The organism is Stenotrophomonas pavanii (genome assembly GCF_900101175.1).
Taxonomy (GTDB): domain Bacteria; phylum Pseudomonadota; class Gammaproteobacteria; order Xanthomonadales; family Xanthomonadaceae; genus Stenotrophomonas; species Stenotrophomonas pavanii.
Map to the genome: position 1 here is coordinate 54191 of NZ_FNFQ01000001.1, position 57361 is coordinate 111551.

51 protein-coding genes (2 of these 51 cut by a window edge) are annotated in these 57361 nt (G+C 67.3%); 29 read left to right on the forward strand and 22 right to left on the reverse strand.

Annotated features, from left to right (window positions below; genetic code table 11):
• The 5 genes from mtnA to ligA all read right to left on the reverse strand — a co-directional run.
• On the reverse strand, positions 1-482 hold the 5' end (the start) of the coding sequence (gene mtnA, locus BLS66_RS00320; protein ID WP_053460803.1) for an S-methyl-5-thioribose-1-phosphate isomerase. It extends 583 nt beyond the left edge of the window; only the first 482 of its 1065 coding nucleotides appear in the window; it begins with the start codon at positions 480-482; the stop codon falls past the left edge of the window.
• Positions 483-529: 47 nt separating this feature from the next.
• Positions 530-1261: a DUF3011 domain-containing protein gene (locus BLS66_RS00325; RefSeq protein WP_049465856.1), complete on the reverse strand. Its 732-nt coding sequence runs from the start codon at positions 1259-1261 to the stop codon at positions 530-532.
• 138 nt (positions 1262-1399) lie between these two features.
• Positions 1400-2356, reverse strand: coding sequence for an EF-P lysine aminoacylase EpmA (epmA, locus tag BLS66_RS00330; protein WP_057493204.1), 957 nt, complete (start codon positions 2354-2356; stop codon positions 1400-1402).
• Complete coding sequence (locus tag BLS66_RS00335; RefSeq protein WP_074724848.1) at positions 2353-2838, reverse strand: GNAT family N-acetyltransferase; 486 nt, start codon at positions 2836-2838, stop codon at positions 2353-2355. Before BLS66_RS00335 ends, epmA begins: the two co-directional genes overlap by 4 nt.
• Positions 2839-2888: 50 nt before the next feature.
• Entirely contained in the window at positions 2889-5360 is a 2472-nt protein-coding gene (gene ligA / locus BLS66_RS00340) for an NAD-dependent DNA ligase LigA (protein WP_208596505.1), read from the reverse strand.
• A gap of 132 nt (positions 5361-5492) precedes the next feature.
• Here ligA and BLS66_RS00345 point away from each other — a divergent pair, with 132 nt between their 5' ends.
• Positions 5493-6617, forward strand: coding sequence for a pyridoxal phosphate-dependent aminotransferase (locus tag BLS66_RS00345; protein WP_049465848.1), 1125 nt, complete (start codon positions 5493-5495; stop codon positions 6615-6617).
• 102 nt (positions 6618-6719) lie between these two features.
• On the opposite strand, the gene zipA is transcribed toward BLS66_RS00345, so the two are convergent.
• The 6 genes from zipA to BLS66_RS00375 all read right to left on the reverse strand — a co-directional run bounded on the left by zipA (position 6720) and on the right by BLS66_RS00375 (position 13063).
• Positions 6720-7460, reverse strand: a complete 741-nt coding sequence (gene zipA / locus BLS66_RS00350) for a cell division protein ZipA (protein ID WP_057493205.1) — start codon at positions 7458-7460, stop codon at positions 6720-6722.
• A 46-nt stretch (positions 7461-7506) separates the two neighbouring features.
• Positions 7507-11010 (reverse strand): chromosome segregation protein SMC, encoded by a 3504-nt coding sequence (gene smc / locus BLS66_RS00355; protein WP_074724850.1) that lies wholly within the window; start codon positions 11008-11010, stop codon positions 7507-7509.
• Between the two features lie 259 nt (positions 11011-11269).
• A complete protein-coding gene (rplI, locus tag BLS66_RS00360) occupies positions 11270-11719 on the reverse strand; it encodes a 50S ribosomal protein L9 (RefSeq protein WP_043398478.1) in 450 nt (149 codons plus the stop codon).
• A gap of 105 nt (positions 11720-11824) precedes the next feature.
• Positions 11825-12055: a 30S ribosomal protein S18 gene (rpsR, locus tag BLS66_RS00365; RefSeq protein WP_002804494.1), complete on the reverse strand. Its 231-nt coding sequence runs from the start codon at positions 12053-12055 to the stop codon at positions 11825-11827.
• 11 nt (positions 12056-12066) lie between these two features.
• Entirely contained in the window at positions 12067-12504 is a 438-nt protein-coding gene (gene rpsF, locus BLS66_RS00370; protein ID WP_006452997.1) for a 30S ribosomal protein S6, read from the reverse strand.
• Positions 12505-12724: 220 nt separating this feature from the next.
• Positions 12725-13063: a HesB/IscA family protein gene (locus BLS66_RS00375; RefSeq protein ID WP_049428383.1), complete on the reverse strand. Its 339-nt coding sequence runs from the start codon at positions 13061-13063 to the stop codon at positions 12725-12727.
• A 129-nt stretch (positions 13064-13192) separates the two neighbouring features.
• Here BLS66_RS00375 and asnS point away from each other — a divergent pair, with 129 nt between their 5' ends.
• The 12 genes from asnS (at position 13193) to BLS66_RS00435 (ending at position 23707) form a co-directional block, all read left to right on the forward strand.
• Positions 13193-14587 carry an asparagine--tRNA ligase gene (gene asnS / locus BLS66_RS00380; protein ID WP_057493207.1) on the forward strand — a complete coding sequence of 465 codons (1395 nt, stop codon included), beginning with the start codon at positions 13193-13195 and terminating at the stop codon, positions 14585-14587.
• A gap of 30 nt (positions 14588-14617) precedes the next feature.
• Complete coding sequence (locus BLS66_RS00385) at positions 14618-14917, forward strand: hypothetical protein (RefSeq protein ID WP_005417403.1); 300 nt, start codon at positions 14618-14620, stop codon at positions 14915-14917.
• Positions 14918-14924: 7 nt separating this feature from the next.
• Positions 14925-15239, forward strand: coding sequence for a hypothetical protein (locus BLS66_RS00390; protein WP_049465843.1), 315 nt, complete (start codon positions 14925-14927; stop codon positions 15237-15239).
• 7 nt (positions 15240-15246) lie between these two features.
• Positions 15247-15885, forward strand: a complete 639-nt coding sequence (locus BLS66_RS00395) for an FMN-binding negative transcriptional regulator (RefSeq protein ID WP_049465841.1) — start codon at positions 15247-15249, stop codon at positions 15883-15885.
• Between the two features lie 74 nt (positions 15886-15959).
• Complete coding sequence (can, locus tag BLS66_RS00400; protein ID WP_049465839.1) at positions 15960-16622, forward strand: carbonate dehydratase; 663 nt, start codon at positions 15960-15962, stop codon at positions 16620-16622.
• Positions 16623-16641: 19 nt separating this feature from the next.
• Positions 16642-17163, forward strand: a complete 522-nt coding sequence (locus BLS66_RS00405) for a 3-hydroxyanthranilate 3,4-dioxygenase (protein WP_074724851.1) — start codon at positions 16642-16644, stop codon at positions 17161-17163.
• 162 nt (positions 17164-17325) lie between these two features.
• Positions 17326-18600, forward strand: coding sequence for a kynureninase (kynU, locus tag BLS66_RS00410; protein WP_074724852.1), 1275 nt, complete (start codon positions 17326-17328; stop codon positions 18598-18600).
• Positions 18601-18631: 31 nt separating this feature from the next.
• Positions 18632-19999 carry an FAD-dependent oxidoreductase gene (locus tag BLS66_RS00415; protein WP_049465833.1) on the forward strand — a complete coding sequence of 456 codons (1368 nt, stop codon included), beginning with the start codon at positions 18632-18634 and terminating at the stop codon, positions 19997-19999.
• A complete protein-coding gene (gene sbcB, locus BLS66_RS00420) occupies positions 19999-21438 on the forward strand; it encodes an exodeoxyribonuclease I (protein ID WP_057493210.1) in 1440 nt (479 codons plus the stop codon). The genes BLS66_RS00415 and sbcB overlap by 1 nt, the downstream gene beginning before the upstream one ends.
• On the forward strand, positions 21435-22121 hold the full coding sequence (locus BLS66_RS00425; protein WP_049408575.1) for a DUF2461 domain-containing protein: 687 nt from the start codon (positions 21435-21437) through the stop codon (positions 22119-22121). Before sbcB ends, BLS66_RS00425 begins: the two co-directional genes overlap by 4 nt.
• A complete protein-coding gene (locus BLS66_RS00430) occupies positions 22121-23113 on the forward strand; it encodes an aldo/keto reductase (protein WP_074724853.1) in 993 nt (330 codons plus the stop codon). The genes BLS66_RS00425 and BLS66_RS00430 overlap by 1 nt, the downstream gene beginning before the upstream one ends.
• A 42-nt stretch (positions 23114-23155) precedes the next feature.
• Positions 23156-23707, forward strand: coding sequence for a DUF2939 domain-containing protein (locus BLS66_RS00435; protein ID WP_074724854.1), 552 nt, complete (start codon positions 23156-23158; stop codon positions 23705-23707).
• Positions 23708-23758: 51 nt separating this feature from the next.
• Here the strand turns inward: BLS66_RS00435 and BLS66_RS00440 are convergent, their stop codons facing one another.
• The 3 genes from BLS66_RS00440 to BLS66_RS00450 form a co-directional block, all read right to left on the reverse strand.
• On the reverse strand, positions 23759-24703 hold the full coding sequence (locus BLS66_RS00440) for a 5'-nucleotidase (protein WP_019660382.1): 945 nt from the start codon (positions 24701-24703) through the stop codon (positions 23759-23761).
• Between the two features lie 47 nt (positions 24704-24750).
• Entirely contained in the window at positions 24751-25524 is a 774-nt protein-coding gene (locus BLS66_RS00445) for an NAD kinase (protein WP_049465824.1), read from the reverse strand.
• A 191-nt stretch (positions 25525-25715) separates the two neighbouring features.
• Entirely contained in the window at positions 25716-30692 is a 4977-nt protein-coding gene (locus tag BLS66_RS00450; RefSeq protein WP_074724855.1) for an NAD-glutamate dehydrogenase, read from the reverse strand.
• Positions 30693-30942: 250 nt separating this feature from the next.
• Here BLS66_RS00450 and BLS66_RS00455 point away from each other — a divergent pair, with 250 nt between their 5' ends.
• The 3 genes from BLS66_RS00455 to BLS66_RS00465 are packed head-to-tail and all read left to right on the forward strand — an operon-like array spanning position 30943 to position 36062.
• Positions 30943-31599, forward strand: a complete 657-nt coding sequence (locus BLS66_RS00455) for a TetR/AcrR family transcriptional regulator (RefSeq protein WP_049465820.1) — start codon at positions 30943-30945, stop codon at positions 31597-31599.
• Positions 31599-32873 (forward strand): efflux RND transporter periplasmic adaptor subunit, encoded by a 1275-nt coding sequence (locus tag BLS66_RS00460; RefSeq protein WP_049465818.1) that lies wholly within the window; start codon positions 31599-31601, stop codon positions 32871-32873. The genes BLS66_RS00455 and BLS66_RS00460 overlap by 1 nt, the downstream gene beginning before the upstream one ends.
• 15 nt (positions 32874-32888) lie before the next feature.
• On the forward strand, positions 32889-36062 hold the full coding sequence (locus BLS66_RS00465) for a multidrug efflux RND transporter permease subunit (RefSeq protein ID WP_053504758.1): 3174 nt from the start codon (positions 32889-32891) through the stop codon (positions 36060-36062).
• A 108-nt stretch (positions 36063-36170) separates the two neighbouring features.
• On the opposite strand, the gene BLS66_RS00470 is transcribed toward BLS66_RS00465, so the two are convergent.
• Both BLS66_RS00470 and BLS66_RS00475 read right to left on the reverse strand, forming a co-directional pair.
• The gene (locus BLS66_RS00470; protein WP_074724856.1) at positions 36171-36458 is read right to left on the reverse strand and encodes a hypothetical protein; all 288 of its coding nucleotides are present in this window, start codon (positions 36456-36458) and stop codon (positions 36171-36173) included.
• Positions 36459-36588: 130 nt separating this feature from the next.
• Complete coding sequence (locus BLS66_RS00475; protein WP_049465813.1) at positions 36589-37737, reverse strand: acyl-CoA dehydrogenase family protein; 1149 nt, start codon at positions 37735-37737, stop codon at positions 36589-36591.
• Positions 37738-37890: 153 nt separating this feature from the next.
• Here BLS66_RS00475 and BLS66_RS00480 point away from each other — a divergent pair, with 153 nt between their 5' ends.
• From BLS66_RS00480 to BLS66_RS00495, 4 genes are all read left to right on the forward strand, one after another.
• Positions 37891-38820, forward strand: a complete 930-nt coding sequence (locus BLS66_RS00480) for an ArsR/SmtB family transcription factor (protein WP_074724857.1) — start codon at positions 37891-37893, stop codon at positions 38818-38820.
• A gap of 13 nt (positions 38821-38833) precedes the next feature.
• Positions 38834-39928, forward strand: coding sequence for a homocysteine S-methyltransferase family protein (locus BLS66_RS00485; protein ID WP_074724858.1), 1095 nt, complete (start codon positions 38834-38836; stop codon positions 39926-39928).
• Positions 39925-42609: a methionine synthase gene (metH, locus tag BLS66_RS00490; RefSeq protein ID WP_074724859.1), complete on the forward strand. Its 2685-nt coding sequence runs from the start codon at positions 39925-39927 to the stop codon at positions 42607-42609. The genes BLS66_RS00485 and metH overlap by 4 nt, the downstream gene beginning before the upstream one ends.
• Positions 42610-42694: 85 nt before the next feature.
• Entirely contained in the window at positions 42695-43873 is a 1179-nt protein-coding gene (locus tag BLS66_RS00495; protein ID WP_049464360.1) for an MFS transporter, read from the forward strand.
• A gap of 50 nt (positions 43874-43923) precedes the next feature.
• On the opposite strand, the gene BLS66_RS00500 is transcribed toward BLS66_RS00495, so the two are convergent.
• The 5 genes from BLS66_RS00500 to BLS66_RS00520 all read right to left on the reverse strand — a co-directional run bounded on the left by BLS66_RS00500 (position 43924) and on the right by BLS66_RS00520 (position 47878).
• Positions 43924-44598 (reverse strand): DUF2058 domain-containing protein, encoded by a 675-nt coding sequence (locus BLS66_RS00500; protein ID WP_049464358.1) that lies wholly within the window; start codon positions 44596-44598, stop codon positions 43924-43926.
• 10 nt (positions 44599-44608) lie between these two features.
• On the reverse strand, positions 44609-44851 hold the full coding sequence (locus tag BLS66_RS00505) for a SlyX family protein (protein ID WP_005410256.1): 243 nt from the start codon (positions 44849-44851) through the stop codon (positions 44609-44611).
• Positions 44844-46193, reverse strand: coding sequence for a UDP-glucose dehydrogenase family protein (locus BLS66_RS00510; protein WP_049464354.1), 1350 nt, complete (start codon positions 46191-46193; stop codon positions 44844-44846). The genes BLS66_RS00505 and BLS66_RS00510 overlap by 8 nt, the downstream gene beginning before the upstream one ends.
• 23 nt (positions 46194-46216) lie before the next feature.
• A complete protein-coding gene (locus tag BLS66_RS00515; RefSeq protein ID WP_032962085.1) occupies positions 46217-47194 on the reverse strand; it encodes an FKBP-type peptidyl-prolyl cis-trans isomerase N-terminal domain-containing protein in 978 nt (325 codons plus the stop codon).
• Between the two features lie 96 nt (positions 47195-47290).
• On the reverse strand, positions 47291-47878 hold the full coding sequence (locus BLS66_RS00520; RefSeq protein ID WP_049464346.1) for a glutathione peroxidase: 588 nt from the start codon (positions 47876-47878) through the stop codon (positions 47291-47293).
• 365 nt (positions 47879-48243) lie between these two features.
• Here BLS66_RS00520 and BLS66_RS00525 point away from each other — a divergent pair, with 365 nt between their 5' ends.
• From BLS66_RS00525 to BLS66_RS00555, 7 genes are all read left to right on the forward strand, one after another.
• Positions 48244-48480 carry a hypothetical protein gene (locus tag BLS66_RS00525; RefSeq protein WP_074724860.1) on the forward strand — a complete coding sequence of 79 codons (237 nt, stop codon included), beginning with the start codon at positions 48244-48246 and terminating at the stop codon, positions 48478-48480.
• 2 nt (positions 48481-48482) lie between these two features.
• The gene (locus tag BLS66_RS00530; protein ID WP_006453095.1) at positions 48483-48842 is read left to right on the forward strand and encodes a GntR family transcriptional regulator; all 360 of its coding nucleotides are present in this window, start codon (positions 48483-48485) and stop codon (positions 48840-48842) included.
• Positions 48842-49717 (forward strand): ABC transporter ATP-binding protein, encoded by an 876-nt coding sequence (locus BLS66_RS00535; RefSeq protein WP_053460829.1) that lies wholly within the window; start codon positions 48842-48844, stop codon positions 49715-49717. Before BLS66_RS00530 ends, BLS66_RS00535 begins: the two co-directional genes overlap by 1 nt.
• Positions 49714-50742, forward strand: coding sequence for an ABC-2 transporter permease (locus BLS66_RS00540; protein WP_057495303.1), 1029 nt, complete (start codon positions 49714-49716; stop codon positions 50740-50742). The genes BLS66_RS00535 and BLS66_RS00540 overlap by 4 nt, the downstream gene beginning before the upstream one ends.
• Positions 50743-50766: 24 nt before the next feature.
• Complete coding sequence (locus tag BLS66_RS00545; RefSeq protein WP_019660403.1) at positions 50767-51654, forward strand: DUF4097 family beta strand repeat-containing protein; 888 nt, start codon at positions 50767-50769, stop codon at positions 51652-51654.
• A 29-nt stretch (positions 51655-51683) separates the two neighbouring features.
• The gene (locus BLS66_RS00550; RefSeq protein ID WP_064238855.1) at positions 51684-52289 is read left to right on the forward strand and encodes a YggN family protein; all 606 of its coding nucleotides are present in this window, start codon (positions 51684-51686) and stop codon (positions 52287-52289) included.
• Between the two features lie 106 nt (positions 52290-52395).
• The gene (locus BLS66_RS00555; protein ID WP_049464855.1) at positions 52396-52821 is read left to right on the forward strand and encodes a hypothetical protein; all 426 of its coding nucleotides are present in this window, start codon (positions 52396-52398) and stop codon (positions 52819-52821) included.
• Between the two features lie 71 nt (positions 52822-52892).
• Here the strand turns inward: BLS66_RS00555 and BLS66_RS00560 are convergent, their stop codons facing one another.
• On the reverse strand, positions 52893-54332 hold the full coding sequence (locus BLS66_RS00560) for a class II fumarate hydratase (RefSeq protein WP_074724861.1): 1440 nt from the start codon (positions 54330-54332) through the stop codon (positions 52893-52895).
• A gap of 293 nt (positions 54333-54625) precedes the next feature.
• On the opposite strand from BLS66_RS00560, the gene purB reads away from it, so the two are divergent.
• Both purB and BLS66_RS00570 read left to right on the forward strand, forming a co-directional pair.
• Positions 54626-55993, forward strand: coding sequence for an adenylosuccinate lyase (gene purB, locus BLS66_RS00565; protein ID WP_074724862.1), 1368 nt, complete (start codon positions 54626-54628; stop codon positions 55991-55993).
• Between the two features lie 738 nt (positions 55994-56731).
• Positions 56732-57361: the 5' end (the start) of a ribosomal protein uL16 3-hydroxylase gene (locus tag BLS66_RS00570; protein WP_074724863.1), read on the forward strand. 786 nt of this gene lie beyond the right edge of the window; the window shows 630 of its 1416 coding nt (coding positions 1-630); it begins with the start codon at positions 56732-56734; its stop codon lies off the right edge, out of view.

The following is a 57361-nucleotide window of genomic DNA, read 5'->3' on the forward strand; positions in this document are numbered from 1 at the left end:
ACGCCGCTGCCGGCCTCGATCAGGCCGGCGCCCAGCGCGCCCATGTGGCGGTTGGCGGCCAGGTCTTCCTCGGCGATGGCCTGCGCTTCGGCCTCCAGCAGTGCCTTCCAGTCGGCGCCGGCGGCGTGCAGGCAACGGCGCATGCGCGCCAGCGCCCACGCCAGGTTGACTGCGGTCGGGCGCGAGGCATTGAGCCGCTGCAACGCCGGTTCCAGCTGCTGCAGGGCGTGCGCACCGTCGGCGGCCTGCACCCCGCGGGCGGCCAGCACCACGCCCCAAGCGGCGGCGATGCCGATGGCCGGCGCGCCGCGCACGGTCAACGCATGGATGGCGCTGGCAACCTCGTCGCTGTCATGGCAGACCACATGCTCGACCACGAACGGCAGCTTGCGCTGGTCCAGCAGTTGCAGGGCATCGCCGGTCCACAGGATCGGGCGGATGTGGTCATAACGGGCGTAGTCGATGTCGGAGGCAGTGTTCATGGGCCCATTGTAGGGCCACGCCCGGCAGCGTTGGAGCCCGCCCGGGCTCAATTCACCGAGAATTCGGCGCGGCAGCCGCCGTCCACCCAGATGCCGTTGCGGCTCCAGCCCCAGGTACTGCCTTCCTCGCACGGCGTGCTCGACAGCTGCTCGGACACGACCGCGCCAACGGAGATGCTGGCGCCGCAGAAACGCCGCTTCTTCGATTTCGATTCGCAGGTCAGGCGACGCGGCATGTCGACGAAGCGGCCATCATCGTCGGCCACTTCGAAATCGCCCTGGCAACCGCGGCTGGTCCAGATCTCATTGCGCTTGTAGCCCCACCCCTGCCCCTCGCGGCATGGCAGCACCGACAGCTGGCGCAGCAGGCGCACGGGGGCGCCATCCAGGCGCACCGGGCAGCTCTGCGGACGGCCATTGGATTCGCAGCGCACCACGCGGCGCACCAGCCGCTTGCCGGCGCTGTCCGCAGGCGGGGCCGCGCCCGCTGCGCGCCGGGCGCGGAACTCGGCCCGGCAGCCCAGGGTGACCCAGACGCCACTGCGGTCAGTGCCCCACTCGCTGCCACGGATGCAGCTGTTGCTGGACAGCTGGCGCACCAGGTCGACGCCGTTGGCGACCTCGATATCGCAGTGCACCCAGCCCATGTCGCGCGATTCGCAGGTCACCACTTCGCCGTCGTAGCCCACCTGCTGGGCCGACGCCGGCGACGGCAGCCAGGCACCCCAGAGCGCAATGGAGTACACCGGTGCCGCAACAACCGCGAACCACTTGACCAAAGCCTTCCCCACCAGGAATGGATGAACTGCATGCCAGTGTCCGGCATTGGCCGTGATAAGAGCATCATCCTGCTTACCGACGCAAGCGCGCAGGAGCGTCGATCCGTTCAGCCTCCGGTGTTCAGAAAGGCGCGACGGTCACGCGTGGGCGAAGTCGAATGCCAGCACGTCGGCAATGCGCGGCGTGCGGTTCATCGCCATCAGCAGGCGATCAACACCCACCGCCACGCCGGCACAGGCGGGCATCGACGGCAACGCCGCCAGCAGCGCCTCATCCAGCGCCGGCTGCACCTGCCCGCGCGCATGGCGTCGCTGCTGGTCGCGCAGGAAACGGCTGCGCTGCTCGTCGGCATCGTTCAGTTCGTGATAGCCGTTGGCCAGCTCCACTGCGCCCAGGTACAGCTCGAAACGTTCAGCCAGCGGCGGCGTACCCTCGCGGATGCGTGCCAGTGCCGCCTGGCTGGCCGGCCAGTCATGCACCACGGTCATCACCGCGTCATCGAACTGCGGCTGGATACGGTGGGTCATCAGCAGGTCCAGCCAGTCATCGCGGGTCAGCCCGACCGGGTCGATATGCACGTCGCCGAGCGCGGCGCGCAACGCAGCCTCGTCAGCCTCGAACGGGTCCACGCCGACATGCTGCTGGAACAGCTCGCGGTAGCTCAGCACGCGCAGGGTTGCACGGCGCCCGACCAGGGCCAGCGCCTGGCTGACCAGCTCGGCGGTTTCCTGCACCAAGCGGTGGTGGTCCCAGCCGACTCGATACCACTCCAGCATGGTGAATTCCGGATTGTGGCGGCCACCCGCTTCGCCGTTGCGGAACACGCGGCCCAGTTCATAGCAGTCGCCAACGCCAGCGGCGAGCAGGCGCTTGAGCGGATACTCCGGGGACGTGCGCAACCAGCGACGGCGGCCACCGGCGTCGACGTGGCCGCTGAAGTCGGTATGGAAACTGTCGATGTTCGGCTCGGTGTTGCCCGCGACCGACAGGATCGGCGTTTCCACTTCCAGCACATCACGCTCGGCGAAGAAGCGGCGCACCAGCGCATTGAGCGCGGCACGCTGCCGCAGTGCACGCAGCAGGGCTTCGCTCACAGGATGCCCTCCGGGCGCGGATGGTCCAGGGGCAGGGTCAGCAGGTCACGGGTGTCGTCGATGTAGCCGCTGGCCAGGTACAGGCGGCGGGCCAGTTCGTTATGGTGGTTCACTTCCAGGCGCAGGCGGCTGACCCCACGCCCACGTGCCCGCTGCTCGCAGATCGCCAGCGCCTGCTTGCCACGTCCACGCCCACGTGCGCGATGGCTCAGGTACAGCTCGTCCAGCAGCATGAAATGCCCGCCCTGCTCCAGGCTGAAGCCCATCGCGATCACCGCATAGCCGACCACTTCAGCCGCCTCGTCCAGCCACAGCAGCACTTCACCGTTGCGCGGGTCGGCCAGCAACGCATCCACGCCGCGGCGCACACGCTCGTCGTCGAAGTCGATCCGGTCTTCGGCGTAGAACTCGCGCATCAACGCGATCAGCCGTTCCTCGTCGGCACGGGTGGCCAGGCGGAAATCGAGCGGGGCGGTCTGCATGGGTACTCCTTTGTATTTCATGCCGGGTGCACGGGCGCCCGGCGGAATCGTCATTCGTGTTCGGCAAGGTAGGCCAGCAGGCGATCCTCATCCCAGACCGGCACGCCCAGTGCTTGCGCCTTGTCCAGCTTGGAGCCGGCCTCGGTGCCGGCAACCACGAAGCTGGTCTTCTTCGACACGCTGCCGGAGACCTTGGCGCCCAGTGCCTCCAGGCGCTCCTTGGCCACATCGCGGGTGAGCTGGGCCAACGTGCCGGTCAGCACCACGGTCTGCCCATCCAGCGGACCCGCCACGATCTCCGCCAGCGCCGGCGCCTTGGCCAGGATCTCCCGCATCGCCTTCTCGGCGGCCAACAGCATCGCACCATGGCCCTCGGCGTCCAGCCAGGCGGCCAGGCCGCGCGCGGTGTCGTCCGGCAGACCGGCGTTGACGAACTGGCCGTGCTCCGCATCGAGCACGGACTGCGCGCTGGGAAGCGCCGCTGCCAGCTTCTCCGCACGCAGGCGGGTGATGCCGGGGATCTCGGCCTCGACCAGCAGCTGCGCCAGATCCAGCCCCTCGCGCAGCCGGGCGCTGGGCGCATGAACGTCACTGATGCGCACCTGGCCGACCTGCAGCAGGTCGTCGATGGCCTGCTGGTTGCCCGGCTGCTCGAAGAAATGGCCGAGCGAACGGGCCACTTCGCCGCCGATGTCCGGCACGCGCTTGAACAACGGCCACGGCAGATGGCGGATCAGCTCCAGGTCACCGAACCACTGCGCCAGCGCCTTGGCCGTGCTCTCGCCGACGTGCTCGATGCCCAGTGCGAACAGCAGGCGCTCAAGCGTGGCGGCGCGGCTGGCGTCGATTGCAGCGATCAGGTTGTCGGCCCACTTGGTGGCGATCTTTCTGGTGTTCCATTCGAAGCTGGCCGGCTGCGCCAACGCCTGTGCGCGCCAGCCCGGATCGTTGCCGTCCAGCCTGAGCACCGCCGTGAGCACTGCACCACTGCCCTCGGCAGGCAGGTGCGGCTTCAGCGCGGCCGCGAGCGCGGATGGGTCTTCAGCATCCAGCACCAGCTTCAGGTGCAGCAGCTGGTCGCGATTGAGGCGGTAAAGATCAGCCACGCTGGTGACGATGCCGGCGTCGACCAGGGTTTCGATGTACTTGTCACCGAGGCCATCGATGTCCATCGCGCGCCGCGACGCGAAATGGGCGATGGCTTCCTTGCGCTGCGCCGGGCAGGACAACTCACCGGAACAGCGCCACGCCGCGGCACCTTCCTCGCGCACGATCTCCGAGCCGCAGACCGGGCAGCGCGTCGGCATCTGCCAGGGCGTGGTGCCCTGCGGGCGGCGGTCGAGGATGACGCTGACCACTTCCGGGATCACATCGCCGGCGCGGCGCACGATCACGCTGTCGCCGACGCGCACGTCCAGGCGCGCGATCTGGTCGGCGTTGTGCAGGGTGGCGTTGGATACGATCACGCCGGCGACCGCCACCGGGGCCAGCCGCGCGACCGGCGTGGCAGCGCCGGTGCGGCCGATCTGGATCTCGATCGCTTCGACGGTGGTGCTCTGCTCCTGCGCCGGGAACTTGTGCGCGATGGCCCAGCGTGGCGCACGCGAAACGAAGCCCATCGCCTGCTGGCCAGCGCGGTCATCGAGCTTGTAGACCACGCCATCGATGTCGAACGGCAGGCCGTCACGCTGTTCGCCGATCATGCGGTAATAACCGAGCAGGCCGTCGGTGCCTTCCACGACCTGGCACAGCGCGCTGACCGGAAAACCCCAGGCGCCGAGCTGGGCCAGCGTGCCAGAATGGGTGTCCGGCAGTTCGCCGCCCTGCACTTCGCCGGTGCCGTAGGCGAAGAAGCTCAGCCTGCGCTGCGCGCTGATCTTCGGGTCGAGCTGGCGCAGCGAACCGGCCGCCGCGTTGCGTGGATTGGCCAGCACCTTGCCGCCCTGCTGGCGCGCACGTTCGTTGTAGGCCTCGAAGTCGGCGCGGGCCATGTAGACCTCGCCACGCACCTCCAGCACGTCCGGCCAGTCCTTGCCGTGCAGGCGCTTGGGAATATCGCCGATCTCGCGCAGGTTGGCGGTCACGTCCTCGCCGGTCGTGCCATCGCCGCGGGTCGCCCCGAGCACGAAGTGCCCATCCTCGTAACGCAGGCTGATCGCCAGGCCATCCATCTTCGGCTCGGCCGAGAACCGCAGGCTGCGACGGCCCAGGCGCTCGTCGATGCGGCGCACGAAATCAGCCACCTCTTCGTCGTTGAAGGCATTGGAGAGCGACAGCATCGGCACCGCGTGGCGCACTTCGGGGAAGCGGCCGGAGGGGCGTGCACCGACCTGCTGGGTCGGGCTGTCGGCACGGGCCAGTTCCGGGTGTTCGCGCTCCAGCGTTTCCAGCTCGCGCACCATCCGGTCGTAGTCGATGTCGGGGATCTCCGGCGCGTCCAGCTCGTGGTAGGCGCGGTTGGCCTGGGCGATCTGCCGGCGGAGGACGTCGGCGCGTTCGGCGGGGCTGGGGCTCATCGGGATCCGGTGGTTCTGGGATGGCCGGGGATTCTACCGCGCCCGGCCGTCAGGCCCTGTAATGCCGCCGCTTCTGCAGCTTGCCGCCCCACCCCTGCCGGCGCTAGCGTGCGACGGTCGCCCCTCGGAATCCTGCCCGTGACCCTGCCTGCTTCCCGTCGACGCTTCCTGCAACTGGCCGGCGCCGGCCTCGCCGTCGCCGGTACCGGGCTGGCGCAGCCCGGCCATGCCCAACCCGCGACAGCCGCCCGCACCGCTGCTGCCGAAGGTGCGGTGCTGCTGAATTTCAACGAGTGCCCCTACGGGCCCTCCCCCGCGGCCCAACAGGCGGCACGCGACAGCATCGCCGGGTGCGGTCGCTACCGCTTCGCGCTGGCCGGCCAGGTACGCGATGCCTTCATCGAACAGGCGCGCATCCCCGCTGATCACGTGCGCCTCTATCCGGGCTCCAGCGAACCGCTGAACCGTGCCGCCGTGCTGTGGACCGGCCCGCAGTCGGGACTGGTGGTGGCCGACCCGACCTTCGAGACGCTGGGCGAGGTGGCCGCCGCACGAGGCGCGCACGTGCAGAAGGTGCCGCTGCGCGACGACGGTGCACATGACCTGCGCGCGATGGTCGCCGCCGCACATGCCCGGCCGACCGGGCTGCTGTATGTGTGCAATCCGAACAACCCGACCGGTTCGATCAGCGCACCGGATGAGCTCGCCTGGCTGATGGCCCACAAGCCCGCCTCCACCCGCGTGCTGGTCGACGAGGCCTACCTGCAGTACAGCGAGCAGCCCAGCCTGATCGCGCAGGTGGCACAGCGCGACGACCTGATCGTGCTGCGCACGTTCTCCAAGCTGTACGGCATGGCCGGCCTGCGCCTGGGCGTGGCAGCGGCCCATCCCGACCGCCTGCGCGAGCTGGCCGGGCTGGGCGACAATCCGCTGCCGGTGCCGGCCCTGGCCGCTGCACTGGCCAGCCTGCGCGACCCGCAGCTGATCCCGCAGCGACGCCTGCAGAATGCAAGGGTGCGGCAGGCCACCATCGCCTGGCTCGGCAAGCGTGGCTTCAGCTGCGTGCCCTCGGAGGCGAACTGCTTCGTGGTCGATGTGCAGCGCGATGGCAGCGCGTTCGCCAAGGCCATGGCCGACAACGGCGTGGTGATTGGACGCAGCTGGCCGATCTGGCCGCAGCGCGTGCGCGTGACGGTCGGCACCGAAGGCGAGATGGCCGCGTTCCGCCGGGCGTTCGCCAAGGTGGCCGGCGTACCGGCGTGACCCTGATGGTGGGGGCGAACCTTGGTTCGCCCTATCCACGCATGGCGTGGATCGACCGTTGTGAGTGCCGACCGTTGTGGTCGGCACACCGAAGAAATGCCCTTACCAGCGCGGGGTCTTGGTCAGCGGCGGTGCCTGGTGCTGGCGATCGTAGGCGCGCAGCTCGTCACGGATGTGTGCGATGCGCTGGCGCCCCAGGGCATTGCGGCTGTCGTCCAGCACCACGCCATCGAGCAGCTCGGCCATGCGCTGCACGGTGGGCAGCATCTTCTCCCAGGCGTCCAGCGCGGTCAGCGGCGCTGGGAGCGTCAGGAAGAAGGCAATGGCCGGGGTTTCCATGGCGCGGATGTTGGCCATGTCGAAGCTGCCCGGCTTCATGATGCTGGCCATCGAGAAGATCGGGCCGCGTTCGGGGTGGCCTTCCACCAGGCGGTGGAACACGTTCATGTGGCCGAACACCAGGCCGGTCTTTTCCGCCGCCACCACGATGTCTTCACCGCGCAGCTGCTCGCCGGCCCGGGCGGCCACGAACAGCGAGACGATCTTGTCGAAGTCCTGGGTGGTGCGCTTGCCAAGGTCGCTGGCCGCGGCCGGGTCGGTGTCGGCCAGGCCAAGCTCGGCCTGCTCCCCCTCCCCGCCCATGCCCGGCTCGACGCGGCCATCGGCCACGACGACGCCATCGTCGCCCAGCACCGGCTCACGGCGCTCGCCGCTGGTCGGCTCCGCGCTTTCCACGCGGCGCCCCTGGGGCTTCTTCTTCGGACGGCCAAACAGGAAGATCGCGGCGATCAACAGCAGGCCGGCGGCCAGGATGCCGATGCGCAACAGTGCCGTGTCGGACATTCGATAGGTTCTCCGGCTAGTTCATTCAGGTAACTAGGATGGCACGTCAGGCCGCGCCCGCCAATCGCGCGGCTTCTTCCAGGTCCACGCTCACCAGGCGGCTGACGCCCGGCTCGCGCATGGTCACGCCCGAGAGCTGGTGCGCCGCCTCCATCGTCGCCTTGTTGTGGCTGACGAACAGGAACTGCACCTTCTCGCTCATTTCCTTGACCATGTTGGCCAGGCGACCGACGTTGGCTTCGTCCAGCGGTGCGTCCACCTCGTCCAGCAGGCAGAACGGCGCCGGATTCAGCTGGAAGATGGCAAACACCAGCGCCACGGCGGTCATCGCCTTCTCGCCGCCGGACAGCAGCGAGATGCTGGACACGCGCTTGCCCGGCGGGCGCGCCATGATGGTCACGCCGGTATCGAGCAGGTCTTCACCGGTCAGCTCCAGGTAAGCATGGCCGCCACCGAACAGGCGCGGGTACAGCGCCTGCACGCCGGCGTTGACGCGGTCGAAGGTGTCCTTGAAGCGGCCGCGGGTCTCGCGATCGATCTTGCGGATCGCGTCTTCCAGGGTTTCCAGCGCGGTGGTCAGGTCCGCGTGCTGCGAATCCAGGTAATCCGAACGCTGCGAAGCCTCGCCGTACTCGTGGATGGCTGCAAGGTTGACCGGCTCCAGCCGGCGCATGCGTGCGTCGATCTGATGCACGGCCTGCTCCCAGTCGCCCAGGCGCGCATCCTCGGGGAGTGCGTTGAGCACGTCCTGCAGCACGAAGCCGGCCTTTTCCACCGCCGCCTGCAGGGTGTCGGCGCTGAGCACCAGTGCCTGCTGGTCCAGCTTGCGCTGCGAAATCCGCTCGCGCTGGGCCAGCGCCTGTTCGTCGCGCTGGTGGCGGGTCTGCTCGTAGTTGCGCAGCTCGGCGTCGATGCCGTCCAGCAGCGTCCGCGCCTCGGTCAGCACGCGGTCGGCGCGCACGCGCTCTTCCAGCGCGTTCTGGTGTTCGGCCTGCAGCGCTTCGACCGGCGAGTCACCTTCGTCCAGCTGCGAGTGCAGCTCGCCCAGTCGCGAATCCAACTGCCCACGCTGGGTGCCCATGCGCTCCAGCGCCTGGCTCAACGAGGCCAGCTGCGCGCGCTGTGATTCCAGGGTCAGTGCCAGCGCATGCGAGCGCTCGCGCACCGCACGGGCGGCATCGCGGGCCAGGTCGCGGGCCTCGGTCAGCTGGCGGCGCTCGCCCTCCAGCCGCTGCCGGGTCGACTCCAGGTCACCCATGCTGCTGACCGCGTTCTCCAACCGCGAGCGCGCTTCGCGCGCCTGCTCGTTGTTGGCTTCAATCGTTTCCTGCAGCTGCTTCAGCTCGCCTTCGATGCGGTCAATGCGCGTGCGTGCAGCCTCCACCTTGCCCTGCTGGCCCTGCAACTGGCCGGCCAGTTCGGACACCGCGCGATGGGCCTGGTAGAGCGCGCGCTGCGCGTCCTCGCGCTGCTGTTCGGCCGCCTGCAGCTGCTCGCGGAAACCGGCCAGCTGGTCTTCCAGTTCGGCCTCGTGGTCCTGCAGCTGTTCGATCTGCTCGCGCAGTTCCTGGATCTCACGTTCGCGCAGCAGCGCGCCCTGCTCGGCGGCACCGGAGCGCGACACGCGCAGCCAGCCCCGGCCCAGGCGCTCGCCGCTCTGTGTGATGATCGAATCGCCTTCGGGCAGGCTGGCCTGCAGCGCCTTCGCCTCGGACAGGTCGCGGGCCGCATGCAGGTGTGCCAGCAGCCGACGGATCGCCGCCGGGCCACGCACGCGTGCGGCCAGCGAGGTGGGTGCAACCTTCAGTTCGGCATCGTCGTTGGCGACCAGCGCGAGGTGGCCGTCGCCCAGCTCGCCAAGCGCGTCGACCAGGCTGGCCGGGTCATCGACCAGCACGCCTTCGATCAACTGGCCGAGCGCGCTCTCCACCGCGTTTTCCCAGCCGGCATCCACGTCCAGGCGCTCGCCGACGCGCGCCGCCGAATCCAGCCCGCGCGCCTTCAGCCAGGCGACGGCCGCGCCCTGCTCCTGGCCCAGCGCGGCCTGCTGCAGGGTTTCCAGCGAGGCCAGGCGGCCGCGCAGGCCGTTGGCCTGCTTGCGCAGTTCGGCCAGTTCGTTCTGGCCATTGCGCTGCTGTTCCTGCACGGCTGCCACGCCCTGCTTGCGCAGCTCGACGTCTTCGCTCAGTTCATCCAGCGCGGCCTTCTGCGTGTCGTGCTGCAGGTGCAGCTGCTCGAAGGATTCCTCCAGCGCGTCCACGTCCAGCCCGGCGCGCTCGGCGGCCAGGGCTTCACGACGCCGGTCGGCATCGAGGATCTGCTTGTCGAGGTAGTCCACGCGCGTGCGCTCGACATCGCCGGCGCGCGAGGCCTCCGAACTCTGCGAGGTGTGCTGTTCCCAGCGCTGCTGCCAGCTGGCCAGCCGTTCTTCGGCCTCGCGCAGGCTTTCCTGCTTGATTTCGTTCTCTTCCTGCAGGGCTTCCAGCTGCGGGGTGGCGGCCTCCACCGCCTCGCGCAGCACGCTCAGCCTAGCCTCGTCGCCGCTGATGTGCTGGCCCAGTTCGGCCAGCGCCTGCTGCGTTTCATCGCGCGCCTTGTGCAGGCGCTGCGACAGCTCGCGCTGGTGCTGGATCTGCTGTTCCAGGCGCGCCAGCGTACTGCCGACCTGGTAGACCGCCGCCTGCGCGGTATTGAGCGCGTCGGCAGCCTCTTCGCGCCGCGCGCGCGAGGTTTCGATGCGGGCTTCGGCATCACGCTGGTCGGCAATCAGCTGCTGCAGCCGCGTTTCTTCCTGCGACAACCCTTCGCGCAGCTTGGACAGGCGTCCGTCGAGGCCGCGGAATTCCAGCGCCTTCCACTCGGCGTCCTTGACCCGGCGCTCTTCCTGCAGGGCCTGGTACTGCTCGGCCTGCTTGGCCTGGCGCTTGAGGTGCTCCAGCTGCTTGCTGATCTCGTCGCGCAGGTCGCCCAGCCGGTCCAGGTTCTCGCGGGTGTGGCGGATGCGGGTCTCGGTTTCCTTGCGGCGCTCCTTGTACTTGGAGATGCCGGCTGCCTCTTCCAGGTACACACGCAGGTCTTCCGGGCGCGCCTCGATGATCTGGCTGATCATGCCCTGCTCGATGATCGAGTAGCTGCGCGGGCCCAGGCCGGTGCCGAGGAACAGGTCGGTGATGTCGCGGCGGCGGCACTTGGTGCCGTTGAGGTAGTAGTTGCCGGTACCGTCGCGGCTGACCGTGCGCTTGACCGAGATTTCGTTGAACGAGGCGTACTCGCCGGAGATCGTGTGGTCGGAGTTGTCGAAGATCAGCTCGACCGTGGCCTGCGACACCGGCTTGCGGGCATTGGAACCGGAAAAGATCACGTCGGTCAGCGAGTCGCCGCGCAGGCGGCTGGCCGAGCTCTCGCCCATGACCCAGCGCACGGCGTCGATGATGTTCGACTTGCCGCAGCCATTGGGCCCCACCACGCCGGTCATGTTGGTCGGCAGGTGAAGGGTGGTCGGATCGACGAACGACTTGAAGCCGGACAGCTTGATCGTGGAAAGACGCATAGGGGTTCCGGACTGGGGCCGGCAAGCGGCCTGCGTTTACCCTCCAAGTCATTGATCCTGCTGGGATCGATGCCCGTGGATCGGGTGTGACGCCCTGAGTATACCGATGTAGCCGTGTTCTACGAATGGGCGTGGAACATTGTCCAGCCCCACCCCGCCGGCCAGACGTGGCCCGACGCCACGAAACGGAGCCATAAAACAAAACGGGCACCCTTGCGGGCGCCCGTTCTGCGGTGATGCCAGGCCTTGCGGCGTGGGATCAGGCTTCGGCGACGACGACGACCTTGACGGTGGTCTCGACGTCGGCGTGCAGGTGGATCAGCACGTCGTACTCGCCGATGTTGCGGAAGGCGCCTTCGCCCAGGATGACTTCGCTCTTGCTGACCGGCAGGCCGGCAGCGGTGAAGGCATCGGCGATTTCGCGGGCGCCGACCGAGCCGTACAGCTTGCCTTCGGTCGAAGCGTTGGCCGGGATGGTCACGCTCGCGCCGTCCAGCTTGGCCTTGCGGGCGTCAGCTTCGGCGTGGATGGCCTGGGCCTTGGCTTCGTATTCGGCGCGCTTGGCTTCGAACTCGGCCTTGTTGCTCTCGGTGGCCGGCACGGCCTTGCCCTGCGGCACGAGGAAGTTACGGCCGTAGCCCGGCTTCACGTCGACCAGGTCGCCCAGGTTGCCGAGGTTGGTGACTTTCTGCAGGAGGATCAGCTGCATGGTATTGCTCCAGATAAGTTATTCGTTAGCGAGGCGATGCCCCGCAACAAAGGCTGTCCGAATAGCTGGCACAGCGGGGGCGGCACCGGGCCGCCCCGCCGGGCATCAGACGTCGTGGTTGTCGGTGTACGGGATCAGGGCCAGGAAGCGAGCGCGCTTGACGGCGGTCGCCAGCTGGCGCTGGTACTTCGACTTGGTACCGGTGACGCGGCTCGGCACGATCTTGCCGTTCTCGGTCAGGTACTGGCGCAGGGTGTTGAGATCCTTGTAGTCGATCTCCTTCACACCTTCAGCCGTGAACTTGCAGAACTTGCGGCGACGGAAGAACTTGGACATGGGAAGGCTCCTTAGGCGGCGGAAGCGGCGTCGTCGCCGGCTTCGTTGTCAGCGGTGGTGGTGGACTCGCCTTCTTCGTCGTCACGACGACGGCGCTCACCGCGCTCCGGCTTGTCACCCTTCTCGTCCTTGCTCTTCATGATCAGCGACTGCTCGGTGTCAGCCTCGTCACGCTTGATGACCAGGTTGCGCAGCACGGCGTCGTTGAAGCGGAAGCTCTCGGTCAGTTCGTTCAGAACGGCCTGGTCGGCTTCGATGTTCATCAGCACGTAGTGGGCCTTCACCAGGTTCTGGATCGGGTACGCCAGCTGGCGGCGGCCCCAGTCTTCCAGACGGTGGATGGTGCCGTTGCCGTTCTCGACCAGCGACTTGTAGCGCTCGATCATGGCCGGGACCTGCTCGCTCTGGTCCGGGTGGACCATGAACACGATTTCGTAATGACGACTCATGTTTTTTCTACCTTTCGGATGTGGCCTTGCGGCCGGACAGCCCCCCGCCGTTGAGACCGCGGTGGGGCAAGGGTTCCCGCCAGGGAGGCAGGAAGCCGCGTATTATGGCGCAGATGGGGTTGCCGGGCAACCGGTGGGTCACCTGGCGCCCTGAACCGGGGGCGGGCGCCCAGCCAAGCCGGGTGGGGCGCCACCAGAACGATCAGGTCCCGCCGGGCCCTCAGGCCTTGTCGGCGTCGGTGGTGAAGCTCTCGCCGCAGCCACACTCGGCGGTGGCGTTCGGGTTGCTGAACGTGAAGGTCTCGCTCAGGCCGTGCTTGCCGAAGTCGATCACCGTGCCGTCCACCAGCGCCAGGCTCTTGGCGTCGACGTAGATCTTCACGCCGTCCTGCTCGAACACGGTATCGCCCTCGCGCTCATCGCGGGCCAGGTCGGTCACGTGGCCCCAGCCGGAACAGCCGGTCTTGGTCACGCCGAAACGCAGGCCCAGCGCGCCGGGGGTCTGGGCGACGAAGCGCTGCACGCGCTCGAAGGCAATGGGGGTCAGGCTGACGGCCATGGGGACTACTCCAGAGATACAGGGACATTATAAGGAGCCGTTGCCGCGAAAAATGCCTCGCAAGCGGAACGCTGCAACCGGTAAACTCCCGTGTTCACAGATCGAGTCGATCAGCAGAGGATTCAAGTCATGACGGTGGTCAGCGTTGAACATGCGCTTGCCGGGAAGATCCCGGAAGGCGGCGAAGTCACGGTACGCGGATGGGTGCGCACGGTGCGCGGTTCAGCGAATCTGGCCTTCGTGAATGTGAGCGACGGCTCCTGCTTCGCCCCGATCCAGGTGGTGGCCAACGACAGCCTGGGCAACTTCGACGAGATCAAGCGCCTGACCAGCGGCTGTTCGGTCATCGCCACCGGCACCCTGGTGAAGTCGCAGGGCAAGGGCCAGTCGTTCGAGATCCAGGCCAGCACGCTGGAGGTGGTCGGCTGGGTCGAGGACCCGCTGACCTACCCGATCCAGCCCAAGCCGATGTCGCCGGAATTCCTGCGCGAAGTGGCCCACCTCCGCCCGCGCACCAACCTGTTCGGGGCGGTCACCCGCATCCGCAACTGCCTGGCCCAGGCCGTGCACCGCTTCTTCCACGAGAACGGCTTCAACTGGATCAGCACCCCGATCATCACCACCTCCGACGCCGAAGGCGCCGGCCAGATGTTCCGCGTGTCCACCCTGGACATGGTGAACCTGCCGCGTGACGAGAAGGGCGCGATCGATTTCAGCCGCGACTTCTTCGGCAAGGAAACCTTCCTGACCGTGTCCGGCCAGCTGAACGTCGAGGCCTACTGCCTGGCGCTGAGCAAGGTCTATACCTTCGGTCCGACCTTCCGCGCCGAGAACAGCCACACCACCCGCCACCTGGCGGAGTTCTGGATGATCGAGCCGGAAATCGCCTTCGCCGACCTGGCCGAAGACGCGCGCCTGGCCGAAGAGTTCCTGAAGTACCTGTTCCGCGCGGTGCTGAACGAACGCAGCGACGACCTGGCCTTCATCGCCGAGCGCGTGGACAAGAACGCGATCACCAAGCTGGAAGACTTCATCAATGCGCCGTTCGAGCGCATCGACTACACCGATGCGGTCAGCCTGCTGCAGAAGTCCGGCAGGAAGTTCGACTTCCCGGTCGAATGGGGCCTGGACCTGCAGACCGAGCACGAGCGCTGGCTGACCGAGGAACATGTCGGGCGCCCGGTGGTGGTGACCAACTACCCGGAGCACATCAAGGCCTTCTACATGCGCCTGAACGACGACGGCAAGACTGTCGCCGCGATGGACGTGCTGGCCCCGGGCATCGGCGAGATCATCGGCGGCAGCCAGCGCGAAGAGCGCCTGGACGTGCTGGACGCGCGCATGGCCCAGTTCGGCCTGGACCGCGAGCACTACAGCTGGTACCGCGATTTCCGCCGCTACGGTTCGGTGCCGCACGCGGGCTTCGGCCTGGGCTTTGAGCGCCTGGTGGTGTACGTCTGCGGCCTGTCCAACATCCGCGATGCGATCCCCTACCCGCGCGCCCCGGGCAGCGCGGACTTCTAAGCCCCACACGACCACGGAGGTGCTGCCCCCATGACCCTGTTCTTCGCCCTCTGTTTCGTCGGCGTTGCAGTGGCCGGGTTCAGTGCCTTCGTGATCTTCTGGCCGCTGACCCTGGTGCACGTGCGCGACCGCCATCCGGCGCTCGCCGAGCGCTTTGGCAGCGGCGCCTTCCTCAAGCCCGATGCCCTGGCCTGGCTGCTGCGCCGTGATTATCGCCAGCAACCGGACCGCTCGCTGTCCGGGCTGGCGACGCCGGCCTGGGTATCGCTGCTGACCCTGCTGGCCGGACTGGGCATGGCCGCCCTGCTCTGGCTGGCCTCGCTCTGGTAACGCATCCATGAATGACATCTCCGTCTCGCGCGACAGCTGGTGGCTGGCCAGCCTCGGCAACACCCTGATCTGGGCGCGCCTGCGCGTGCGCCCGGCCGGCACCGCCGAAGTGCTCGACAGCGATGGCAATACGCTGAGTTATGACAGCGAAGACACCGCGCGTTCGCAGCTGTTCGACGCCGAATTCGTCGAGTACGACGGCCTGGACGAGGAAGACGCGCTGGTGCGCGGCTTCAGCCTGCACGAAGTGCAGCCGCCGCAGGCCGACAGCGACGAGGGCCTGCGTGGCCGCATGATCCAGTCGCTCGGCGGGCGCGCCTGACCCTGGCATGTTCACCCCGCGCGCCTTCGCCGAGACCGACCTGCTCTGGCTGGACCGCCTGCTGGCACGCGACCCGTTCGTCACCGTGCTCACGACCGGCGGCGATGGCCTGCCAGAGCTGACCCGGATGCCGGTGCTGTACCGGCGTGACGGCGATCGCATCGAACTGTGCGGGCATTGGGCCCGCGCCAACCCGCAGTCGCGCCACCGCGGCACCGCCAAGGTGCTGGTCGATGGACCGCACGGCTATGTTTCGGCCAGCTGGTACCCGGACAAGGAGCCTGCTGCGCGGGTGCCGACCTGGAACTATGCGGCTGCCGAGCTGCGCGGCCAGCTGCACACGTTCGACGATGCCGGTGCGCTGGCTGAACTGGTCGGCGCGATCAGCGACCGTTTCGAAGCCAGCGTCGGCCAGGCCTGGCGGTTCGATGCCGCGCGCGCCGAACACGGCCCGGAGCTGCGCGCCATCGTCGGCTTCCGCTTCCAGGTTGAACACGTACAGCTGAAGCTGAAACTCAGCCAGAACCATCCCGACGCCAACCAGCAGGCCGTGATCACCGCACTGGACGCGCTCGCCACCCCGTCCTCCCATGAGCTGGCGCAGTGGATGCGCTGGCACCGTGAACAGTCCGCCTCCAGCGGCTGATCACCTCAGCTTCCCGCGACAGCGCGACCAGAACGGCCGCGCCTTGCCACCACCCGACGCCAGGGATACCGCACATGAAAGACATCCACCGCCTGCTGCAGAACAACCGCGACTGGGCCGACCGCATCGCCAAGGAGGACCCTGAGTTCTTCCAGCACCTGTCCAAGCAGCAGCATCCGGAATACCTGTGGATCGGCTGCTCCGACTCGCGGGTGCCGGCCAACCAGATCATCGGCATGGCGCCGGGTGAGGTCTTCGTGCATCGCAACGTCGCCAACGTGGTGGCACACAGCGACCTGAACTGCCTGAGCGTGGTGCAGTACGCGGTGGACCAGCTGAAGGTGAAGCACATCCTGATCGTCGGCCACTACGGTTGCGGCGGCGTGCACGCCTGCCTGCACAATACCCGCGTCGGCCTGGCCGACAACTGGCTGCGTCATGTCGGCGACGTGGTGCAGAAGCACCAGGGCATCCTCGACGCGATCGAGGATGACGAGCTGAAGCACGCGCGCCTGTGCGAACTGAACGTGATCGAGCAGGTCGCCAACCTGTGCCGTTCAACCATCGTGGAGGACGCCTGGGCCCGCGGCCAGAAGCTGATGGTGCACGGCTGGGTCTACAGCCTGAAGAACGGCCGGGTCAGCGAGATGGGCATCGACGTCGGTGCACCGGAAGAGTTGAAACCGGCCTATGAAAAGGCGCTGTCCTTCGTGCCCCGCCAGGGCCGGCGCGACTGAACCCCCACGGACCACGACCATGCTCGCTTCGCCGATCAACCTGCACGCCTGGATCGAAGAGAACCGCCACCTGCTGAAGCCGCCGGTGGGCAACAAGATGATCGACAACGGCGATTTCATCGTGATGGTGGTCGGTGGGCCGAATTCGCGCACCGACTACCACTACGATGAAGGCCCGGAGTGGTTCTACCAGCTCGAAGGCGAGATGGTGCTGAAGGTGCAGGAGGACGGCGCGGTGCGCGACATCCCGATCCGCGCCGGCGAGATCTTCCTGCTGCCGGCCCGGGTGCCGCACTCACCGCGGCGCCCGCCCGGCGGCATCGGCCTGGTGGTGGAGCGCAAGCGCCTGCCGCACGAGAAGGACGGCGTGATCTGGCACTGCGAACGCTGCAACCACAAGCTGCACGAAGAGTTCTTCGCGCTGCAGAACATCGAGACCGACCTGCCCAAGGTGTTTGCGCGCTATCACGCCAGCCTGGAGCTGCGCACCTGCGGCCAGTGCGGGCACGTGGATCCGCTGCCGGCGCCAGCGGCGGGCTGAGCCAGCGAACGGTAGTTGCCCACCTTGGTGGGCGCTTTCTTGTACGTGCGCCAACCAAGGTTGGCGACTACCGGATCACGCGGCGCTGGTGCCCGGTCGGCTGCTACCGGGCCATGCCCCAGGCGCTACACTGGCGGTCCCGTTGCAGCCTGTTGCCCGACCATGTCCGACCTGCTCAGCCGCACCCATGCCATTGCCCTGGACGCCGCCGATCCACTGCGCCCACTGCGCAGTGAATTCCTGATTCCGCGCCATGGTGGCGGAGAGCAGACCTACTTCGTCGGCAATTCGCTGGGCCTGCAGCCGCGCGGCGCGCAGGCGGCGGTGCAGGAAGTGATGAAGCAGTGGGGCGAACTGGCCGTGGAAGGCCACTTCACCGGGCCGACGCAGTGGTTGTCGTACCACCGCCTGGTCAGCGCGCAGCTGGCCCGCGTGGTCGGCGCGCTGCCCAGCGAAGTGGTGGCGATGAACACGCTCAGCGTGAACCTGCACCTGATGATGGTCAGCTTTTACCGGCCGAGCACGCAGCGCCCGGTGATCCTGATGGAAGCCGGCGCATTCCCCACCGACCGCCACGCGGTGGAAGCACAGATCCGCTTCCATGGCTTCGACCCGGCAGAGTGCCTGGTGGAAGTGCAACCGGACGAAGGCAACGGCACGATCTCGCTGAACGCGATCGAACGTGCCATCGCCGAGCACGGCCCGCGCCTGGCGCTGGTGCTGTGGCCCGGTGTGCAGTACCGCACCGGCCAGGCCTTCGACCTCGATGCGATCACCCGCGCCGCCCGCCTGCAGGGCGCGCGCATCGGCTTCGACCTGGCGCATTCGGTGGGGAACCTGCCGCTGCGCCTGCATGACGTGGCCCCGGATTTTGCCGTGTGGTGCCACTACAAGTACCTCAACAGTGGCCCGGGGGCGGTGGCCGGGGCGTTCGTGCACGAGCGCCACCATCGCGACACCACCCTGCCGCGCTTTGCCGGCTGGTGGGGGCATGAGGAAGCCACCCGCTTCCAGATGGCGCCGCAGTTCACCCCGGCGATCGGTGCCGAAGGCTGGCAGTTGAGCAATCCGCCGATCCTCGGCCTGGCGCCCCTGCGGGCCTCGCTGGACCTGTTCGAGCGCGCGGGCATGGACGCACTGCGCAGCAAGTCGCTGGCGCTGACCGGCATGCTCGAAGCACTGGTGCGCGCGCGCCTGCCCCAGGTGCTGGACATCATCACCCCGGCCGACCCGCAGCGCCGCGGCTGCCAGTTGTCGCTGCGCGTGATCGGCGGCCGCGAACGGGGGCGTGCGCTGTTCGAACACCTGCGCGGCATCGGCGTACTGGGCGACTGGCGCGAACCCGACGTGATCCGCATCTCGCCCACCCCGCTCTACAACCGCTACCTGGACGTGCACCACTTCGTCGAGGAAGTGGAAGCCTGGGCAGGCCTTTGAGTCGGCCCCTTTCCTGCTGCTGGACAGTTCGTTGATCGCACACGCTTCCCGCTCGTTGAGCATTATCGGTGCCGGCCTCGCCGGGTCCCTGCTGGCCATCCTGCTGTCACGGCAGGGCTGGCGCATCACCCTGTACGAACGCCGCGGTGATCCGCGCGTGGCCGACTACGAGAGCGGCCGCTCGATCAACCTGGCGTTGGCCGAGCGCGGGCGCAATGCACTGCGCCAGGCCGGCGTGGAAGACGAAGTGATGGCGCGCGCGGTGATGATGCGCGGCCGCATGGTGCACCCGCGCGACGGCGCGCCGCAGCTGCAACGCTACGGCCGCGACGACAGCGAGGTGATCTGGTCGATCCACCGCCGTGACCTGAACACCACGCTGCTGGAGCTGGCCGAACGGGCCGGCGCCACCGTGCACTTCCACCGCCGCCTGCACACCGTTGATTTCGATGCTGGCCATGCGCGCTTCATCGATGATCGCGACGACAGTCCGCACGACATCCACTTCGATACCCTGATCGGTGCCGACGGCGCAGGGTCGGCGCTGCGCGCGGCGATGAACCGGCGCGCGCCGCTGGGCGAGGACATCGCCTTCCTCGACCACTCCTACAAGGAGCTGGAGATCCCGCCGGCCGCCGACGGTGGCTTCCGCATCGAGCGCAACGCACTGCATATCTGGCCCCGTGGCCACTACATGTGCATCGCCCTGCCCAACCACGAAGGCACCTTCACCGTCACCCTGTTCCTGCCCAACCAGGGCGATCCCAGCTTCGCGACGGTCAATACCGGTGCGCAGGCCGAGGCGTTGTTCGCGCGCGAATTCGCCGATGCGCTGCCGCTGATCCCCAACCTGCGCGCCGACTGGGAGCAACACCCGCCGGGCCTGCTTGGCACGCTCACCCTGGAGCGCTGGCACCAGCAGGGGCGCGCCGTGCTGATCGGCGATGCCGCCCACGCGATGGTGCCGTTCCACGGCCAGGGCATGAACTGCGCGTTCGAGGACTGCGTCGCACTGGCCCGCCACCTGATGGACGCGGATGACCTGCAAGGTGCGTTCGCCGCGTTCGAAGCCGAGCGCAAGCCGAATGCACGTGCCATCCAGCAGATGGCGCTGGAAAATTACCTGGAGATGCGCGACCGCGTCGCCGATCCCGCATTCCTGCTGCAGCGCGAACTGGAGCAGGAACTGCAGCGGCGCTGGCCGACCCGCTTCGTGCCGCACTACACGATGGTCACCTTCCTGCACACGCCGTACGCCGAGGCGCTGCGCCGCACCGAACTGCAACGCGACATGCTGGTGGCCGCCACCACCGGCCATGATTCACTGGACAACATCGACTGGGCCGCGCTGGAAGCGCAGATCCACGCGCAGCTGCCGGTCCTGGAGGGCGCGCACTGATGGCCGACAGCTTCCTGTTCTACGACCTGGAAACCTTCGGCCAGGACCCGCGGCGCACGCGCATCTCGCAGTACGCCGCCATCCGCACCGACGCCGATCTCAACGAGATCGACACGCCGGTCAGCTTCTTCGTGCGGCCGGCCGATGACCTGCTGCCCTCGCCGATGGCCACCCTGGTCACCGGCATCACCCCGCAACAGGCGCTGGCCGAGGGCATCAGCGAGGCTGAGGCCTTCGACCGCATCAACGAACAGCTGTCGCGCCCCGGCACCTGCGCACTGGGTTACAACACGCTGCGGTTCGACGATGAGTTCGTCCGCTACGGCCTGTTCCGCAATTTCCACGACCCGTACGAACGCGAGTGGCGCAACGGCAATTCGCGCTGGGACCTGCTGGACATGCTGCGGCTGATGCGGGCGATGCGGCCCGAGGGCATCCAGTGGCCGCTGCGCGAGGACGGCGCGACGTCGTTCAAGCTCGAACACCTGGCCGAAGCCAACAACGTTCGCGAAGGCGATGCGCACGAGGCGCTGTCGGACGTGCGCGCGACCATCGGCATGGCGCGGTTGTTCAAGCAGTCACAGCCACGGCTGTGGGACTACGCACTGAAGCTGCGCGACAAGCGCTTCGTCGGCGGCCTGCTGGACGTGGCCGCGATGAAGCCGGTGCTGCATGTTTCCATGCGCTATCCCGCCAGCCGCCTGTGCGCGGCGCCGGTGCTGCCGCTGGCCGTGCACCCGACCATCAACAACCGGGTGATCGTGTTCGACCTGGACGGTGACATCGACGATCTGCTGGCACTGCCGGCCGAGGTGATCGCGCAGCGCCTGTACCTGCGCGCCAGCGAGCTGCCCGAGGGCGTCGCACGGGTGCCGCTGAAGGAGGTGCATCTGAACAAGGTGCCGGCGTTGATCGCCTGGAACCACCTGCGCGCCGATGACCACGCGCGCCTCGGCCTGGACGTGGCCGCGATCGAGGCCAAGGTGGAACGGCTGCGCGCGTTTGCGCCGCAACTGGCCGAGAAGGCCCGCCAGGTCTACAACCAGCCCCGCGCCGCCACCGTGGCCGACGTTGACGCCTCGCTGTACGACGGTTTCCTCGGCAACGGCGACAAGCCGCTGCTTGCCCTCGCCCGCACCACCGCGCCGGAGCAGCTGGCCGCGCTGGAGGGCCGCTTCCGCGACCCGCGCCTGCCGGAACTGCTGTTCCGCTACCGCGCGCGCAACCATCCCGGCAGCCTCGCGCCGGCTGAACGCCAGCGCTGGCAGGATTACCGCCGCCAGCGCCTGCTCGGCGACGGCGGGCTGGGCGAACTCAACCTGCCCCAGTACCGGCAGCAGCTCGATGCATTGGCCGCCGAAGCGCCCGACGATGCGCGGCGCCAGGCCCTGCTGCAATCGCTGCGCGACTGGGGCCAGCACCTGCAGGAGACACTGTGAGCACCTACTTCTCGGACGCCAGTTTCAGGTTCCTGCGCAGCCTGGCGCGGCACAACGACAAGGCCTGGTTCAACGACCACCGCCAGCAGTATGAAGACCACGTACGGCAGCCGTTCCTGCGCCTGCTGGGCGACCTGCAGCCGGCCCTGGCCGAGGTCAGCGAACACTTCCGTGCCGATACCCGCGGCGTCGGCGGCTCGCTGTTCCGCATCCATCGCGACGCGCGCTTCTCCAACGACAAGTCGCCGTACAAGACCTGGCAGGGGGCACGCCTGTTCCATGAGCGCCGCCGCGAGGTGGCCGCGCCGTCGTTCTACGTGCACCTGCAGCCGGGCGAGAGCTTCGTCGGTGCCGGCCTGTGGCATCCAGAGCCGGAAACGCAGCGCCGCGTGCGCCACTTCATCCTCGACAACCCGGGCAGCTGGAAGGCCGCCGCGCATGCACCGGCCCTGCGCAAGCGCTTCGACTTCGAGGAGAGCGAGAAGCTGGTGCGTCCGCCGCGTGGTTTCCCCGCCGACTTCGAGTTCATCGACGACCTCAAGCACCGCAACTGGGTGATGTGGCGCTCGCTGGACGACGCCACCATGACCGGCCCACGCCTGCTGTCCACGCTGGGCAAGGACCTGGCCGCGCTCGGTCCGTTCGTCGATTACCTGTGCGCCGCGCTGGATCTGGAGTTCTGATGTCGCAGGATCTTCCGCTGGCCCGCCAGCGGCGCGTGCTCGGCCGCACCGGCCTGGCCGTTTCACCGATCGGCCTGGGCTGCTCCGGCTTCTGGGGCCATCGCCGCTTCCCGGAGCATGAGGCGGCCGCCGTGGTCGAACATGCGCTCGCCCACGGCGTGAATCTGCTCGATACGGGTCACAACTATTCCGGCTTCCATGCCGAGCCGCGCCTGGGCCGCATCCTGCGCCCGTTGCTGAAGCAGTACCCGCGCGACGCGCTGGTGATCTCCAGCAAGGGCGGCACGCTGACCGGCCAGGCCGGCATCAGCGGTGCCGAGCAGCGCAACTTCTCGCCCGCGGCCATCACCGCCAGCTGCGAGGCGTCGCTGCGCAACCTCGGCCTGGATCACCTGGACATCTACCAGCTGCATGGCGCCAGCGAGCACGACATCAACGACGATCTGCTGGCCGCGCTGCAGCGCCTGCGCGAGCGCGGGTTGATCCGGCACACCGGCATCAACACCCACTCGGCCTCGACCCTGCGCTGGATGATCGCCCATCCCGGCGCCTTCGATGTGGTGCTGCTGGACTACAACGCCCTGCAGCAGGACCGCGAACCGCTGATCGACCAGTTGCAGGCGGTGGGCATCGGCGTGCTGGCCGGGACCGTGCTGGCGCAGGGCCACCTGCTGCCCGCACGCCCGCGCCTGCCACGGCTGGCCGATGGCTGGTACCTGGCGCGCGCCTGGCTGAAGCCCAGCAGCCGCCAGCTGATGCGCAGTGCCCGCCAGATGCGCCGGGCAGTGGCCGCGATCCGCAGCCAGCGTCCGGCGCAGACCGCCTTCGCCTATGCATTGGGGCATCCCGGCGTGGCCAGCGGCATCCTCGGCACCACCCGCATCGGCAGCCTGGACGAGGTGCTGGCAACACGCGTGGAGGCGCTGAGCCCGACCGAGCGCCGACAGCTGGTGGAGGCCTTCGGCGACGGACAGGGTTCGCCCAGTCAGTAAGTCTTCACCCGGTACTGCCGCGGTTGCGGCAGTCTGGTCGCCATGAAGAAACTCTCCGCGCTTGTGGTGCTGCTGGTCTTGGCCTTGGTGGCCTGGTGGTTCGGCGGCCCGTACCTGACGGTCAACGGCCTGTCCAAGGCCATCGAGCAGCGCGACACCGCGCGCCTGGAACGTTACGTCGACTTCCCGCGCGTGCGCAGCAGCCTGCGCGCGCAGCTCAATGACTACCTGGTGCGCCAGGCCGGCCCCGAGGTGGCGGCCAGCCCGTTCGGCGCCCTGCTCTACGGCCTGGGTGATCAGCTCGGTGGCGCTGCGGTGGACACCCTGGTGACCCCGACCGGGATCGGCGCGATGCTGCAGGGCCACGTGTTGTGGAAGCGCGGCCGCAATGAGCTGCAGGGCGGCGATGCGTTCGGCCCGACCGAGCCGGCACAGCCCCTGAAGCAGGCCGAACACCATTTCGAGTCATTCGACCGCTTCGTGATCGATGTCGATCGCGGCCCCGGCCAGCCGCCGTTGAAGGTGGTGCTGGAGCCGCAGGGCCTGCGCTGGAAGGTGGTGGACCTGCAGCTGGGGCTGTCCGCCAGCCCCTGACCGGACCCGTGGACTGACGGCAATGCCGACCAGGGTCGGCAACGACAGCCCCTAGCCCTCGTTGGCGACGCCGTGCGGCACGTGGCCGGCGGCCACATGCTCGCGGGCGCTGTCGATGTTGTGCTGCGAATCATCGAAGAAGATGTCGGCACCGAACGCCTGCAGGAACGGCCCCTTGTGGCGGCCGCCGAGGAACAGCGCTTCGTCCAGTCGCACGCCCCACTCGCGCAGCGTGCGGATCACCCGTTCATGCGCCGGCGCCGAACGTGCGGTCACCAGCGCGGTGCGGATCGGTGCGCTCTCGCCGGCCGGGAACACTTCCTGCAGCGTATGCAGGGCCGACAGGAAGCCCCGGAACGGGCCGCCGCTGAGCGGTTCGCGGGCCCGTTCGCGCTCGTGCCGGCCGAACGCTTCAACGCCCTGCTCGCGCGAAATGCGCTCACTCTCGTCGCCGAAGATCACCGCATCACCGTCGAAGGCGATGCGCAGCTGGCCGGCCGGGCGACCGATGTCGATCTGGTCGGCTGCTGCGGCCGCGGTCTCGCCCGGCGGCTTGGGCAGGATGGTCGCCGCTGCGATGCCATGGCGCAGCGCGCTGCGCACCGATTCCGGGTTGGCCGACAGGAACAGATCGGTGCCGAACGGCTTCACGTAGGGCCAGGTCGGCTCGCCGGCGGTGAAGGTCGCGCGGATGATGCCCAGGCCGTAGTGCTGGATCGAGTTGAAGATGCGCAGGCCGGTGTCGGCCGAGTTGCGCGACAGCAGGATCACCTCGACCCGGGGATTCTCCGGGCTGGCGCCCTGGTTCAGCGCCAGCAGCTTGCGCACCACCGGGAAGGCCACGCCGGGGCCGAGGATGTCGTCCTCGTGCTGGCGCTGGAACTCGGCGTAGGCCGCCACGCCATCGCTCTCGAACAGCGCGTGGCTTTCTTCGAGGTCGAACAGCGCGCGCGAGGTCACCGCGACGGTCAGCAAACGGGGGGAGTTGTCGCCCATCGGTGGGGGTCCTTCAAGCGGTCGGCACGGCCGGCCGCCTATTGTCCTCAAAAAACGAACTGTTCGCTCAGGATCCGGTCTTCCAGGTTGTGCTCCGGGTCGAACAGCAGGGTCACGCGGCGGTCCCTGGACTCGCGGATGGTCACCTCCACCACGTCGCGGGTCTCGTGCGAATCAGCGGTGACACTGACCGGACGCTTGTAGGGATCGAGCACGCGGAAGCGCACCTCGGTATCCGCCTTCAGGATCGCCCCGCGCCAACGCCGCGGGCGATAGGGCGCCAACGGCGTCAGCGCGATGGTGTGCGAGCCCAGCGGCAGTACCGGGCCATGCGCGGAGTAGTTGTACGCGGTGCTGCCGGCCGGGGTGGCCACCAGCACGCCATCGCCGATCAGTTCGGCGACGCGCTCCTGGCCGTTGAGGTCGATACCGATATGCGCAGCCTGGCGGGTCTGGCGCAGCAGCGAGACATCGTTGTAGGCCAGTGAACCGGTGCTGGTGCCCGATTCGGTCAGCGCCACCATTTCCAGCGGGCGCAGGTTGGCCGGTTCGGCGCGCGCAATGCGGGCCTGCACGTCGTCGTCGCCACGATACTGGTTCATCAGGAAGCCGACGGTACCCAGCTTCATGCCGAAAACCGGCTTGCCCAGGTGCCCGTGCCGATGCAGGGTCTGCAGCATGAAGCCGTCGCCGCCCAGCGGGCACAGCACGTCGGCCTGCTCCGGGGTGTGATCGCCATAACGCGAAATCATCGCCGCGCGGGCCATCTGCGCAGGTTCGGTGGTGCTGGCCAGGAAAGCGATGCGGGGGGTGTCGCTCATCGGTGGATCCGGGTGGGGTGTGCCAGCAAGAGCATACCCGGTAGTGCCGGCCGCTGGCCGGCAACAGCAGCCGGTTGCGGTTCATGCGATTGCCGGCCAGCGGCCGGCACTACCCGGCAATGCAGAACGGCCCCGCTTTCGCGGGGCCGTTCCGGTTCACGCATGCCAGGCATGGCCTGGCACTACTTCACTTACGCACCATGCGCGGCCAGCTGGCCCAGGCGCTGCACCGCGACCGAGACGGTCGGGTAGTCCAGGGTCTTCTGCTCGGCCAGTTCGGCCAGCATCGCCAGGGTGAAGCGCAGGCTGTTGTCATCGCGACCCATCCAGGCCGCCACCTTGGCTTCGGCGCTGCCACCCTTGGTGCCCAGCACCTGGCCTGCCAGGTTGCGGTGGTTGGCCGCCAGTTCGTCACGCAGCACGCCACGTGCCACCGCATGCCAACGGCCGTTGACCTCCAGCGCGTCGACCTGCTCGAACAGCCACGGCAGCTGCAGGGCATCGCCCAGGCGGAAGTGGACCTTGGACACGTCAACCGGCTTCAGCTTGCGGGTACGGGCCAGCTCGATGATGTCGAACGCCGGCTCCAGGAAGTGCAGTTCGGCCAGCTGCTGCGCCAGCGCGGACGGCAGGCCCTTTTCCTTCCACTCGGCCACCAGGGCTTCGTAGGTCGGACGCTGCGAATCCGGCAGCACGCCCGAAGCAACGCGGATGTCGTTGAACGGACCCTGGTAGCGGTTGACCGCCTCGGTGATGCCCGGCATCGCGCCCGGGCGCGACAGCAGCCAGCGCACGAACGAACGCTGCAGCTTCCAGATCACTTCCAGTGCGTCGATCTGCACCGACTCCGGCACCTTGCCGTCGAGCGCGTCGATCTGCGCCCACAGTGCACGTGCATCCAGCGTTTCGCGGCTGATGGTGTAGGCCTTGGCAACCTCGGCGATGGAACGGCCGGTGTCTTCCTGCATGCGCATCAGGAAGGTGGCGCCCATGCGGTTGATGGTCTGGTTGGTCACGGCCGTGGCGATGATTTCGCGCTTCAGGCGGTGACGCTCCATCGCGTCGGCGTACTTCTTCTGCAGCGGGGTCGGGAAGTAGCGCTGCAGCTCCTTGGACAGGTACGGATCTTCCGGAATGTCCGAATCCAGCAGCTGGTTGAACGCCACCAGCTTGGAGTAGGACAGCAGCACCGACAGCTCCGGACGGGTCAGGCCCTGGCCGCGTGCCTTGCGCTGCGACAGCTCGGCATCGGACGGCAGGAACTCGATCTGGCGGTCGAGCAGGCCCTGCTGTTCCAGGGTGCGGATGAAGTGCTGCTTGGACCCCAGGCGCTTGACCGCCATCCGCTCCATCAGGCTCAGCGCCTGGTTCTGGCGGTAGTTGTCGTTGAGCACCAGCTCGGCGACCTCGTCGGTCATCGACGCCAGCAGCTTGTTGCGCTGCTCGACGGTCAGCTTCTTGGCCCGCACCACATCGTTGAGCAGAATCTTGATGTTGACTTCGTGGTCGGAGGTATCGACGCCGGCCGAGTTGTCGATGAAGTCGGTGTTGAGCAGCACGCCGGCCTGGGCAGCCTCGATGCGGCCCAGCTGGGTCATGCCCAGGTTGCCGCCCTCGCCCACCACCTTGCAGCGCAGCTCGCCACCGTTCACGCGCAGCGCGTTGTTGGCGCGGTCGCCGACATCGCTGTGCTGCTCGCTGGCGGCCTTGACGTAGGTACCGATGCCGCCATTCCACAACAGGTCGACCGGAGCCTTCAGGATCGCGCTCATCAGATCGTTCGGCGACAGCGCCTTGACGTTCTCGTCCAGGCCCAGCGCTTCGCGCACCTGCGGGGTGATCTCGATCGACTTGAGGCTGCGCGGGTACACGCCGCCGCCCTTGCTGATCAGCTTGGTGTCGTAATCAGCCCAGCTGGAACGCGGCAGGGTGAACAGGCGTTCGCGCTCGACGAACGACGTGGCCGCGTCCGGGTTCGGGTCCAGGAAGATATGGCGGTGGTCGAATGCAGCCACCAGGCGGATGTGGCGCGACAGCAGCATGCCGTTGCCGAACACGTCGCCCGACATGTCGCCGACGCCGACTGCGGTGAAGTCCTGGCTCTGGCTGTCACGGCCCAGGGCGCGGAAGTGGCGCTTGACCGATTCCCACGCGCCGCGCGCGGTGATGCCCATGCCCTTGTGGTCGTAGCCCACCGAGCCACCCGAGGCGAACGCATCGCCCATCCAGAAGCCGTGCGCGATGGCCAGGCCGTTGGCGATGTCGGAGAAGGTCGCGGTGCCCTTGTCGGCCGCCACCACCAGGTACGGATCGTCCATGTCGTGGCGCACGACATCCACCGGCGGCACGATCTTGTTGTTGACGATGTTGTCGGTGATGTCCAGCAGGCCCTGGATGAACAGCTTGTAGCAGGCCACGCCGTTGGCGAAGATCGCATCACGGTCGCCGTTCACCGGCGGGGTCTTGGCGAAGAAGCCGCCCTTCGCGCCGACCGGCACGATGACGGTGTTCTTGACCATCTGTGCCTTGACCAGGCCCAGCACTTCGGTACGGAAGTCCTCACGACGGTCCGACCAGCGCAGGCCGCCACGGGCGACCGCGCCGAAGCGCAGGTGGGTACCTTCCACGCGCGGGCCGTAGACGAAGATCTCGCGGTACGGGCGCGGCTTCGGCAGGTCCGGCACCAGCGCCGAATCGAACTTGAAGCTGATGACATGGCCGTGCTGGCCGTTGGCATCGGTCTGGTAGTAGCTGGTACGCAGGGTCGCGTCGATCACGCCCATGAACGAGCGCAGGATGCGGTCCTCGTCCAGGCTGGACACGCGGTCCATCAGCTTCAGCAGCGCATCGCGCGCGGCCTGCATCTGCGCGCCGCGGTCACCCTTGCGGGCATCGACCACGCTCTTGAGCACCTTCAGCGTGGCGTCGTCGCCAGCAGCCAGCACATCGAAGTGGGCCTTCAACTGGGCCTGGCCGGCGGCGATGTCATCCTTGCTCTCGTGGCCGGTGGCCGGATCGAAGCGGGCTTCGAACAGTTCCACCAGCAGGCGTGCCAGCAGCGGGTAGCGCGCGAAGGTGCCTTCCACGTACGCCTGCGAGAACGGCACGCCGGTCTGCAGCAGGTACTTGCAGTAGCCACGCAGCATGGCGACCTGGCGCCAGTGCAGGCCGGCAGCCAGCACCAGCCGGTTGAAACCGTCGTTCTCGGCGTCGCCATGCCAGACGCGGGCGAAGGTCTCGCCGAAAGCCTCGTCGACGCTGGCGGCATCGATCGCGCCGGCGGTCGACTCGACCTCGAAGTCCTGCACGTACACCGGGGCGTTGTCGACCGTCAGGCGGTACGGGCGCTCGGCGATCACGCGCAGGCCCATGTTCTCCATCATCGGCAGCGCGTCCGACAGCGGAATGTCGTCCAGCTGGCGGTACAGCTTCAGGCGCAGGCCATCCCCGCCTTCGCGCGGCACGGCCTGCAGGCTCAGGCGCAGGTCGTCCGGGCCGGTCAGGGCATCGAGCTGGCTGACATCGTTGGCGGCAACCGCGGTGCTGTTGTCTTCGATGTAGCCGGCCGGCAGTGCCTTGCCGATGCGGGCGGCGATGCGCAGGCCTTCGGTCTCGCCGTGGCGGGCCACCAGCGCTTCGCGCAGGTCGTCCTGCCAGTTGCGCAGCACCTGGGCCAGCTTCTGCTCCAGGTCGGCGGTATCGACGTCGAGCATCTCACCCGGCTTCGGGCGCACGATCAGGTGCACCTGCGCCAGCGGCGATTCGCCCAGCACCACCGAGCTGTCGACGTACTCACCGTGCAGTGCGTCCTTCAGCATCGCTTCGATGCGCAGGCGCACGTCGGTGTTGAAGCGCTCGCGCGGCAGGTAGACCAGCGCGGAGATGAAACGGCTGTACTTGTCGCGGCGCAGGAACAGGCGGCTGCGCACGCGCTCCTGCAGGCCCAGCACGCCCATCGCGGTGCGGAACAGTTCGTCCTCGCTGGACTGGAACAGCTCTTCGCGCGGCAGGGTTTCCAGGATGTGGCGCAGGGCCTTGCCGCTGTGGCTGGCCGGGGCCAGGCCCGACTGCTTCATCACGTGCTCGTGGCGCTGGCGCACCAGCGGGATTTCCCACGGGCGGCGGTTGTAGGCGCTGGAGGTGAACAGGCCGAGGAAGCGCTGCTCGCCGATGATCTTGCCCTTGGCGTCGAATTCCAGCACGCCGATGTAGTCCATGTAACCGGCGCGGTGCACGCGCGAACGGGCGTTGGTCTTGGTCAGGATCAGCGCGTCCTTCAACCCGGACGTGGTGTTCAGGCCCTGCGCGGCCAGGGTCTTGACCGGACGGGCGGCGGACTTGTCCTTGCCGCGCATCAGGCCCAGGCCGGTGTCGTTCAGCGGCGCCAGCACCTCTTCCTTGCCCTGCTTCTCGACGCGGTACTCGCGGTAGCCGAAGAAGGTGAAGTGGTTGTCGGCAGCCCAGCGCAGGAACTCCTGCGCCTCCTTGCGCGACGCCGCGTCGACCGGCAGCTGGCGGCTGCCCAGGTCGTCGGCCAGCGCCAGCGCCTTGTCCTTCATCGGCTGCCAGTCGCGCACGATCGCACGTACTTCGTCCAGCGCCTTGTTGATGGCCTGTTCGATGGCGGCCATGGCGTCGGCCGGCTGACGGTCGATCTCCAGCAGCATCACCGACTCGGCATCGCCCTCGCCGACCTTGACCAGCTTGCCGGCCTTGTCGCGGGTGAAGCGCAGCACCGGGTGGCCCAGCACGTGGACGCCCACGCCCTGCTCGGCCAGCGACATGGTGACCGTATCGACGAGGAACGGCATGTCATCGTTGACGATCTGCAGCACCGTGTGCGGCGATTCCCAACCGTTGGCCTTCGCGGTCGGATTGAACACGCGGACGTTGGCCTTGCCGGCCTTGCGGGCACGGGCGAATTCCAGCGTCTCAGCCGCGAGAGCGGCCCACTCTTCAGCGCTGTGGTGCGGGAACTCGTCCGACTCCATGCGCTTGTAGAAGTCAGTGGCAAAGGCCACTGCTTCGGCCTGTGCGGCCGCGGGGTAGCGCTTGCGCAAGGCCGTGTACACCGGCTCCAGGGAGAAACCAGCGGTCACTGCGACCTCCGACTCTGCTGGTTTCGTCTTGTTTTTCACGGTCTTGGCTGCGGTTTTTTGCGGTTTCATGGCAGAGCGATGCGCTTGCTCAGTTGGGAAAATGAAATTGTAGCCCTACGGCGCGAAAAGGCCTTGCTGCAGGACGGAATAAGCAGATTCGGGTTTGCTGCGGTTTAGACGCCTATTCAGTTCGCACCGGTATGGGCGTGGCGACCATTTCGGCACTGCCGGCAGGATCGGCAAAACGTGTTACCGGAAGACACACGCGGCGACGCGGATTGCATTCCACAATCCTGAACTGGACGGTATAGTCCACCGCGTGAACCCGGCCTACCTCCCCGTTGCCCTCGACGCGCGTGACCAGCGCGTGTTCGATGCCGTGCGCGACCTGCTCGCCCGGCAGGGCATGCAGATGAGCATGGAGGCGGTCGCCCAGCAGGCCGGCTGTTCCAAGCAGACCCTGTATTCGCGCTATGGCAGCAAGCAGGAACTGCTGCGCCGGGTGATGCAGCGCCATGTCGGCCACGCCACCGGGGCCATGCTTCGTGCACTCCGCGGTGACGACCTGCGTGCCAGCCTGCTCCAGTTCGCCACCGACTTCCTGGAGCATTTCAACCAACCGCACGTGGGCCAGGCCTGCCGGCTGATCGCCGCCGAGGCGTCCCAGTTTCCCGAAGAGGCGCGTACGCTTTACCGGCACGGTGCCGGCGCGCTGACGCTTCATCTTGCTGAATGGATTGAAACCGTTTGCATGCAAGGCCAGCTCCGGCATGACGACCCGCACTTCATGGCCGAACTGCTGCTGAGCATGATCGCCGGTCAGGATTTCGACAAACAGCGCTTCCATACGCCCCATCGTGATGACGCACTGCTGCGTCGGCGCTGGGCAGAGTTCTCCGTCGACAGCTTCCTGCGCGCGTTCGCGCCACAGCCGTCGCCGGCCCCGTCTACAAACCAACCCCGGAGTTCCTCCTGATGACCGCCCCACTCCGCACCCTTGCCCTGACGTGCGCCGTTGCTGTCGCGCTGGCTGCCTGCAAGAAGCCGGAACAGCAGACGCCCCCGCCGCCGGAGGTGGGCGTGATCGACGCCAAGCCGCAGACCCTGCCCCTGCAGCGTGAGCTGGTCGGCCGCCTGTCGCCGTTCCGCAGCGCCGACGTGCGCGCGCGCGTGCCGGGCGTGCTGCTCAAGCGCGTCTACCAGGAAGGCTCGCAGGTCAAGCAGGGCCAGACCCTGTTCCTGATCGACCCGGCGCCGCTGCGTGCTTCGCTCAACGCCTCCGAGGCCCAGCTGGCCTCGGCCCGCGCCACCTACGCCAACGCCAAGGTCGCCGCCGATCGCGCGCGCTCGCTGGCCCCGCAGCAGTTCGTCTCCAAGTCCGACCTGGACAACGCTGAATCGGCCGAGCGCACCGCCCTGGCCGCCGTCAAGCAGGCCGAAGCGGCAGTGACCTCCTCGCGGATCAACCTGGGCTACGCCGAAGTGACCGCGCCGATCAGTGGCGTGGCCAACAAGCAGCAGGTCACCGAGGGCGCGCTGGTCGGCCAGGGCGATGTGACCCTGCTGACCACCGTCGACCAGCTCGACCCGCTGTATGTGAACTTCTCGCTCAGCGTGGATGAGCTGACCCAGCTGCGTGCGCAGCAGGCCAAGGGCGCGCTGGCGCTGTCCGGCGACGGCAAGGCCACGGTGGCCGTGAAGCTGGCCGATGGCAGCACCTACAGCGAGCCGGGCACGCTGGACTTCTCTTCGACCACGGTCGATCCGGCCACCGGCGCGGTGTCGCTGCGTGCGCTGCTGCCGAACCCGCAGCAGATCCTGCTGCCGGGTGCCTTCGTCAGCTTCCAGGCCAACCTGGGCGAGCGCAACAACGCCTATCTGGTGCCGCAGCAGGCCCTGCTGCGTGATACCAACGGCGGCTACGTGATGGTGGTCGGCGCCGACGGCAAGGTCGTGCGCAAGAACGTGAAGACCGATGGCGCGCAGAACGGCAACTGGCTGGTCAGCGACGGCCTGGCCGCCGGTGACAAGGTGATCGTGGCCGGCGTGCAGAAGGTCAAGGAAGGTGCACCGGCCGTGGCCAAGCCGTGGACCCCGGGGCAGGACGCCAGCGGCAAGCCGGCCGCAGGCGGCGCTGCACCGGCCGCGGCTGCGGCAGCGCCGGCCGCGGGCCAGGCACCGGCCGACGCGGCCAAGCCCGAGCAGGCCGATGCGGCCAAGCCGGCCGCCACCGATTCGAACAAGCAGTAACGGGAACCTTCCGTCATGCCTAAATTTTTCATCGAGCATCCAGTCTTCGCCTGGGTGGTAGCGATCCTGATCTCGCTCAGCGGCGTGATCGCGATCCTCAACCTGGGCGTGGAGTCCTATCCCAACATCGCCCCGCCGCAGGTCACCGTCTCGGCGACCTACCCGGGCGCCAGCGCCGATACCACGGAAAAGTCGGTCACCCAGGTGATCGAGCAGCAGCTGACCGGCATCGATCATCTGCTGTACTTCAGCTCCTCGTCCGCCTCCAACGGACGTGCGCAGATCACCCTGACCTTCGAGACCGGTACCGATCCGGACATCGCCCAGGTGCAGGTGCAGAACAAGGTCTCGCTGGCCACGCCACGCCTGCCTTCGGAAGTCACCCAGCAGGGCGTGGTGGTGGCCAAGGCCAACGCCGGCTTCCTGATGGTGGTGGCGCTGCAGTCCGATACCCCGACCATCAACCGTGACGCGCTGAACGACATCGTCGGCTCGCGCGTGCTCGACCAGGTCTCGCGTATCCCCGGCGTCGGCAGCACCCAGCAGTTCGGTTCCGAGTACGCCATGAACATCTGGCTGAACCCGGAGAAGATGCAGGGCTATGGCCTGTCTGCCAGCCAGGTACTGGCCGCGGTACGTGCGCAGAACGTGCAGTTCGCCGCCGGTGCGCTGGGTTCGGACCCGTCGCCGGAAGGCCAGCATTTCACCGCCACGGTCTCGGCCGAAGGCCGCTTCAGCTCGCCGCAGGAATTCGAGAACATCATCCTGCGCGCCAACGCTGACGGCTCGCGCGTGCTGTTGAAGGACATCGCCCGCGTCGCCTTCGGTGCCAACAACTACGGCTTCGACACCCAGTACAACGGCAAGCCGACCGGCGCCTTCGCCATCCAGCTGCTGCCGGGCGCCAACGCCCTGAACGTGGCCGAAGCGGTGCGCGCCAAGATGGACGAGCTGCAGCCCAGCTTCCCGTCCGGGGTGACCTGGTTCTCGCCGTACGACAGCACCACGTTCGTCAAGATCTCGATCCAGGAAGTGGTCAAGACCCTGTTTGAAGCGGTCTTGCTGGTGTTCCTGGTGATGCTGATCTTCCTGCAGAACTTCCGCGCCACCCTGATCCCGACCCTGGTCATCCCCGTCGCCCTGCTCGGTACCTTCCTGGGCATGTGGATGATCGGCTTCACGATCAACCAGCTGACCCTGTTCGCGATGGTGCTGGCGATCGGCATCGTGGTCGACGACGCGATCGTGGTGATCGAGAACGTCGAACGCATCATGAGCGAGGAAGGGCTGGCGCCGAAGCCGGCCACGCAGAAGGCGATGACCCAGATCACCGGTGCGGTGGTGGCGATCACCGTCGTGCTGGCCGCGGTGTTCATTCCGTCCGCCCTGCAGGGCGGTGCCGCCGGCGAGATCTACAAGCAGTTCGCGCTGACCATCGCCATCTCGATGGCGTTCTCGGCGTTCCTGGCGCTGGGCTTCACCCCGGCGCTGTGCGCGACCTTCCTCAAGCCGACGCACAACGACAACCCGAACATCGTCTACCGCACCTTCAACAAGTACTACGACAAGATCAGCCACACCTACGTGGGGCACATCACCTCGGCGGTGCGCCATGCCCCGCGCTGGATGATCCTGTTCGTGGTGCTGACCGCGCTGTGCGGCTTCCTGTTCACCCGCATGCCGGGCAGCTTCCTGCCGGAAGAAGACCAGGGCTATGCGCTGGCGATCGTGCAGCTGCCCCCGGGCTCGACCAAGGGCCAGACCAACGAAGTGTTCGCGCAGATGCGCGGCATCCTGGAAAAGCAGGATGGCTATGAAGGCATGCTGCAGGTGGCCGGCTTCAGCTTCGTCGGTTCCGGCGAGAACGTGGGCATGGGCTTCATCCGCCTGAAGCCGTGGGAGGAACGCAAGTTCACCGCGCCGGAGTTCATCCAGAACATGAACGGCGCGTTCTACGGCATCAAGGAAGCGCAGATCTTCGTGGTCAACCTGCCTACCGTGCAGGGTCTTGGCCAGTTCGGCGGCTTCGACATGTGGCTGCAGGACCGCAGCGGTGCCGGCTACGAGCAGCTGACCCAGGCGCGCAACATCCTGCTGGGCAAGGCCGCGCAGAAGCCTGAAGCCCTGGTCGGCGTGCGTCCGAACGGGCTGGAGAACGCCCCGCAGCTGCAGCTGCACGTGGACCGCGTGCAGGCGCAGTCGATGGGCATGTCGGTGTCGGACGTGTACAGCACCATCCAGCTGATGCTGGCTCCGGTGTACGTCAATGACTTCTTCTACGAAGGCCGCATCAAGCGCGTGACCATGCAGGCCGATGGCCCGTACCGCACCGGCCAGGAGTCGCTGAAGAGCTTCTACAGCCCCTCCACCCTGACCCAGAACGCCGATGGCACCAATGCGATGATCCCGCTCAACACGGTGGTCAAGTCCGAATGGGTGTCGGCACCGCCGTCGCTGAGCCGCTACAACGGCTACTCGGCGATCAACATCGTCGGCTCGCAGGCCCCGGGCACCAGCTCGGGCGAAGCGATGCAGACCATGGAGAGCATCGTCAACGACGACCTGCCGGCCGGCTTCGGCTACGACTGGTCCGGCATGTCCTACCAGGAAATCCTGGCTGGCAATGCCGCCACGCTGCTGCTGGTGCTGTCGATCGTGGTGGTGTTCCTGTGCCTGGCCGCCCTGTATGAAAGCTGGTCGATCCCGGTGGCGGTGCTGCTGGTCGTGCCGCTGGGCGTGCTGGGTGCCCTCGGCCTGTCGATGCTGCGCGGCCTGCCCAACGATCTGTTCTTCAAGATCGGCCTGATCACCGTGATCGGCCTGGCGGCAAAGAACGCGATCCTGATCGTGGAGTTCGCGGTGGAGCAGCGCGCAGCGGGCAAGAACCTGCGCGATGCCACCATCGAGGCGGCCCGCCTGCGTTTCCGCCCGATCCTGATGACCTCGTTCGCGTTCATCATGGGCGTGATCCCGATGGCGATCTCCACCGGCGCCGGCGCCAACTCCCGCCACGCCATCGGTACCGGCGTGATCGGCGGCATGCTGTTCGCCACCCTGCTCGGCCTGCTGATGATCCCGGTGTTCTTCGTGGTTGTGCGTCGCATGCTGGGCGACAAGCTGGATGAACCGTCGAAGGAGTTCATGGAACGCCAGCGGGACGCCGAGTCCGCCCACCGCCCGGATCGTTGATCCGGCGGTGCGCTGAAACGAAAAGGCCCCGGAGCGATCCGGGGCCTTTTTTGTTGTCGCTGCTCTCGAATGCATGCCAACCTTGGTTGGCGCGCTTCGGGCAACGCCTCAGCGCAGCAGCGCGACCACCGCGCACACTGCCACCAGAACCAGCGCGGCCCACTGCATCGGCACGAAGAAGAAATGATGGGGCGCGACTTCACCCTTCTGCCGAGGTGCACGGTTGAGCCACAGGCCCAGCAGCACGTTCACCGCCGCGCCAATCCCGGCACCCAGCAACACCTGCGGGAGCGGGATGTTGCCCCTGGGGCCTGCGTGCGGGAAGAAATACGCCAGCAGCAGGATCGCTGCGATCGGCGTGACCAGTGTCAGGATTCCCCAACCACGATAGATCATCTGTGCAGACCGTATGGAAACGGCCTGCATTGGAACAGATCCGGCATCGTTCGGCCAAGACCACGGCGCATCCACGCGTGGCGCCGATCTACTGGCCGCGCCGCCATTGCAGCGGCGCGGCCGTTGCGTCTCAGCGCAGCCCGGTTTCGTTGCGGGCGATGACCAGTCGCTGGATTTCCGAGGTGCCTTCGTAGATCTCGGTGATCTTGGCATCACGGAAGTAACGCTCCAGCGGCATCTCCTTCGAGTACCCCATGCCGCCGTGGATCTGCACCGCCTGGTGGGTGATCCACATTGCCGCTTCCGAGGCGGTCAGCTTGGCCACGGCCGCTTCCGTGCTGAAGCGCTTGCCCTGGCCCTTCACCCATGCCGCACGCAGGGTCAGCAGCAGCGCTGCGTCCAGCTTGCACTTCATGTCGGCAATCTTGGCCTGGGTCATCTGGAAGGTACCGATCGGCGCCCCGAACGCCTTGCGCTCCTTCACGTAGTCCAAGGTCGCTTCATAGGCGGCACGGGCGATGCCGATGGCCTGCGAAGCGATACCGATGCGGCCGGCATCGAGCACGCCCATCGCGATCTTGAAGCCCTCGCCTTCCTGGCCCAGCACGTCTTCGGGCTGCGCCACGTAATCGTTGAACTCGATCTCGCAGGTGGCCGAGGCGCGGATGCCCAGCTTCGGCTCGGTCTTGCCGCGACCGAAACCGGCCTTGTCGGTATCGATGAGGAAGGCGGTGATGCCACGCGCCCCCTTGTCCGGCTCGCTCATCGCGAACAGCACGATGTACTTGGCCACCGGGCCGGAGGTGATCCAGCTCTTCTTGCCGTTGATGACGAAGGTGCCGTCGGCCTGCTTCACCGCGCGGCAACGCATGGCGGTAGCGTCAGAGCCGGACTGCGGCTCGGTCAGCGCGAACGCGCCGATGGCCGTGCCTTCGGCGATCGCACGCACATAGGTCTGCTTCTGCTGTTCGCTGCCATGGGTGAGGATGCCGTTGCAGAACAGCGAGTTGTTGACCGACATGATGGTCGAGTGGGCGGCGTCGGCGGCGGCGACCTCCACCATCGCCAGCACGTACGCAACCGGGTCCATGCCCGCACCGCCGTATTCGGTCGGCACTTCGATGCCCATCAGGCCGTTCTCGCCCAGCAGGCGGATGTTGTCCAGCGGGAACTCGCCGGTGCGGTCGTGATGCTCCGCGCTGGGGGCGATCTTCTCCTGCGCGATGCGCCGCGCCACGTCCTGCAGCATCAACTGCTCTTCGGTAAAGCTGAAATCCACAACACCCTCCCGGGTACATGAAGTTATGGGCCGCATACGGCGCGCCCAGGTGCCCCGATTGTACCGGGGCCCGGCTGTTTCCGTACGCTGCCGACTTGACCGCGGCAGGCCTTCTCGGCGAATATATCTCTATATCGCGATAGGTAGATATTTATGGATCTGGAAGACTGGTCGACCCGCCTGAAGGTGTTCGCCGATGCGACCCGCGTGCGCCTGCTGGCGCTGCTGGAGCAGGAGGAACTCACCGTGGCCGAACTGTCGGCGATCACCCGGCTCGCGCAGCCGCGCGTGTCCACCCACCTGGCGCGCCTGAAGGAAGCCGGCCTGGTCCGCGACCGCCGTGCCGGCGTGTCGGCCTACTACCGTTTCGACGAGGCCCAGCTGGACCCGGCGCAGCGCGCATTGTGGCATGCCCTGAGCAACGGAAGCGACGACCCGTTGCTGCGGCAGGACGCCGAGCGCGTTGCCGCCGTGCTGGCCCACCGCGCCTCGGACCAGAACTGGGCCGACAGCGTGGCCGGCGACATGGAGCGCCACTACTCGCCGGGCCGCACCTGGGAGGCCCTGGCGCGCACCGCGTTGCCGCTGCTGGAAACCGGCGACGTGCTGGACATCGCCTCCGGTGACGGCGTGCTGGCCGAACTGGTCGCCCCCCATGCCAAGCGCTACATCTGCATCGATACCAGCGCGCGCGTGGTCGCCGCCGCCAGCGAGCGCCTGCGCCGCCTGCCCAATGTGGAAGTGCGCGAAGGCGACATGCACGCGCTGCCGTTCAAGGACAGCAGCTTCGACCTGGTGGTGCTGATGCACGCGTTGACCTACGCCAGCAAGCCGGCGCAGGCGGTGACCGAAGCCGCGCGCGTGCTGCGCTCGGGTGGCCGCCTGCTGCTGTGCAGCCTGGCCCGCCACGAACACAAGGCCGCGGTGGAAGCCTACGGCCACGTCAACCTTGGCTTCAGCGACAAGGAACTGCGCAGGTTCGTCGACAAGGCCGGCCTGCAGGTGTCCAGCCTGGAGACGGTCACCCGCGAAAAGCGTCCGCCGCACTTCGAAGTGATTTCGCTGATCGCCAACAAGCCCTGAGCCCGAGACTGCCATGCCTGCCCTGCCCTGGTTGCATCCTGATCGTGCCAACGCCCTGCTCGACGCCCTGCGCGAGCGGATCCTGATCATCGACGGCGCGATGGGCACGATGATCCAGCGCCACGGCCTGCAGGAAGACGACTATCGGGGCGAGCGCTTCGCGGGTGGCTATGACCATGCACATGGCCCCGGCTGCGACCACGGCGCCCCCGAGGGCCATGATCTGAAGGGCAACAACGATCTGCTGCTGCTGACCCGTCCGCAGATCATCGCCGACATCCACACCGCCTACCTGGAAGCAGGCGCGGATCTGGTCGAGACCAACACCTTCAACGCCACCTCGGTCAGCCAGGCCGACTACCACCTCGAGCACCTGGTGTACGAGTTGAACAAGACCGGGGCGGCGGTTGCACGCGCCTGCTGCGATGCGGTGGCTGCAACCACGCCCGGCAAGCCACGCTTCGTGATCGGCGTGATCGGCCCGACCAGCCGCACCGCCTCGATCAGCCCCGACGTGAATGATCCAGGCTTCCGCAACACCAGCTTCGACGAGCTGCGCGACACCTACCGGGAGGCCATCGAAGGGCTGATCGACGGGGGCGCCGACACCCTCATGGTCGAGACCATCTTCGACACGCTCAATGCCAAGGCGGCGCTGTATGCGCTGGAAGAAGCGTTCGACGCGCGCGGCGCACGCCTGCCGGTGATGATCTCCGGCACCATCACCGACGCCTCCGGGCGCACGCTGTCCGGGCAGACCGCCGAAGCGTTCCACGCCTCGCTGGCACACGCGCGGCCGCTGTCGATCGGCTTGAACTGCGCACTGGGTGCCGAGGCGATGCGACCACACGTGGAAACCCTTTCGCAGGTCGCCGACTGCCACGTCAGCGCCCACCCCAATGCGGGCCTGCCCAACGCCTTCGGCGAATATGACGAAACGCCGGAAGAGATGGCCGCCACCCTGCGCGGCTTCGCCGAGGATGGCCTGTTGAACCTGGTCGGCGGCTGCTGTGGCTCCACGCCCGCGCACATCCGCGCCATCGCCCAGGCCGTCGCCGGATTGCCGCCGCGCGCCCTGCCCGCATCCCGGGAGCAGCAGGCCGCATGAACACCCCGCCCTATACCCGCCTGTCCGGCCTGGAGCCGCTGGTCATCACACCGGACCTGCTGTTCATCAACGTCGGCGAGCGCACCAACGTCACCGGCAGCGCGCAGTTCCGCAAGCTCATCAAGGAAGGCCGCTACGAAGAGGCGGTGGACGTGGCCCGCCAGCAGGTGGCCAGCGGAGCGCAGATCCTCGACGTCAACATGGACGAGGGCCTGATCGATTCGGAAGCGGCAATGACCCGCTACCTCAACCTGATCATGTCCGAGCCGGACATCGCCCGCATCCCGGTGATGGTCGATTCCTCCAAGTGGAGCGTGATCGAGGCCGGGCTGAAGTGCCTGCAGGGCAAGAGCGTGGTCAATTCGATCTCGCTGAAGGAAGGCGAGGCGCTGTTCCGCGAACATGCACGCAAGGTGCTGCGCTACGGTGCCGCTGCGGTGGTGATGGCCTTCGACGAGAACGGGCAGGCCGACACCTGCGCGCGCAAGGTCGAGATCTGCACCCGCGCCTATCGCATCCTGGTCGACGAGATCGGCTTCCCGCCGCAGGACATCATCTTCGACCCGAACATCTTCGCCGTCGCCACCGGTATCGAAGAGCACGACAACTACGCGGTGGACTTCATCGAAGCCACCCGCATCATCAAGCAGACGCTGCCGCACTGCCATGTCTCCGGCGGCGTCTCCAACGTTTCGTTCTCCTTCCGCGGCAATGAAACGGTGCGCCAGGCGATCCACTCGGTGTTCCTGTACCACGCGATCGCGGCCGGGATGGACATGGGCATCGTCAACGCCGGTGCCATGCCGATCTATGACGAGCTGGAGCCGGAGCTGCGCGAACGCGTCGAGGACGTGATCCTCAACCGCCGCAGCGATGCCACCGAGCGCCTGCTGGAGATCGCCGAGCGTTACAAGGGCAGGAAAGGCGCAGCGAAGGCGGAGGACCTGGGCTGGCGCGAGAAGCCTGTCGCACAGCGCCTGGCCCATGCCCTGGTGCACGGCCTGGACGCTTATGTCGAGGAAGACACCGAGCTGGCCCGGCAGGCCGCCAGCCGACCGCTGGACGTGATCGAAGGCCCGCTGATGGATGGCATGAACATCGTCGGCGACCTGTTCGGTGCGGGCAAGATGTTCCTGCCGCAGGTGGTCAAGTCCGCGCGCGTGATGAAGAAGGCGGTGGCCTACCTGCTGCCCTACATCGAGGCCGAGAAGGCGCGCAGCGGTGACACCGCCAAGAGCAACGGCAAGATCATCATGGCCACGGTGAAGGGCGACGTGCATGACATCGGCAAGAACATCGTCGGCGTGGTCCTGGCCTGCAACAACTTCGAGGTGGTCGACCTGGGCGTGATGGTGCCGGCGCAGAAGATCCTGGATGCCGCCCGCGAGCACCATGCCGACCTGATCGGCCTGTCCGGACTGATCACGCCGTCGCTGGAGGAGATGAGCCACGTCGCCCGCGAGATGGAGCGCCAGGGTTTCGACCTGCCGCTGCTGATCGGCGGCGCCACCACCTCGCGCGCGCACACCGCGCTGAAGATCGACCCGCATTACAAGGCGCCGACGGTGTGGGTGAAGGACGCCTCGCGCGCGGTGGGCGTGGCCCAGTCGCTGATCTCGCGCGACCTGCGCGAGGCCTTCGTCGCCGCCAACGAGGCCGACTATGCCGAAATCCGCGCGCGCCATCGCAACCGTGGCGACGCCAAGCGCCTGGTCACGCTGGAGCATGCACGCGCGCAGAAGTTCCAGGGCGGCTGGGACAGTTACACGCCACCGGCACCGCGCCAGCCCGGCCTGCATGTGTTCGACGACTACCCGTTGGCCGAACTGGTCGACTACATCGACTGGACGCCGTTCTTCCAGGCCTGGGAACTGGCCGGCAAGTTCCCGGCCATTCTCACCGACGAGATTGTCGGTACCCAGGCCAGCGATCTGTACAAGGATGCCCGCGCGATGCTCGACCGCATCGTCGAAGAGAAGTGGCTGACCGCCAAGGCCGTGTTCGGCCTGTGGCCGGCCAACAGCGTCGGCGACGACGTGCGCGTGCAGCACCCCCAGGGCGAGGCCACGTTGTACTTCCTGCGCCAGCAGGTCGACAAGCCGGCCGAGCGGCCGGACTTCTGCCTGGCCGATTTCATCGCTCCCGCCGACAGCGGCCGCCAGGACTGGATCGGTGCGTTCGCGGTCACCGCGGGCATCGGCATCGATGCCCACGTCGCGCGCTTCGAGGCGGACCATGACGACTACAACGCGATCCTGCTGAAGGCACTGGCCGACCGCTTCGCCGAAGCGCTGGCCGAGCGCCTGCACCAGCGCGTGCGCACTGAATTCTGGGGCTATGACCGTGCCGAGGCGCTGGACAACGATGCCCTGATCGACGAGCAGTATCGCGGCATCCGGCCGGCGCCCGGCTATCCCGCCTGCCCGGAGCACAGCGAGAAACGGCGCCTGTTCGACCTGCTGCAGGCCGAAGCAAATGCCGGCATGGAACTGACCGAGAGCTTCGCGATGCTGCCCACGGCCGCTGTTTCGGGCTACTACTTCAGCCACCCGCAGAGCCAGTACTTCGTGGTCGGCCGGCTCAGCCGCGAACAGATCAGCGACTACGCCCGCCGCAAGGGCGTGGACCGCGCCCAGGCCGAACGCTGGCTCGCCTCCAACCTCGACTACGACCCCGAATGACACAAAAAGGGGACGGAGGGGATTAAGTCGTTTATGCATTCGCGACTTAATCCCCTCCGTCCCCTTTTTGCCTCATCATTCCGCAATGACCGTTCCCGTTGCCCGCCTCTCCAGTTTTTACCTGTTCTACTACGCGGCGCTGGGCGCGTTCACTCCGTACTGGAGCCTGTTCCTGACCGCGCGCGGCATGAGCGTGACCGCGATCAGCGTGATGATGGGCCTGTGGTACGCCACCCGCGTGATCGCACCCAGCACCTGGACTTCGCTGGCGGCGGCATCGCCACGGCCGATCCGGCTGCTGCGCGTCGGCTGCGTGTTGACCCTGCTCAGCTTCGCCGCCTTCCTGCTGCCGCTTCCGCAGCCCTGGATGTACCCGGCCATGGTGGTGTTCTGCTTCTTCTACAACGCGGTGATGCCGCAGTTCGAGTCGATCACCCTCACTCACCTGGGCAACGACAGCCATCGCTACGGGTTGATCCGGGTCTGGGGCTCACTCGGCTTCATCGCCGTGGTCACCCTGTTCGGCTGGCTGATCGAAGGCAATGGCGCCAGCAACCACGCCGGATTGCTGCCCTGGATGATGCTGCCGCTGTTCGCCTTGCTGGTGGCCTCGGCCTTCAGCAACCACTATGCGCGCGACATCGGCAGGACCCAGGGCGATGCGAGCGGCTTCTGGCAGATCGTGCGCCGCCCGCCGGTGCTGGCCTTCTTCCTGGCCGCGTTCATGGAGCAGCTGTCATTCGGCCCGTACTACACGTTCTTTTCGGTCTACATGGACCATCACGGTTACCGCACCTCCACCCTCGGCCTGCTGTGGACCATCGGCGTCGTCTTCGAAGTGGGCGTGTTCTTCACCATCGGCCGTTTCTTCCGCCGCTATGACGCCAGTTGGATGCTGTTGATCGCGCTGGTCAGTTCCTGCCTGCGCTGGGCGGTGACCGCCCTGTTCCCCGAAAACCTGCCGGTGATGCTGCTGGCGCAGACCGCGCATGCCCTGGGCTTTGCCGCCTTCTTCGCGGCTGCGATGCAGATGCTGGCCACCTACTTCCCGGGCCGGCTCAACGGTCACGGCCAGGGCCTGCTGTACGGCTTCTCGTCCGGCGTGGGCGGCGTGCTGGGCGCACTGATCGCCGGTCAGCTGTGGAAGATCGACGACGGCCGCACGGCCTTCCTCGCCGGCAGCGGCTTCGCGCTGGTCGGCGCCCTGCTCTGCTTCTTCGCGCTCAGCCTCCCGCTGATACGTGCGCGCCGCAGCGCCCGCTGAAACGAAAACGCCGGGCACTGCCCGGCGTTTTCGTCATCCTGCGCTTCCGCTTACCAGACCAGGTCGTCCGGTACCTGGTACTGCGGATCGGCGTATGGATCTTCTTCGGCCGGCGCATTCGGATCGACCTTCAGCGCCACCGATGCGGCAAACACCGCCTCGCACTCGGCCAGCACTTCGGCGGTCACCAGCAGGTAACGGCCATTGAGCTGGACCACGCCCAGCGCACCGGCATTGAGCGCGGTCAGCTGTTCGGCGGTCACGTAGATGCGCTTGATCTTGCCGCCGTACGGGAAGTGGCGGGCAATGTCGGCCGCCTCGGCATTCAGGCTCTTGTCCTTCAGCAGTTCTTCCAGCTTGGCCTTCGCCTCGCGGCGGACGCGTGCTTCTTCCTGCTTCAGGCGCTCGGCTTCGATGCGCTCTTCCTTTTCCCGCTGCGCGCGAATGGCATAGGCCTTGGCCAGATCCATCTCTTCGGCGCTGCGCGGCTTGCGCGGGCCCTGGCCGCGGGCCTGCCCAGCAGGCTTGCCCGGGCCACCACGGCCATGCCCACGACGCTCACCGGGCGTGTGCTCGCCCTTGCCAGCGCCCTGCGGCTTTCCATTGCCGTTGCCACCCTTGCCCTGCGGGCGGCCGTCACGACGGGGGGCATCATTCTTGCGCTCGGGCTTGGGCGCAGGCTTGAAGCCCAGGCCCAGCAGCTGGTCGCGGAGGGTATCGCTCATAGAGGTCGGATCAGTAGTGCGGCGGCGGCGGTTCGCTCGCCGGATCGGAAGAATTCAATGCGTTGCGGACCTTGCCCAGGTCTTCCAGCAGCACGCGCAGCACATCGGCGTTGCGCATGCCCTGCATGCGGGCATCGGCCAGCGCATCGCTCAGTTCGGCCAGCGCCTGCTCCTGGAAGGACACGCGCATCTCCAGCTCGACCAGGCGCGCTTCCAGCGCCTGCTCGCGTTCGGTTGGCAGCAGGTCAGACATGCAGCGAGCGCCCCCGGCCGATGCCGTAATACGCCAGGCCCGCCGCTTCGACATCCGCCGGCTCGTACAGGTTGCGCCCGTCAAACACCACCGCGTCCTTCAGCTGCTCGCGCAGCTTCTGGAAATCGGGGCTGCGGAACTGCTTCCACTCGGTCACCACGACCAATGCATCCGCGCCCTGCAGCGCTTCGTCGGCATTGCTGCAGAACACCAGGTCATCGCGTTCGCCGAAGATGCGCTGCGATTCGTGCATCGCTTCCGGATCGTAGGCACGCACCGTTGCACCGCCTTCCCACAGCTGCGCCAGCAGTCGGCGGCTGGAGGCTTCGCGCATGTCATCGGTGTTCGGCTTGAAGGCCAGGCCCCACACGGCAAAGGTCTTGCCACGCACGCCCTCATCCTCGCCCTTGTCGTAATGACGCTGGATCAGCGCGAACAGATGTCCCTTCTGCGCATCGTTGACCGCTTCGACGGCGTTCAGCAGCTTCGGCTCCAGGCCAGCCTGCTGCGCAGTGCGGGCCAGTGCCTGCACATCCTTGGGGAAACACGAGCCGCCATAACCGGCGCCCGGGTAGATGAAGTGCCAGCCGATGCGCGGATCCGAGCCGATGCCCTGGCGGACCTGTTCCACATCGGCGCCGACACGCTCGGCGATGTTGGCGATTTCGTTCATGAACGAAATCTTGGTCGCCAGCATCGCGTTGGCGGCGTACTTGGTCAGCTCGGCCGAGCGCACGTCCATTTCCACCACGCGGTCGTGGTTGCGGTTGAACGGCGCGTACAGGCGCCGCATCACCGCCACCGATTCGGCGCTGGTCGCACCGATGATGATGCGGTCCGGGCGCATGCAGTCGGCAACGGCATCGCCTTCCTTCAGGAATTCCGGATTGGACACCACGTCGAAGGCGATGTCGGCCCCCCGTGCGGCGAGCTCGGCGGCGATGGCCGCGCGCACCTTGTCGGCGGTGCCCACCGGCACCGTCGACTTGTTGACCACCACGGTCGGCACGCTCATGTGCTGGCCGATGGTGCGGGCCACGGCCAACACGTACTGCAGATCAGCGCTGCCATCCTCGTCCGGCGGCGTGCCGACGGCGATGAACACGACCTGGCCGTGGCCGATCGCGGCTGCGGCATCGGTGGTGAACGTCAGCCGCGACGCGGCGTGGTTGGCCTTCACCATCGGTTCCAGGCCCGGCTCATAGATCGGGATGATGCCCTGGTTGAGGCCATCGACCTTGGCCTGGTCGATATCGACGCAGACCACCTGGTGGCCGACATCGGCCAGGCAGGTACCGGTCACCAGCCCTACATAACCGGTACCGAAAATCGCAACGCGCATGTCCGTGCTGGCTCCGTGGTCGCTTACGGCAGGACGCCCAGCAGCTCGACGTCGAACGTCAGAGTCGCGTTCGGGCCGATCGGGCCACCCGGGGTGCCGTTTTCACCGTAGGCGAGCTCGCCCGGGATCCAGAAGCGGTACTTCGAACCGACCGGCATCAGCGCGACGCCTTCGGTCCAGCCCTTGATCACCTGGTCCAAGCCGAACTCGGCCGGCTGGCGACCATAGGAGCTGTCGAACACGGTGCCGTTGAGCAGCTTGCCTTCGTAGTTCACGCGCACCTTGCTGCTCGGCAGCGGACGCTCGCCGCTGCCCGGGCGGATGACCTGGTACTGCAGGCCCGACGGGGTGGTCACCACGCCCGGCTGGGTCTTGTTCTTGGCCAGGAACGCGTTGCCTTCCTCGCGGTTGGTCTGCGCGGCGGCGGCGGCCTTGGCCTGCATTTCGGCCTGCTTGCTGCCCATGAACGCCTGGATGGTGGCGGTCGCGTCAGCTTCCGTCATCTTCGGCTGACCCTTGCTCAGGCCAGTGCTGATCGCGTCAAACAGCGAGGCGACGTCGATGTCGTCCTTCAGCTGTGCCAGCGACGGACCGACCGAGTAGGAACCGATCATCTGCGACACCTTGACGCGGTCGACCTTCGGCGGCTGCGAACCCGGCGCCATGCCCGGCACCTGCTGCCCGCTGCGGGCCATCACGACCTGGCGCAGTGCGGCATCGGTGGCCTTGGCCTGTTCCTGGGTGATCTGCGGCTGCAGGCCTTCGAACGAACGTTCGACGGCGGTGCGCAGCGCGGCCACATCGATCTCATCGGCGATCGGGGTGAACGACTTGGCGACGTCCAGGCCGATGGCGTAGCCCAGCTTCTGCTTGGGGGAATTCAAGGTTGCGGTCTCCTTGGCGGCTGCGGGGGCAGCCGGTTGTTGCGACAGAGCGACACCCGAAGTGCCCATCGCCAGAATCAGAACCGACGCCGCGGCGCCGCGCATTCCCATCTTCATTCGCTGCATTCCTGGAAGTGTCTGGGCGCCGACGTCGGCGCGAAAAGAAGCATTGTCGCACGCATGCCGTCGATGTCGAGGCATCCGTGCCGCATATCAATGCGTGGCGGCTGCGGCCAGCGCCTTGTCGATGGCGGCGGTCAGCTGCGGATCGTCCGGCGTCACCTTGCTGGCGAACTGGGCGATGACCTTGCCATCGCGGCCCACCAGGTACTTGTGGAAGTTCCAGCCCGGCGCCACGCCGGTGGCCGCGGTCAGCCGCTGGTACAGCGGCGTGGCCTCTGCGCCGACGACGTGCACCTTCTCGAACATCGGGAACTTGACGCCGTAGGTGAGCGTGCAGAAATCCTGGATCTGCTTCTCGTCACCCGGCTCCTGGCCCTTGAAATCGTTGGACGGGAAACCGAGCACGGCGAAGCCACGGCCGGCATAGCGCTTCTGCAGCGCCTCCAGGCCTTCGTACTGAGGGGTATAGCCGCACTTGCTGGCGGTATTGACCACCAGCAGCACCTGCCCGTGGTAGCGCTGCTGCAGGTTGACCTGCTGCTTGCTGGCCAGCGGGCGGTAGTCGAGGTCGAGAAGGTCGGCCGCCAGCACCTGGCTGGAGCTGGCCAGCCCGGCCACCAGCAGGGTCAGCAGGGACAGACCGCGCAGGCGGCGCGGGGTAACGGTCGGCAGGGTCATGGAGACAGTCCGCGGTAGCCATTCACAGGGCCGGCCGGTAGCGGCCGGGAATCGGCCGAACTATAGCACCGGGCCCCGGCGCCCCTTGCTGCGGTGGGCGCCGCTGGCTTTGCGCGGCGTGGCGTTTGCCCGTCCAGTGCGGCAGCAACCGCGCAGTGATGACATAGCATGTACAAGGCTGAATGGAAGGCAGCGCCGAATCAGCCCCTTCGGAGAATTTATTTCCCTTTCCAATCAAATGGATAGGGCGATATTTCAGCGATTTGACCACCCCTGCCATCAGTTGGGCACGGCAAGGGGTTGCACGCAGGCGTGCCGGTGTTATAGTTGCATACAACACCAGTCACCTGAGACAGGGGGAAGCCATGAACACTCGGATCCGTCGCAACCTCACCGCACCTGCGGCCGCCGCTGTTTCGACCCTGATCGTGCTGGCCTGGCTGGCCGCGCCAACGCCCCCCGCCTCCCCCGACAGTCCGCAGGACGCGACCGTTTCACCGGCAGGGAATGCCGTTCCCTCCCCCCCTCCCCCGCGTCGGCTGCACAGCTCCCTGTCCATGCCGTATTTCTCGTTCGCCCAGCCGCTGACCCCACGGAGCTGAATATGAGCGACATCCAGTGGAGCGACGGCGCTCCCATCTACCGTCAGTTGAAGGAGCGCGTGATCGCCATGATGCTCGACGGAATCCTCAAGCCGGGCGATGCCCTGCCTTCGGTGCGCCAGGTGGCCGCCGACTATCAACTCAACCCCATCACCGTTTCGCGCGCCTACCAGGAACTGGCCGATGAGGGCCTGGTCGAGAAGCGCCGCGGCCTGGGCATGTTCATGACCGAACAGGCGGCCACGCAGCTGCGCAGCAGCGAGCGCGATCGCTTCCTCAATGAAGAATGGCCGGCGGTGCTGGAACGCATCCAGCGCCTGGGCCTGAGCCTCGACGAATTGCTGCCCCAGGGGAAAGTCTGATGAATAGCACTGCAAGTGAAGCGGTCATCACCGCCCGAGGCCTGCGCAAGGCCTACAAGACCACGGTGGCGCTCGACAACGCCAGCTTCAGCATTCCAAGCGGGCGCATCGTCGGCCTGATCGGGCCCAATGGCGCCGGCAAGACCACCGCGCTGAAGGCCATTCTCGGCCTGACCTCGGTGGAAGGTGAGCTGAGCGTGCTCGGCCGCGACCCGCGGCTGCACCGCGACGAGCTGATGAACGACATCTGCTTCATCGCCGACGTCGCCGTGCTGCCACGCTGGCTGAAGGTGCGCGAAGCGATCGATTTCGTGGCCGGTGTGCACCCGCGTTTCGATCGCGCCCGCTGCGAACGCTTCCTGGCCAACACCAAGCTGCAGCCGAAGCAGCGCGTGCGCGAACTGTCCAAGGGCATGATCGTGCAGCTGCACCTGGCCCTGGTGATGGCCATCGACGCACGCATCCTGGTGCTGGACGAGCCCACCCTGGGCCTGGACATCCTGTACCGCAAGGAGTTCTACCAGCGCCTGCTGGAAGATTACTTCGACGAACAGAAGACCATCATCGTCACCACCCACCAGGTCGAGGAAATCGAGCACATCCTCAGCGATGTCATGTTCATCCGCGACGGCCGCATCGTGCTGGATGCGGAAATGGACGACGTCGGCCAGCGCTACACCGAACTGCTGGTCAATGCCGACCAGCTGGATACCGCGCGTGCGCTGAAGCCGATCGACGAGCGCAGCCTGGCGTTCGGCAAGACCGTGATGCTGTTCGACGGCGTGCCGCGCGCCCAGCTTTCCACGCTTGGCGAGACCCGCAGCCCGGGCCTGGCCGACCTGTTCGTCGCCATCATGAAGGGGACCTACGCATGAATGCCGTCAACCACCCCGTCAGCCCGATGGGCACCCTGCGCTGGCTGCTCAAGCGCGAATACTGGGAGAACCGTGGCGGTTTCCTGTACGCGCCGCTGATCGCCGGCCTGATTTCGCTGGTGATGAGCACCATCGGTATCGCCTTCGGCCTGTTCGCGCTGCACCGCGCCGCGCGTGATGGCAACCTGCACGTCGATGGCGAGAACGTGAACATCAACGGCCTGGACCTCGCGCTGCTGACCCGCGACATCAGCGCAAAAGACCTGGCCGACCTCGGCAACGGCCTCGACCTGACCCTGGTGCTCAGCTCGGCCTGGCCGTTCCTGGTGCTGGCCTTCGTGGTGTTCTTCTACTGCCTGGGCGCGCTGTACGACGACCGCCGCGACCGCAGCATCCTGTTCTGGAAATCGCTGCCGCTGTCGGACACCCAGACCGTCCTTTCCAAGGTGATCAGCGCACTGATCGTGGCCCCGCTGATCGCGGTGATCGCCGGCATCATCACCATGCTCGGCTTCCTGCTGGTGATCAGCGTCGTCGCGCTGATGCATGGCGGCAGCCCGATGACGCTGATCTGGGGCCCGTCCAGTCCGCTGACCCTGGCCGCCGGCCACCTGGCCTGGATTCCGGTCTACGCGCTGTGGGCCCTGCCCACCGCCGGCTGGCTGCTGCTGTGCTCGGCCTGGGCCCGCAGCAAGCCGTTCCTGTGGGCGGTGATGCTGCCGCTGTTCGCCGGGGTCATCGTCAGCACCACCAAGGTGATGCCGCTGATCGGGCTGACCACCGGCTGGTTCTGGCAGAACATCGTCGGCCGCCTGCTGCTGGGCGGCGTGCCGGGCATGGACCTGCTGTATCGCCTCAGCGCCGGTGAAGGCGCGCGCCGCGATCTCGAATCGGTGGTCAGCCTGATGTCGCCGGCCTCGCAGCTGAAGTCGCTGGCGATGCCGGAGCTGTGGATCGGTGCCGCTGTCGGTGCCGTGTTCATCATCCTTGCCATCCGCCTGCGCAAGCGCGCCGGCGAGATCTGATCCCATCCACCTGGAGGCATCACCATGCGTTCCCTGCTCGCCTGTTCTGCGTTGTTGCTGTTGCCGCTGTCGGCGCTGGCCGCCGATGCTCCGAACTGCAAGTTCACCGCTGCCCGTACGTTGAAGCTGGAGACATCCGGCGCCAAGGCGGTGGTGTTCGAGGTGAACCAGCATGACCTGAAGGTGGTCGCCAGCAAGGGCGGTGGCCAGCTGGATGGCCGCGCCTGCGCCTCCAGCCAGGAATGGTTGGACCAGCTGGTGCTGGACCAGCGGAAGGAAGGCGACAAGCTGGTGGTCAGCCTGCGCCGCGAAGGCCGCGACAGCGGCATCAGCCTGGGCAGCAGCTATGCCTGGCTGGACATCCGTGGCAGCGTGCCGGACAACCTGCCGCTGCAGCTGAAGGTCGGTTCCGGCGATGCCAGCGTGGACAACGCGCAGTCGCTGAGCGTGGATGTCGGCTCCGGTGATGCCATCATCCGTGGCACCCGTGGCAGCATCCACGCAGCGGTGGGCTCGGGTGACCTGGACATCGACGGCGGCAGCTCGCTGAACCTGCTGTCGCTGGGCTCTGGCGACGTCAAGGCACGCAACATCGGCGGCGATGCGGTCACCGGCACGGTGGGTTCGGGTGACCTGAAGCTCAGCGATGTCCGCGGCAACGCCCGGCTGGACACCGTCGGGTCCGGCGACGTCGGGTTCAAGCGCGTGCAGGGCAACGTCGAGGTCGGCGTGGTCGGCTCCGGCGATGTCGACCTGTCCGACATCGGCGGCAGCGTGCATGTGCGCAGCCACGGCTCGGGTGACATCCAGGTCGATGGCGTGCGCGGCAGCCTGACCGTCGACCACAGCGGCAGCGGCGACGTGGGCCACCGCAACGTCAGCGGCACCGTCACCCTGCCCCGCAAAAAGTAACCGCCACCGGACCGATCGAGGACACTGCCATGAATCTGCTGCGCGTGCTGCCTGCCACCCTGCTGTGCCTGCCGCTGATCGCCTGCGGCGGCACGTCCTCCACGCCGGATACCACCGTCGGCAAAAGCGTGGCCGAGGCGACCAGCGGGGTCGGCCAGACGGTCAAGGAGGCCATGGACGATGCCCGCAAGGACATCACCCAGGGCAACATCAAGATTTCCGCCGACAAGCAGCCGCGTGCGGAGATCACGCCGGACGGGCGGCTGCTGATCGGCGGCAAGGAAGTGCCGGCCGATGAGTCCCAGCGCCGGCAGCTGCTGGAATACCGCGGCCACGTCGTTGCCATTGCAATGGACGGCATGGATGTCGGCCTGGCCGGTGCCAAGCTCGGCGCCAGTGCTGCCGGAGAGGCCCTGAAGGGCATCTTCAGCGGCGACAGCGAGGGCATCGAGAAGCGGATCAATGCCGAGGCGGAGAAGATCGAAGCCCAGGCCAAGCGCATCTGCAACCGCATGCCGGCGATGCTGGCCAGCCAGCAGGCGCTGGCCGCATCGCTGCCCGCGTTCAAGCCGTACGCCACGATGGACCAGAGTGATGTCGACGACTGCGGCAAGGACACCGTGGTCCAGCGCTAGGCCTGTGACAGATCAGCGCACCCGGCCGGCAGCGGCGCCCCGCTGCCGGCCGTAGCGTGCCGACCGGCTTACAATGTCGGCCCCGGACGCCCCCGAACCGAATGCCATGAAGAAGTTGTTCCTGCTGCTGGCCGCCCTGCTCTGCCTGGGCCTGGTCGGCTGTGACAAGGATTACCGCAACCACCGCGCCGAGCGCGGCAAGCCCAAGATTTCCGTCAGCGAAGGGATGGTGACCGTGCGTCGCCCGCCGGCACCGAACATCATCATCCTCGGCGATGGCACCATGAAGGTGGACGAGATCCAGATCCCGCTCGACGACGGGCAGAAGCAGATGCTGCAGACGATGTTCGGCAGGCTGCAGGTGCTGCGCCAGAACACCCTGGTCGCCGCCCCGGCCGATCCCAACATGCAACCGGTGAAGATCCAGCCGCCGGAAGGCATGGAAGTGATCCCGGCCGACCTGGTCCAGCGCATCCCCGAGTTCAAGGACTACACCGACACCTTCGGCAACATCGTCGCCGACCGTCGCTGAAAAAACGCCGCCCCCGGGGCGGCGTTTCCTTTTGTAGAGCCGAGCATGGGCTCGGCCCTACGACCGGCGCATCAACCGCCGCCGCCACCGCCCCCCGCGTGGATGCCACCGGCAGTCAGCGCGGTGGGGTCCAGCAGGCGGCGCAGTTCCGCTTCCTGCAGGCCGCTGTCTTCCAGCGCTACGTCCAGCACCGGGCGCTGTTCCTTGTAGGCACGCTTGGCAATGGCCGCTGCCTTCTCGTAGCCGATGATCGGGTTCAGCGCCGTGACCAGGATGGGATTGCGCGACAGCGCCTCGGCAACACGGTCTTCGCGCACCTTCAGCCCGGCAATCGCGCTGTCGGCCAGCAGCCGCGACACATTGGCCAGCAGGCCGATGCCATCCAGCAGGTTCACCGCGATCAGCGGCAGCGTGACGTTGAGCTGGAAGTTGCCGGTCTGCCCGGCCACGGTGATCGCGGTGTGGTGGCCGATCACCTGCGCGCAGGCCATCACGGTTGCTTCCGGAATCACCGGGTTGACCTTGCCCGGCATGATCGAGCTGCCCGGCTGCAGTGCCGGCAGTTCGATCTCGCCCAGCCCGGCCAGCGGACCGGCGTTCATCCAGCGAAGATCATTGGCGATCTTGATCAGCGCCACGGCCAGCGCATTGAGCTGGCCCGACAGTTCCACCGCATCGTCCTGCGCGGCCAGGCCTTCGAACTTGTTCTCGGCGCTGTCGAACTTGAACCCGGTCTGCTGCTTCAGTGCCTTGGCCACCTGCGCGCCGAAACGCGGGTCGGCGTTGATGCCGGTGCCGATGGCGGTGCCGCCCAGCGGCAGGCGACGCACGCGCTTGAGGCTGTCCTCAATGCGCTCCTGCGCCGAAGCCAGCTGTGCCGACCACGCGCCGAACTCCTGCTCGAAGGTCAGCGGCATCGCATCCATCAGGTGGGTACGCCCGGTCTTGACCACCTTGCGCAGGCTGCGGCCCTTCTTGTCCAGGGTCTTGCGCAGGTGCACCAGCGCCGGCAGCAGCTGCTCCTGCGCGGCCAGCACCGCCGACACGCGCAGCGCGGTCGGAATGACGTCATTGGAGCTCTGCCCCTGGTTGACGTGGTCATTGGGATGCACAGCGGCCTTGCCGGCCTTGCCGGCACGGTTGGCCAGGGTGGCGATGACCTCGTTGGCATTCATGTTCGAGGATGTACCCGAACCGGTCTGGTAGACGTCGATCGGGAAATGCGCGTCCCAGTCGCCGGCCGCCACCTCGGCGGCAGCGGCCTGGATGGCCTTGGCCACGGTCCTGGGCAGATGGCCCAGCTCGGCGTTGACGCCGGCAGCCGCGCCCTTGACCAGGCCCAGCGCACGGATGAAACCGCGCGGCATGCGCTGGCCCGACACCGGGAAATTCTGCACGGCACGCTGGGTCTGCGCGCCCCACAGGGCATCGGCAGGCACCTGCAGCTCACCCATGCTGTCATGTTCGATCCGGAATCCCGGAGTGGCACCCTTGCTTGCAGCTTTGCTCATTGCATCAACTCCGCACTACTTCAGTTGGGGAAAGGGAAGCGGCGGCTGGCAGGGTGTCGCTTCCCGGGCTGGCGGCTGCGCCAACAATACTCCGTTGCCGGTAGCGTGGGATGACGAGGACGGGCCAGAACGTTCCGTCTGCACGGCCGTTCTGCGTGCGCAAGGGTACTGCCGGCTGCTGGCCGGCAATCCATGCAGGGCGTGGCCGGGCGTGGTTGCCGGCCTGCGGCGGGCACTACCTCACCGGCACGTCGTAGAATATCGGCCCCGCCGCTCGCCCCAGCCCTGCCGACATGTCCGATTCCGCCCTGCTCGCCCTGTCCCCGCTCGATGGCCGCTATGCCGGCAAGGTCGACGCCCTGCGCCCGATCTTCTCCGAGTACGGCCTGATCAAGGCCCGCATCACGGTGGAAGTGGAGTGGCTGCTGGCCCTGGCCGCCGAGCCGGGCATCGTCGAGCTGGCGCCGTTCTCCGACGCTGCCATCGCCCGCCTGCGCGCGCTGGCCGCCCGCTTCAGCCCGGCCCAGGCCGCGCGCGTGAAGGAGATCGAGCGCACCACCAACCATGACGTCAAGGCGGTGGAGTACTTCATCAAGGAACAGCTGAAGGACGACGCCGAGCTGGCGCCGGCGCTGGAATTCGTGCATTTCGCCTGCACCAGCGAAGACATCAACAACCTCAGCTACGGCCTGATGCTGGAACAGGCCCGCCGCGAGGTGCTGCTGCCGACCCTGGACGGCATCGCCAGCACCCTGCGTACCCTGGCCCACGCCCAGGCCGGCCAGCCGATGCTGTCGCGCACCCACGGCCAGACCGCCTCGCCGACCACCCTGGGCAAGGAACTGGCCAACGTGGTCGCCCGCCTGGAGCGCCAGCGCCGGCAGATCGCTGCGGTCGAGCTGACCGGCAAGATCAACGGCGCGGTCGGCAACTACAACGCCCACGTGGCCAGCTACCCGGACGTGGACTGGCCGGCCTTCGCCGAGCGCTTCGTGACCGGCCTGGGCCTGGTGTTCAACCCGTACACCACGCAGATCGAACCGCACGACAACGTCGCCGAGATCGGCGATGCCGCACGCCGTGCCAACATCATCCTGATCGACCTGGCGCGTGACATCTGGGGCTACATCTCGCTGGGCTACTTCAAGCAGCGCCTGAAGGAAGGCGAGGTCGGTTCGTCGACGATGCCGCACAAGGTCAACCCGATCGATTTCGAGAATGCCGAAGGCAACTTCGGCATCGCCAACGCGCTGTTCGAGCACTTCAGCGCGAAGCTGCCGATCAGCCGCTGGCAGCGTGACCTGACCGATTCCACCGTGCTGCGTGCACTGGGCACCGCGTTCGGCCACAGCCAGGTGGCGCTGGATTCGCTGGCCAAGGGCCTGGGCAAGCTGGAAGTGAACCCGCAGCGCCTGGATGCCGATCTGGACGCAGCCTGGGAAGTGCTGGCCGAGGCCGTGCAGACGGTGATGCGCCGCCACGGCCTGCCGAACCCGTATGAGCAGCTGAAGGCGCTGACCCGCGGCCAGGGCATCACGGCCGAGTCGATGCGTGCGTTCGTGCAGGGGCTGGAGCTGCCGGCGGATGCGAAGCAGCGCCTGCTGGAGATGACCCCCGGCAGCTACACCGGTCTGGCCGAGGCGCTGGCGAAGAAGATCTAAGGGGTTTCCTTTGCGGCGGCGGCCGCGGGCGCTGCCTGCGGCAGGCAGCGGCAACAGCAACAGCGATCCAGGCTCTGGGTTGCTGCGGGCTGGGCGGGGCGGGAGGGGCCAGCGGGACACGCCGTGAACCCATCCATGGAGGCTCGATGGCGCCATCCATGGCGCCAACGGTCCCGCTGGCCCCTCCCGCCCCGCCTCTGACAGTTTCCCGGTGACGGATCGAAGAGCGTGGGGTTGTCGGGGCGGAATTTGAAAGAGGGACGCGGCTTCGCCGCGTCCCTCTTTTGCTTTGGCATGAGCAAGCGCAGCGCGCGACCCGCTGTTGCCTTTGATCTTCTTCTTCCATTCCGTGGCGGGCCACGCAGGAAACTGCCAGGGGCCGGGCGGGGTGGGTTCGCGGGACCGTTGGCGCCATGGATGGCGCCATCGAGCCCCCAGGGGTGAGGGCGCTTTGCTTGCGAAGCACTGCTTCGCAAGCGCCCGAACGCACAGCCGCCAGCGGCTGGGCCGGACCCCGGAGGGGGGTTTACGGCGTGTCCCGCGAACCCACCCCGCCCGGCCCAGCCCATGAAGCCAGCGCTTTGCGCGACCAACCACCCCGCCACGAGGGGCTCCGCCGTTGGCCGGACACCCCGCGACAAACCACCGCACGTGCGCAATCCCGACGAACGGCGGACAATGGAACCCTTGGCGGCCCGCCACGCCGCCCCTCCCGCTTTCCGCTGCAAGGATTCCCCCATGGCCGCCCGCAAGTCCTCCGCCCCCCTGATCGAAGTCACCGCCCGCCCCGGCCAGCCGCTGGGCATGGCGCCGGCCACCTTCCTGCGCGACTTCTGGCAGAAGCGCCCGCTGCTGATCCGCAAGGCCCTCCCCGATTTCCAGACCCCGGTGCAGCCGGAAGACCTGGCCGGGCTGGCCTGCGAGGAAGGCGTGCTGGCGCGCCTGATCGAGCATGACAAGGCCCAGGACGGCTGGCGCGTGCGCACCGGCCCGTTCCAGGAAGACGTGTTCCCCGCCCTGCCCGACCACGACTGGACCCTGCTGGTGCAGGACGTGGACAAGTGGGACCCCGACGTACGCGCCCTGATCGAGCATTTCAGCTTCCTGCCGCGCTGGCGCATGGATGACGTGATGATCAGCTTCGCCGCCACCGGCGGTTCGGTCGGCGCCCACGTCGACCAGTACGACGTGTTCCTGCTGCAGGCCCACGGCCATCGCCGCTGGCAGATCGATGCCAGCGAATCGATCAAGGGCAGGCAGCCGCCGCTGGGCTTCCGCCCGGACGTGGAGCTGAAGCTGCTGAAGGTGTTCAAGCCCACCCACGACTGGGTGCTGGCGCCGGGCGACATGCTGTACCTGCCGCCGAAC

Excerpts from the sequence above, each read along its gene's own strand:
- BLS66_RS00335 (WP_074724848.1), bottom strand. The coding sequence starts at position 2,838 with ATGCAGACCGCCCCGCTCGATTTCCGCCTGGCCACCCGTGCCGACGAG.
- zipA (WP_057493205.1), bottom strand. The coding sequence starts at position 7,460 with ATGTCCGACACGGCACTGTTGCGCATCGGCATCCTGGCCGCCGGCCTG.
- smc (WP_074724850.1), bottom strand. The coding sequence starts at position 11,010 with ATGCGTCTTTCCACGATCAAGCTGTCCGGCTTCAAGTCGTTCGTCGAT.
- rplI (WP_043398478.1), bottom strand. The coding sequence starts at position 11,719 with ATGCAGCTGATCCTCCTGCAGAAAGTCACCAACCTCGGCAACCTGGGC.
- rpsR (WP_002804494.1), bottom strand. The coding sequence starts at position 12,055 with ATGTCCAAGTTCTTCCGTCGCCGCAAGTTCTGCAAGTTCACGGCTGAA.
- rpsF (WP_006452997.1), bottom strand. The coding sequence starts at position 12,504 with ATGAGTCGTCATTACGAAATCGTGTTCATGGTCCACCCGGACCAGAGC.
- BLS66_RS00375 (WP_049428383.1), bottom strand. The coding sequence starts at position 13,063 with ATGGCCGTCAGCCTGACCCCCATTGCCTTCGAGCGCGTGCAGCGCTTC.
- asnS (WP_057493207.1), top strand. The coding sequence starts at position 13,193 with ATGACGGTGGTCAGCGTTGAACATGCGCTTGCCGGGAAGATCCCGGAA.
- BLS66_RS00385 (WP_005417403.1), top strand. The coding sequence starts at position 14,618 with ATGACCCTGTTCTTCGCCCTCTGTTTCGTCGGCGTTGCAGTGGCCGGG.
- BLS66_RS00390 (WP_049465843.1), top strand. The coding sequence starts at position 14,925 with ATGAATGACATCTCCGTCTCGCGCGACAGCTGGTGGCTGGCCAGCCTC.
- BLS66_RS00395 (WP_049465841.1), top strand. The coding sequence starts at position 15,247 with ATGTTCACCCCGCGCGCCTTCGCCGAGACCGACCTGCTCTGGCTGGAC.
- can (WP_049465839.1), top strand. The coding sequence starts at position 15,960 with ATGAAAGACATCCACCGCCTGCTGCAGAACAACCGCGACTGGGCCGAC.
- BLS66_RS00405 (WP_074724851.1), top strand. The coding sequence starts at position 16,642 with ATGCTCGCTTCGCCGATCAACCTGCACGCCTGGATCGAAGAGAACCGC.
- kynU (WP_074724852.1), top strand. The coding sequence starts at position 17,326 with ATGTCCGACCTGCTCAGCCGCACCCATGCCATTGCCCTGGACGCCGCC.
- sbcB (WP_057493210.1), top strand. The coding sequence starts at position 19,999 with ATGGCCGACAGCTTCCTGTTCTACGACCTGGAAACCTTCGGCCAGGAC.
- BLS66_RS00430 (WP_074724853.1), top strand. The coding sequence starts at position 22,121 with ATGTCGCAGGATCTTCCGCTGGCCCGCCAGCGGCGCGTGCTCGGCCGC.
- BLS66_RS00435 (WP_074724854.1), top strand. The coding sequence starts at position 23,156 with ATGAAGAAACTCTCCGCGCTTGTGGTGCTGCTGGTCTTGGCCTTGGTG.
- BLS66_RS00440 (WP_019660382.1), bottom strand. The coding sequence starts at position 24,703 with ATGGGCGACAACTCCCCCCGTTTGCTGACCGTCGCGGTGACCTCGCGC.
- BLS66_RS00445 (WP_049465824.1), bottom strand. The coding sequence starts at position 25,524 with ATGAGCGACACCCCCCGCATCGCTTTCCTGGCCAGCACCACCGAACCT.
- BLS66_RS00450 (WP_074724855.1), bottom strand. The coding sequence starts at position 30,692 with ATGAAACCGCAAAAAACCGCAGCCAAGACCGTGAAAAACAAGACGAAA.
- BLS66_RS00460 (WP_049465818.1), top strand. The coding sequence starts at position 31,599 with ATGACCGCCCCACTCCGCACCCTTGCCCTGACGTGCGCCGTTGCTGTC.
- BLS66_RS00465 (WP_053504758.1), top strand. The coding sequence starts at position 32,889 with ATGCCTAAATTTTTCATCGAGCATCCAGTCTTCGCCTGGGTGGTAGCG.
- BLS66_RS00470 (WP_074724856.1), bottom strand. The coding sequence starts at position 36,458 with ATGATCTATCGTGGTTGGGGAATCCTGACACTGGTCACGCCGATCGCA.
- BLS66_RS00480 (WP_074724857.1), top strand. The coding sequence starts at position 37,891 with ATGGATCTGGAAGACTGGTCGACCCGCCTGAAGGTGTTCGCCGATGCG.
- BLS66_RS00485 (WP_074724858.1), top strand. The coding sequence starts at position 38,834 with ATGCCTGCCCTGCCCTGGTTGCATCCTGATCGTGCCAACGCCCTGCTC.
- metH (WP_074724859.1), top strand. The coding sequence starts at position 39,925 with ATGAACACCCCGCCCTATACCCGCCTGTCCGGCCTGGAGCCGCTGGTC.
- BLS66_RS00495 (WP_049464360.1), top strand. The coding sequence starts at position 42,695 with ATGACCGTTCCCGTTGCCCGCCTCTCCAGTTTTTACCTGTTCTACTAC.
- BLS66_RS00500 (WP_049464358.1), bottom strand. The coding sequence starts at position 44,598 with ATGAGCGATACCCTCCGCGACCAGCTGCTGGGCCTGGGCTTCAAGCCT.
- BLS66_RS00505 (WP_005410256.1), bottom strand. The coding sequence starts at position 44,851 with ATGTCTGACCTGCTGCCAACCGAACGCGAGCAGGCGCTGGAAGCGCGC.
- BLS66_RS00510 (WP_049464354.1), bottom strand. The coding sequence starts at position 46,193 with ATGCGCGTTGCGATTTTCGGTACCGGTTATGTAGGGCTGGTGACCGGT.
- BLS66_RS00515 (WP_032962085.1), bottom strand. The coding sequence starts at position 47,194 with ATGAAGATGGGAATGCGCGGCGCCGCGGCGTCGGTTCTGATTCTGGCG.
- BLS66_RS00520 (WP_049464346.1), bottom strand. The coding sequence starts at position 47,878 with ATGACCCTGCCGACCGTTACCCCGCGCCGCCTGCGCGGTCTGTCCCTG.
- BLS66_RS00525 (WP_074724860.1), top strand. The coding sequence starts at position 48,244 with ATGAACACTCGGATCCGTCGCAACCTCACCGCACCTGCGGCCGCCGCT.
- BLS66_RS00530 (WP_006453095.1), top strand. The coding sequence starts at position 48,483 with ATGAGCGACATCCAGTGGAGCGACGGCGCTCCCATCTACCGTCAGTTG.
- BLS66_RS00535 (WP_053460829.1), top strand. The coding sequence starts at position 48,842 with ATGAATAGCACTGCAAGTGAAGCGGTCATCACCGCCCGAGGCCTGCGC.
- BLS66_RS00540 (WP_057495303.1), top strand. The coding sequence starts at position 49,714 with ATGAATGCCGTCAACCACCCCGTCAGCCCGATGGGCACCCTGCGCTGG.
- BLS66_RS00545 (WP_019660403.1), top strand. The coding sequence starts at position 50,767 with ATGCGTTCCCTGCTCGCCTGTTCTGCGTTGTTGCTGTTGCCGCTGTCG.
- BLS66_RS00550 (WP_064238855.1), top strand. The coding sequence starts at position 51,684 with ATGAATCTGCTGCGCGTGCTGCCTGCCACCCTGCTGTGCCTGCCGCTG.
- BLS66_RS00555 (WP_049464855.1), top strand. The coding sequence starts at position 52,396 with ATGAAGAAGTTGTTCCTGCTGCTGGCCGCCCTGCTCTGCCTGGGCCTG.
- BLS66_RS00560 (WP_074724861.1), bottom strand. The coding sequence starts at position 54,332 with ATGAGCAAAGCTGCAAGCAAGGGTGCCACTCCGGGATTCCGGATCGAA.
- purB (WP_074724862.1), top strand. The coding sequence starts at position 54,626 with ATGTCCGATTCCGCCCTGCTCGCCCTGTCCCCGCTCGATGGCCGCTAT.